General features: G+C 52.9%; 55 protein-coding genes, 1 rRNA gene and 1 riboswitch (1 of these 57 running past the window's edge). Of the genes, 13 read left to right on the forward strand and 43 right to left on the reverse strand.

Features of this window, described 5'->3' with window-relative positions; genetic code table 11:
* Positions 1–74 (reverse strand): 16S ribosomal RNA (locus Q5741_RS09400); the annotation flags it as partial.
* 699 nt (positions 75–773) lie between these two features.
* Here Q5741_RS09400 and cyoE point away from each other — a divergent pair.
* On the forward strand, positions 774–1,640 hold the full coding sequence (gene cyoE, locus Q5741_RS09405; RefSeq protein ID WP_305024053.1) for a heme o synthase: 867 nt from the start codon (positions 774–776) through the stop codon (positions 1,638–1,640).
* Between the two features lie 42 nt (positions 1,641–1,682).
* On the opposite strand, the gene Q5741_RS09410 is transcribed toward cyoE, so the two are convergent.
* The 14 genes from Q5741_RS09410 to Q5741_RS09475 form a co-directional block, all read right to left on the reverse strand.
* Positions 1,683–2,801, reverse strand: coding sequence for a DNA alkylation repair protein (locus tag Q5741_RS09410; RefSeq protein WP_305023837.1), 1,119 nt, complete (start codon positions 2,799–2,801; stop codon positions 1,683–1,685).
* A gap of 378 nt (positions 2,802–3,179) precedes the next feature.
* Positions 3,180–4,070, reverse strand: a complete 891-nt coding sequence (murB, locus tag Q5741_RS09415) for a UDP-N-acetylmuramate dehydrogenase (protein ID WP_305023838.1) — start codon at positions 4,068–4,070, stop codon at positions 3,180–3,182.
* 372 nt (positions 4,071–4,442) lie between these two features.
* The gene (locus Q5741_RS09420) at positions 4,443–5,627 is read right to left on the reverse strand and encodes an aminotransferase-like domain-containing protein (protein WP_305023839.1); all 1,185 of its coding nucleotides are present in this window, start codon (positions 5,625–5,627) and stop codon (positions 4,443–4,445) included.
* Between the two features lie 210 nt (positions 5,628–5,837).
* Complete coding sequence (locus tag Q5741_RS09425; RefSeq protein ID WP_305023840.1) at positions 5,838–6,578, reverse strand: polysaccharide deacetylase family protein; 741 nt, start codon at positions 6,576–6,578, stop codon at positions 5,838–5,840.
* Positions 6,579–6,716: 138 nt separating this feature from the next.
* Positions 6,717–6,995: a hypothetical protein gene (locus Q5741_RS09430; RefSeq protein ID WP_305023841.1), complete on the reverse strand. Its 279-nt coding sequence runs from the start codon at positions 6,993–6,995 to the stop codon at positions 6,717–6,719.
* Positions 6,996–7,134: 139 nt separating this feature from the next.
* Positions 7,135–7,539, reverse strand: coding sequence for a VOC family protein (locus Q5741_RS09435; RefSeq protein ID WP_305023842.1), 405 nt, complete (start codon positions 7,537–7,539; stop codon positions 7,135–7,137).
* A gap of 237 nt (positions 7,540–7,776) precedes the next feature.
* Positions 7,777–8,997, reverse strand: a complete 1,221-nt coding sequence (locus Q5741_RS09440; protein ID WP_305023843.1) for a TraB/GumN family protein — start codon at positions 8,995–8,997, stop codon at positions 7,777–7,779.
* A gap of 41 nt (positions 8,998–9,038) precedes the next feature.
* Positions 9,039–10,334 (reverse strand): ABC transporter permease, encoded by a 1,296-nt coding sequence (locus Q5741_RS09445; RefSeq protein ID WP_305023844.1) that lies wholly within the window; start codon positions 10,332–10,334, stop codon positions 9,039–9,041.
* The gene (locus Q5741_RS09450; protein ID WP_305023845.1) at positions 10,327–11,229 is read right to left on the reverse strand and encodes an ABC transporter ATP-binding protein; all 903 of its coding nucleotides are present in this window, start codon (positions 11,227–11,229) and stop codon (positions 10,327–10,329) included. Before Q5741_RS09450 ends, Q5741_RS09445 begins: the two co-directional genes overlap by 8 nt.
* A complete protein-coding gene (locus Q5741_RS09455; protein WP_305023846.1) occupies positions 11,226–12,173 on the reverse strand; it encodes an ABC transporter ATP-binding protein in 948 nt (315 codons plus the stop codon). The genes Q5741_RS09450 and Q5741_RS09455 overlap by 4 nt, the downstream gene beginning before the upstream one ends.
* Position 12,174: 1 nt before the next feature.
* The gene (locus tag Q5741_RS09460; protein WP_305023847.1) at positions 12,175–12,570 is read right to left on the reverse strand and encodes a GntR family transcriptional regulator; all 396 of its coding nucleotides are present in this window, start codon (positions 12,568–12,570) and stop codon (positions 12,175–12,177) included.
* A gap of 68 nt (positions 12,571–12,638) precedes the next feature.
* Positions 12,639–13,364: a hypothetical protein gene (locus Q5741_RS09465; RefSeq protein WP_305023848.1), complete on the reverse strand. Its 726-nt coding sequence runs from the start codon at positions 13,362–13,364 to the stop codon at positions 12,639–12,641.
* A gap of 202 nt (positions 13,365–13,566) precedes the next feature.
* Entirely contained in the window at positions 13,567–14,316 is a 750-nt protein-coding gene (gene map, locus Q5741_RS09470) for a type I methionyl aminopeptidase (RefSeq protein WP_305023849.1), read from the reverse strand.
* A 224-nt stretch (positions 14,317–14,540) separates the two neighbouring features.
* Entirely contained in the window at positions 14,541–14,729 is a 189-nt protein-coding gene (locus tag Q5741_RS09475) for a hypothetical protein (protein WP_018887082.1), read from the reverse strand.
* A 362-nt stretch (positions 14,730–15,091) separates the two neighbouring features.
* On the opposite strand from Q5741_RS09475, the gene Q5741_RS09480 reads away from it, so the two are divergent.
* The 4 genes from Q5741_RS09480 (at position 15,092) to Q5741_RS09495 (ending at position 18,211) form a co-directional block, all read left to right on the forward strand.
* Positions 15,092–16,114, forward strand: coding sequence for a serine hydrolase domain-containing protein (locus tag Q5741_RS09480; RefSeq protein WP_305023850.1), 1,023 nt, complete (start codon positions 15,092–15,094; stop codon positions 16,112–16,114).
* Positions 16,115–16,193: 79 nt separating this feature from the next.
* Positions 16,194–17,339, forward strand: coding sequence for an MGDG synthase family glycosyltransferase (locus tag Q5741_RS09485; protein WP_305023851.1), 1,146 nt, complete (start codon positions 16,194–16,196; stop codon positions 17,337–17,339).
* Between the two features lie 102 nt (positions 17,340–17,441).
* Entirely contained in the window at positions 17,442–17,723 is a 282-nt protein-coding gene (locus Q5741_RS09490) for a transposase (RefSeq protein ID WP_305023852.1), read from the forward strand.
* Between the two features lie 149 nt (positions 17,724–17,872).
* Positions 17,873–18,211, forward strand: coding sequence for a DUF4870 domain-containing protein (locus tag Q5741_RS09495; protein ID WP_305023853.1), 339 nt, complete (start codon positions 17,873–17,875; stop codon positions 18,209–18,211).
* A gap of 55 nt (positions 18,212–18,266) precedes the next feature.
* Here the strand turns inward: Q5741_RS09495 and Q5741_RS09500 are convergent, their stop codons facing one another.
* Positions 18,267–19,610 carry a nucleobase:cation symporter-2 family protein gene (locus Q5741_RS09500; RefSeq protein WP_305023854.1) on the reverse strand — a complete coding sequence of 448 codons (1,344 nt, stop codon included), beginning with the start codon at positions 19,608–19,610 and terminating at the stop codon, positions 18,267–18,269.
* A gap of 4 nt (positions 19,611–19,614) precedes the next feature.
* Positions 19,615–20,196 (reverse strand): xanthine phosphoribosyltransferase, encoded by a 582-nt coding sequence (locus tag Q5741_RS09505; RefSeq protein WP_305024054.1) that lies wholly within the window; start codon positions 20,194–20,196, stop codon positions 19,615–19,617.
* A gap of 168 nt (positions 20,197–20,364) precedes the next feature.
* A riboswitch (purine riboswitch) is annotated at positions 20,365–20,465 on the reverse strand.
* 276 nt (positions 20,466–20,741) lie between these two features.
* Between Q5741_RS09505 and mscL the strand changes: the two genes are divergently transcribed.
* On the forward strand, positions 20,742–21,230 hold the full coding sequence (gene mscL, locus Q5741_RS09510; protein WP_305023855.1) for a large conductance mechanosensitive channel protein MscL: 489 nt from the start codon (positions 20,742–20,744) through the stop codon (positions 21,228–21,230).
* Positions 21,231–21,346: 116 nt separating this feature from the next.
* On the opposite strand, the gene Q5741_RS09515 is transcribed toward mscL, so the two are convergent.
* The 6 genes from Q5741_RS09515 to Q5741_RS09540 all read right to left on the reverse strand — a co-directional run bounded on the left by Q5741_RS09515 (position 21,347) and on the right by Q5741_RS09540 (position 26,683).
* Positions 21,347–22,648 (reverse strand): pyrimidine-nucleoside phosphorylase, encoded by a 1,302-nt coding sequence (locus Q5741_RS09515; RefSeq protein WP_305023856.1) that lies wholly within the window; start codon positions 22,646–22,648, stop codon positions 21,347–21,349.
* Between the two features lie 52 nt (positions 22,649–22,700).
* The gene (locus tag Q5741_RS09520; protein WP_305023857.1) at positions 22,701–23,876 is read right to left on the reverse strand and encodes a NupC/NupG family nucleoside CNT transporter; all 1,176 of its coding nucleotides are present in this window, start codon (positions 23,874–23,876) and stop codon (positions 22,701–22,703) included.
* 190 nt (positions 23,877–24,066) lie between these two features.
* A complete protein-coding gene (locus tag Q5741_RS09525; protein WP_305023858.1) occupies positions 24,067–24,459 on the reverse strand; it encodes a cytidine deaminase in 393 nt (130 codons plus the stop codon).
* Between the two features lie 24 nt (positions 24,460–24,483).
* Positions 24,484–25,149, reverse strand: coding sequence for a deoxyribose-phosphate aldolase (deoC, locus tag Q5741_RS09530; RefSeq protein WP_305023859.1), 666 nt, complete (start codon positions 25,147–25,149; stop codon positions 24,484–24,486).
* Positions 25,150–25,371: 222 nt separating this feature from the next.
* Positions 25,372–26,319: a sugar-binding transcriptional regulator gene (locus tag Q5741_RS09535; protein ID WP_305023860.1), complete on the reverse strand. Its 948-nt coding sequence runs from the start codon at positions 26,317–26,319 to the stop codon at positions 25,372–25,374.
* A 70-nt stretch (positions 26,320–26,389) separates the two neighbouring features.
* Complete coding sequence (locus tag Q5741_RS09540) at positions 26,390–26,683, reverse strand: hypothetical protein (protein WP_305023861.1); 294 nt, start codon at positions 26,681–26,683, stop codon at positions 26,390–26,392.
* A 155-nt stretch (positions 26,684–26,838) separates the two neighbouring features.
* Between Q5741_RS09540 and Q5741_RS09545 the strand changes: the two genes are divergently transcribed.
* Positions 26,839–27,492: an NUDIX hydrolase gene (locus Q5741_RS09545; RefSeq protein WP_305023862.1), complete on the forward strand. Its 654-nt coding sequence runs from the start codon at positions 26,839–26,841 to the stop codon at positions 27,490–27,492.
* 7 nt (positions 27,493–27,499) lie between these two features.
* Here the strand turns inward: Q5741_RS09545 and Q5741_RS09550 are convergent, their stop codons facing one another.
* Positions 27,500–28,288 (reverse strand): TrmB family transcriptional regulator, encoded by a 789-nt coding sequence (locus Q5741_RS09550; RefSeq protein ID WP_305023863.1) that lies wholly within the window; start codon positions 28,286–28,288, stop codon positions 27,500–27,502.
* A 62-nt stretch (positions 28,289–28,350) separates the two neighbouring features.
* Complete coding sequence (locus tag Q5741_RS09555; RefSeq protein ID WP_305023864.1) at positions 28,351–29,175, reverse strand: zinc ribbon domain-containing protein; 825 nt, start codon at positions 29,173–29,175, stop codon at positions 28,351–28,353.
* Between the two features lie 408 nt (positions 29,176–29,583).
* Between Q5741_RS09555 and Q5741_RS09560 the strand changes: the two genes are divergently transcribed.
* Both Q5741_RS09560 and Q5741_RS09565 read left to right on the forward strand, forming a co-directional pair.
* Positions 29,584–32,007 (forward strand): UvrD-helicase domain-containing protein, encoded by a 2,424-nt coding sequence (locus Q5741_RS09560; protein ID WP_305023865.1) that lies wholly within the window; start codon positions 29,584–29,586, stop codon positions 32,005–32,007.
* A gap of 193 nt (positions 32,008–32,200) precedes the next feature.
* Complete coding sequence (locus Q5741_RS09565; RefSeq protein ID WP_305023866.1) at positions 32,201–32,962, forward strand: GTP pyrophosphokinase; 762 nt, start codon at positions 32,201–32,203, stop codon at positions 32,960–32,962.
* 112 nt (positions 32,963–33,074) lie between these two features.
* Here the strand turns inward: Q5741_RS09565 and Q5741_RS09570 are convergent, their stop codons facing one another.
* From Q5741_RS09570 to Q5741_RS09620, 11 genes are all read right to left on the reverse strand, one after another.
* Positions 33,075–33,479: a DUF350 domain-containing protein gene (locus Q5741_RS09570; protein WP_455430323.1), complete on the reverse strand. Its 405-nt coding sequence runs from the start codon at positions 33,477–33,479 to the stop codon at positions 33,075–33,077.
* A 13-nt stretch (positions 33,480–33,492) separates the two neighbouring features.
* Positions 33,493–34,893, reverse strand: coding sequence for a glutathionylspermidine synthase family protein (locus Q5741_RS09575; RefSeq protein ID WP_305023867.1), 1,401 nt, complete (start codon positions 34,891–34,893; stop codon positions 33,493–33,495).
* Between the two features lie 5 nt (positions 34,894–34,898).
* Positions 34,899–35,189, reverse strand: coding sequence for a hypothetical protein (locus Q5741_RS09580; RefSeq protein ID WP_305023868.1), 291 nt, complete (start codon positions 35,187–35,189; stop codon positions 34,899–34,901).
* Positions 35,189–35,740 (reverse strand): hypothetical protein, encoded by a 552-nt coding sequence (locus Q5741_RS09585; protein ID WP_305024056.1) that lies wholly within the window; start codon positions 35,738–35,740, stop codon positions 35,189–35,191. The genes Q5741_RS09580 and Q5741_RS09585 overlap by 1 nt, the downstream gene beginning before the upstream one ends.
* Before the next feature lie 317 nt (positions 35,741–36,057).
* Complete coding sequence (locus Q5741_RS09590) at positions 36,058–36,831, reverse strand: M15 family metallopeptidase (protein WP_305024057.1); 774 nt, start codon at positions 36,829–36,831, stop codon at positions 36,058–36,060.
* A 382-nt stretch (positions 36,832–37,213) separates the two neighbouring features.
* Positions 37,214–37,912 (reverse strand): hypothetical protein, encoded by a 699-nt coding sequence (locus tag Q5741_RS09595; protein ID WP_305023869.1) that lies wholly within the window; start codon positions 37,910–37,912, stop codon positions 37,214–37,216.
* A 137-nt stretch (positions 37,913–38,049) separates the two neighbouring features.
* Complete coding sequence (locus Q5741_RS09600) at positions 38,050–41,163, reverse strand: DEAD/DEAH box helicase (protein ID WP_305023870.1); 3,114 nt, start codon at positions 41,161–41,163, stop codon at positions 38,050–38,052.
* A gap of 249 nt (positions 41,164–41,412) precedes the next feature.
* On the reverse strand, positions 41,413–43,869 hold the full coding sequence (locus tag Q5741_RS09605) for a glycoside hydrolase family 31 protein (protein ID WP_305023871.1): 2,457 nt from the start codon (positions 43,867–43,869) through the stop codon (positions 41,413–41,415).
* 112 nt (positions 43,870–43,981) lie between these two features.
* Positions 43,982–45,274: an ABC transporter substrate-binding protein gene (locus tag Q5741_RS09610; RefSeq protein WP_305023872.1), complete on the reverse strand. Its 1,293-nt coding sequence runs from the start codon at positions 45,272–45,274 to the stop codon at positions 43,982–43,984.
* 149 nt (positions 45,275–45,423) lie between these two features.
* Complete coding sequence (locus Q5741_RS09615) at positions 45,424–46,260, reverse strand: carbohydrate ABC transporter permease (protein ID WP_305023873.1); 837 nt, start codon at positions 46,258–46,260, stop codon at positions 45,424–45,426.
* Positions 46,260–47,144: a carbohydrate ABC transporter permease gene (locus Q5741_RS09620; protein ID WP_305023874.1), complete on the reverse strand. Its 885-nt coding sequence runs from the start codon at positions 47,142–47,144 to the stop codon at positions 46,260–46,262. The genes Q5741_RS09615 and Q5741_RS09620 overlap by 1 nt, the downstream gene beginning before the upstream one ends.
* A gap of 141 nt (positions 47,145–47,285) precedes the next feature.
* Between Q5741_RS09620 and Q5741_RS09625 the strand changes: the two genes are divergently transcribed.
* The 3 genes from Q5741_RS09625 to Q5741_RS09635 all read left to right on the forward strand — a co-directional run bounded on the left by Q5741_RS09625 (position 47,286) and on the right by Q5741_RS09635 (position 51,584).
* Positions 47,286–49,130 carry a cache domain-containing sensor histidine kinase gene (locus Q5741_RS09625; protein ID WP_305023875.1) on the forward strand — a complete coding sequence of 615 codons (1,845 nt, stop codon included), beginning with the start codon at positions 47,286–47,288 and terminating at the stop codon, positions 49,128–49,130.
* Positions 49,111–50,733 carry a response regulator transcription factor gene (locus Q5741_RS09630; RefSeq protein ID WP_305023876.1) on the forward strand — a complete coding sequence of 541 codons (1,623 nt, stop codon included), beginning with the start codon at positions 49,111–49,113 and terminating at the stop codon, positions 50,731–50,733. Before Q5741_RS09625 ends, Q5741_RS09630 begins: the two co-directional genes overlap by 20 nt.
* Before the next feature lie 95 nt (positions 50,734–50,828).
* Entirely contained in the window at positions 50,829–51,584 is a 756-nt protein-coding gene (locus tag Q5741_RS09635) for a tryptophan-rich sensory protein (protein ID WP_305023877.1), read from the forward strand.
* A 109-nt stretch (positions 51,585–51,693) separates the two neighbouring features.
* Here Q5741_RS09635 and Q5741_RS09640 read toward each other — a convergent pair whose 3' ends face one another.
* From Q5741_RS09640 to Q5741_RS09660, 5 genes are all read right to left on the reverse strand, one after another.
* Entirely contained in the window at positions 51,694–52,068 is a 375-nt protein-coding gene (locus Q5741_RS09640) for a RidA family protein (protein WP_305023878.1), read from the reverse strand.
* A gap of 86 nt (positions 52,069–52,154) precedes the next feature.
* Positions 52,155–52,820, reverse strand: a complete 666-nt coding sequence (locus Q5741_RS09645; RefSeq protein WP_305023879.1) for an NAD(P)H-binding protein — start codon at positions 52,818–52,820, stop codon at positions 52,155–52,157.
* Between the two features lie 63 nt (positions 52,821–52,883).
* Positions 52,884–54,281 (reverse strand): ATP-binding protein, encoded by a 1,398-nt coding sequence (locus tag Q5741_RS09650; protein ID WP_305023880.1) that lies wholly within the window; start codon positions 54,279–54,281, stop codon positions 52,884–52,886.
* A 138-nt stretch (positions 54,282–54,419) separates the two neighbouring features.
* Positions 54,420–54,692 carry a hypothetical protein gene (locus Q5741_RS09655; protein WP_305023881.1) on the reverse strand — a complete coding sequence of 91 codons (273 nt, stop codon included), beginning with the start codon at positions 54,690–54,692 and terminating at the stop codon, positions 54,420–54,422.
* 61 nt (positions 54,693–54,753) lie between these two features.
* Positions 54,754–54,960, reverse strand: a complete 207-nt coding sequence (locus Q5741_RS09660; RefSeq protein ID WP_305023882.1) for a CsbD family protein — start codon at positions 54,958–54,960, stop codon at positions 54,754–54,756.
* A 253-nt stretch (positions 54,961–55,213) separates the two neighbouring features.
* On the opposite strand from Q5741_RS09660, the gene Q5741_RS09665 reads away from it, so the two are divergent.
* Entirely contained in the window at positions 55,214–55,864 is a 651-nt protein-coding gene (locus tag Q5741_RS09665) for a phosphatase PAP2 family protein (protein WP_305023883.1), read from the forward strand.
* On the opposite strand, the gene Q5741_RS09670 is transcribed toward Q5741_RS09665, so the two are convergent.
* Positions 55,857–57,365, reverse strand: a complete 1,509-nt coding sequence (locus Q5741_RS09670; RefSeq protein WP_305023884.1) for an HD domain-containing phosphohydrolase — start codon at positions 57,363–57,365, stop codon at positions 55,857–55,859. The two genes, Q5741_RS09665 and Q5741_RS09670, sit on opposite strands and share 8 nt — an antisense overlap.
* Before the next feature lie 213 nt (positions 57,366–57,578).
* On the reverse strand, positions 57,579–57,671 hold the 3' portion of the coding sequence (locus Q5741_RS09675) for an anti-sigma factor (protein WP_305023885.1). It continues 762 nt past the right edge of the window; only the last 93 of its 855 coding nucleotides appear in the window; its start codon lies beyond the right edge, outside the window — the gene reads right to left on this strand; it ends in the stop codon at positions 57,579–57,581.

Genomic DNA, 57,671 nt, shown 5'->3' on the forward strand with positions numbered 1-57,671 from the left:
AAACCCCGCTCGACTTGCATGTATTAGGCACGCCGCCAGCGTTCGTCCTGAGCCAGGATCAAACTCTCCAATAAAGTATTGAAAAGAGCGATAAGCTCATTTTGAATCTGACGAGATATAAATCTCATTGTTTGCTGTTACTTGCGCAACAGCGATACTCACTCGTTGTTCAGTTTTCAAAGATCAAGGATTTTGTTCGTTGTCGGTGTTTCTCGGTGACAACTTTTATATCATACCATGTTACCAAGCAGTTCGTCAACATCTTTTTTTCGATTGTTTTCTTCACTGCTTTAACTTATCCACTCGTTTATCGGGCGGATTTATAATTTACCACGTATAAAAGCTTATTACAAGTTGAAAATAATACCAGCATGTCTTCCTGCAAACCTAAATGTTTTCACATGTCCATGCGGGTTAATTCTACTTATTACATATATTATACTGCTATAATTAAATCCAGAATCACATCCAGCCGCCGCCTCTGACGATCTTTCATATTATAATATAGAAGAAAGGTCTTCTAGCCCCCATCATACAACCCGATCTTTTATCATACAGATATTCATTTGTCAATTATAATAAGCATTGTTCTGTAATTATTCAAAATTAAGTGGCATTATTATTAATCATCAAACTTGTTCATTCTTTACACCGAACTGATGCTATAATTATGCGTGGGTATTATTGAAGCTAAACAAATAGGAAGTGAAAAAATGGGAACATTGAATAATGGTTCACAGCCTAAGGTGCTGGAATATGATTCTGTGCCGAAGATGTTCTTCGACACCATCAAGACAGGGATCATCAAATCAAACCTGATTGCCATGCTCGCAGGCTTGACCATCGCTTTATATGTATTTGATCTGTCGTTCGTCGATAATATTGTTAACATCATTTTGGCTCTCGTCGGCTCTGCTCTTATTATCGGTTCCGCTGGCGCCTTCAACAACCTGTATGACCGGGATATCGACGCTATCATGGAACGTACCAAAACCAGACCTACTGTAACCGGACAAGTCGATACCAAAGCCGGCCTGATTATTGGTATTCTTATGAGCGTTATCGGAGCCATCCTTCTGTACATCGCATCACCGGCTGCTGCTTTCTTCGGCCTGCTCGGCTTGTTCCTCTATGTGATGCCTTACACCATGTGGACCAAGCGGAGAACCATTTATAATACCGAAGTAGGCAGCTTGTCCGGGGCTGTACCTCCATTGATTGGATGGGCCGCCATCTCTCAGGATTTTGCCCATTTTGAAATCTGGGCGCTTTTCATTACAATGGTACTGTGGCAGATGCCTCACTTTTACGGGATCGCGATTCGCCGTTTTGACGAATACAAAGCTGCAGGTGTACCGATGCTGCCCGTTGTAAAAGGCATTCGACGCACGTACATCCAGACTAACGTGTACCTGGTGCTCCTCGTATTGTCGAGCGTATTTTTCTGGACACTCAGCCCTTGGGTAGCACTGGTTGCTTTTGTTGCAAGCCTGGCCTGGCTGATCTACAGTGTAGTCAGCTTTGACAAGGAGAACACCAAAAAGTGGTCCCACCACATGTTCATCTTCTCCATCAACCATATTACAGTGATCTACTTGTTCATCATTGCATACACCCTGATCGCACTGATCTTCAAGTAAAAGAAAAAGCCATTAAGGACAAAATAGTCCTTATGGCTTTTTTTATTGCTCTAATTTCAAATCCGTAAGCATTAATTCCGTTGATGCCGTCTCTTGTCCATTGACCAGAAGCACGATACGATGCAGGCCCGGGTAATGCTTTCTAGTCGTGAGGTCGGTCCAGCGGTGAGTTCTCGATCCCTCCACCCGTTTGCCCCCGGGAACCGTCTTGTCGGAGAGAAGAAACTTCTTACGGGAGACCTTTCCTCCTGATTTCACAAAATCAATGCCATACTCAATCCGGATCCGGTGTGCCCCTTCGCCCAGCACAACTAACGAATAACGAAGCAAGCATTCCTCGCCCATACGGACCGTTCCAGGCCTCACTTCAACGACCGCCTGTTCCACCAGCTCGGCTGTACCTTCTGGATTGGCATACCCGAACAAGGCCAGCACTTCCGGATTAACTTGGCGTATCAGCGTCCGGCAGCCATGCCGTACAATCCAATTAGTATAGGCATTTTCCCCTAGCCACCTGCGGGCCGTCTTCACTACAAGTCCGGGATGATCCTTGGCGATATCATTCAGGTTATTGGCTACACTTTTGCGGACATAGAGGGAAGGGTCTGCTTTCAGTTGTTCCAGAATACGCATAATCGGCGACGGGTCCTTTTTGAAGATAACCAGCGCCTGCCCCCAAGGCAGTCTCGGGCGGCAGCCCTCACTGGCCAGCCGCCGCACATGCTCGTCCTCACTCTGAGCCCATCGCGCCATCTGTTCCATCATACGATCAGGATGAGACAGAATGAAGGGTCTGACGGCAAACTCTGCTGATGAATGGGATGTGAAAGCCTCCAGCGCCTGCATGGAGACCTCCCAATGCTCCTCGGCCTGTCCATACACTTCAACGAAATCAGGCAAAATCAAATAGGGAAAACCGGAACAACTTTCATTTACTTTATGTAAAATAGTCAGTGCCTGCGGGTAGGAAGCCGGTAGAAAGGCACCCAGGGAGTGTGTAATTTTGCGGATTCGCTCCTTGAGCGACAGTTCCTCCCATGGATTCGCCATCACTGATTTTATAAAGCCTTCCTGATCAAATGAAGTGTACGCTGAGTGCACGATATTTCCGAACATCTTCAGAAAAGGTTCATCATACAAGTTCTTGAGCGGTTCAGCCAAGCGACTCCCTCCTATAATCTCGATTTTGAAATCTGAACAGCTGTTAACAAAATTCTCATATACGTCTGGGTAAGGGTCCAAAACGCCAGATCACATTGCACATATGCTATGTTGAACACCGATCATTGCTTCAGCGGCAAGGAGGGAATCCAATGAGCGAGTGCGTAAACCCAGTAAGGGGATATACTTCTACTACAGTGATTTTGGTCCTCTACATTCTGCTCGTCATTATCCTGGCAACATTCTAAACAGCATTATTGCAGTTCAAAACTGCAAAACAGGGAGAGCCATTCTTGGCCTCCCTGTTTTGCCTGCACAAATTTCTTTCGTGAGCCTCTGATCTCCTGCCGATCCTATAAGGGGGCAGCGTCTGATCCCCTATTCCCCTAATGTGATGACTTCGGTCTCCAGCTCGACATTAAATTTTTCACGCACCGTACGCTGAATATGCTCAATCAGATCCAGATAGTCCTGTGCTGTCGCGTTATCCACATTCACAATAAAACCTGCGTGCTTCATGGATACCTCCGCACCGCCAATCCGGGTTCCCTGCAGCTCACAATCCTGAATAAGCTTACCGGCAAAGTGGCCGACCGGACGCTTGAACACACTTCCGCAGGAAGGATATTCAAGCGGCTGTTTGGATTCCCGGGCATGCGTTAGCTCTTTCATTTTCTCTGCAATCTGATCCTTATTGCCTGCTTCCAACTGGAACGCCGCATCCAGAATGATGTACTGGTCGCTGCGGAAAATACTTTTGCGGTAGCCCAGCTGCATTTCTTCACCGGTAATCGTCAAGAGCTCCCCTTCCCGGGTCAGCACTTGAGCACTCTTAATCACGTCGGAGATCTGACCTCCATAAGCACCAGCATTCATATACAGCGCGCCGCCAACACTTCCCGGAATGCCGCAGGCAAACTCTAATCCGGTCAAAGAGTAGTCAAGCGCCCTGCGGGAGACGTCAATAATATCAGCTCCGCTCTGGGAGACAATCTCATTCCCCTCCACCCGGATTTCATTGAAATTGCTGAGAGAGATCGTAACTCCCCGGATTCCGCCGTCCCGGATAATCGTGTTGGAGCCTTTCCCCAGAATTGTTAGCGGAAGGTTATGTTCCCTGGCCGTCCGTACAACCGTTGTAACTTCCTCATTCGTCGTAGGATGAATCAGGATATCCGCCAAGCCTCCTAAGCGGATGAAGGTGTGATTCCTGAGCGGCTCATTATATTTGATTTTGTCTGCGGGGATCTTATTGTCAAAATAATTCATGAAATTGCACTCCCAAAAAAGTTCATTTCCGTCCTGAGTGAAGTTGTTCCATCATGTCAGAACTAAATTGTACAGCTCCACAAATAGTACACTTTTACGGAGCATAATAAAAGACCCTTGAGTTGATCCCTACATTAGATGGTCCGTATGCCCTCTGCGTGCCTGTATGACTTCGTAATGGAATATCCATTTCCTGGATAATATAACACAATGCAGGTCAACGTATAGGCTTACAATGAACCTGTTTAGAAATAACAAACAGGCTTTCACCTCGGATGGAAAGCCTGTTTGTTACTACCGCTTCAGCAAATGCTGTCTACCTTTCGCCTGTCCGACTCCGGGCAGCCGGATGCCCGTGAGGGTTATGACATGTTACCCTATCTGCTGACGCAGTACCTCTCCAATACGTCTCATTCCTTCTACAATTCGATCTTCATTCATATTGGAGTAATTCAGGCGCAGCGTATGATTTCCTTTTCCATTCGGGAAAAAAGGAGCTCCCGGGACAAACGCGACATGATTCTTCAGGCACTCTTCCAGCACCTTTCTCGAATCCAGGGACTTCGGAAGCTCTACCCAAATAAACAACCCTCCCTCAGGAACGCTATGAGCGACATTCGCCGGGAAAAATTCATCAATACAGCGGAGCATCACGTCGCATCTGTCTTTGTAGACCGCTCTGATGGTCTCAATATGTGCATCAATATCATAGAGCTCCATATACTTGAAAGTGATCATTTGGGCAAAACTATCCGTATGCAGATCAACGGATTGCTTCAATGCCACATATTTCTCGATAAAGAGCTCATCTGCACAGATCCAGCCCAGGCGAAGGCCTGGTGCAAAAATTTTGGAGAACGTACTGATATAAATGACGCGGCCTTCCGTATCAAAATGCTTGACCGGAGGTATCGCTTCACCCGCAAAACGTACAGCCCCGTAAGGGTTGTCCTCTACAATCAGCACATCATACTGATTCGCAAGCTCGATCATTCGTTCTCTCCGGGAGCGAGACATTGTACGGCCTGTCGGGTTCTGGAAGTCCGGGATCGTATAAATAAATTTAGTTTCAGGATGCTTCTTCAATTGATCTTCGAGCTCTTCCATAATCATACCATCCTGATCCATTTCGACTTCAACGAATGAGGGGTTATAGATTTTGAACGCATTGATAGCAGCCAGGTATGTCGGGCTTTCACATATAATCGTGTCCCCTTCCTCCAGGAATAATCTGCCTGTCAAATCAATGGCCTGCTGCGAACCCGAAGTAATCAGAACCTTGTTGATATCCGATTCAATACCTATAGATTTCATCCTGCCGCAGATGACCGTCCGCAGAGGGATATATCCTTCTGTCGTACTGTATTGAAGTGAGCCTGCCCCGTTCTCTTCCAAAACGGCGTTACTGGCCGCTTGAATCGGCTGTATAGGGAACAACTCAGGAGCCGGCAGGCCTCCCGCAAAAGAAATAACCTCCGGTCTTTCCGTTACTTTCAATATTTCCCTTGTCTCTGATGACTTTACTCTGTTCACTCTGCTAGCAAATTTACTGTGCATGATCTGTCCTCCTATAGATGTAAAAAAAGATAGGGACACATCCTGTGGATGAGGTCCCTATCCTGAACATGTACCAGGTGCTCCGGTACACGTAAGTTTCGCCGGTAACCCGGTATCGCTCTCGCAGAATACCGCCCGCATACATGAATGAATTGATTAATTATAATAATTTACGATGAGTATGGTCAAGGTCTTTTTCACAGCCGCCCTTTAGCGATGGTCATTCCAGAAGTTGACGGGCTGGAGCTTTTTGTCCAAAACTTTGAATTGATACCCCTCGGACTTCAGCGATTTCAGGACTTGAGGCAGCACATTCAGAACGGCTGCCTGGTCGTGCATCAGCACAACGGGCTCCGTTCCGCTCTTCTGTACACGGTGAATCTGGTTCATGATGTTGTTATAGACCTTGTCATGATTTTTCGGGTATCTCCAGTCTTCAGAATCCACGTTCCAGTCCCATAGATGGAATCCGCCTTGTGACAGCAGCACATTGCGGTAAGGTGTCTTAAGATAGGGCTTGCTGCCATAAGGAGTCCGGACCAGACTGGTAGTTACACCGGTCACCTTGTTCAGTACAGCATTCGCCTGCTGCATTTCAATCAATCCGCTGTAGGCGGATCTATAGAATTTACCCGGTACATGCGTTACGCCATGCAGACCCGTCCCGTGCCCTTCATTCACAATCCGCCGTGTGGCCTGCGGGTAATTCTGCATTTGCGGTCCTAGCATGAAGAATGTCGCTTTGGCCCCATACTGGTCCAGTATATTGAGCAGCTGATCCGTATGGGGAGTCGGCCCGTCATCAAAGGTCAGATAAATGACTTTAGAAGCCGTCTTGCTCTGGGCTGCTTGGGCAGCAGACGGTTTGGCAGCAGCAAACTGCAGACAGAGCAGTGTAACGGTAAGCATAACAGCCAGTGTGGTTTGAAGCATTCGACGAGTATGTAGCATAATAATAAATCTCCCATTTATTCGGTATTTCCCCAGATGAACTCCCTTGGCATCCTTGGCGATTAATTCTATCCTATCAAATCAGCCTGGAGCCTTTCTCCCTTTAAACACTACGGTAGAGTTACGATTTTGTCAGATTCATCTGGTAAATAATACGAATTTGATAGATTTAACCGATGAAGCTCCTTGCCCTGCGGACAGCTCCTGAATTCGAAAAGGAATCACCTTAAATTTCGGACGCCTTAATCCCCATTTCAACCCTTCACCCACCAGCGAGCTGCCTACAAATGCAACGATCAGGCTGGCACTGACGGTTTTGATAACATAATAAACGCCTGTTCCCAGCAGCATGTCGATCACCAGCAGGTTTCGAAGATTTTGTCTTCGAATGGTCAATATCTTGTTGGTTGGCAGCACACCGATCCCCCTTTCCCTTCTTCAGGGTTATGCGGCATTGAAGTTGTCTTATTCCAGGTGCAGCAAATGAAAATACCCCAAGAGCCCCCACGCATATAGGGGTTTTTGGGGCAGCTCATCAATACAATATTTAGCAAGGTTAAGGTCTGTCGCTGAACCGCTTGATTGCTTCCTCAGTCACCGGCGTAAAGAGATTAACCAGGTTACCGTCAGGATCTCGAAACAGTATAGCACGGTTTCCCCACGGTAATGTGGTTGGTTCCTTTACCCACTCTTCGACAACCGGCTTCAAGCGCTCGTATTCGGCATCGACATTGCAGACGCGGAACTCAATGATGACCGTGTGGTTGTCTGCTGCCACTGCAGACCCAGCACCGAACAGCTGCACCGTCTGGGAGTGGCCGATCGCCAACGTGCACGACGGCATCACGAGCTCGGCAAAGACAGGCGCTGGACGTTCTGCCGGAACCCCCGTTACTTTCTCATAGAACGCCACGAGGCGATCCACGTCGTCGGTAATAATGCGTACAGAAGCCAAATTCATAAAAATACCACCCTTCCCTTCACGTTACTTACTCCAATTGTAAAAAAACACTACTGACAGCGTGATGTCAGTAGTGTTTTAGCATTTTTTCAGCCTCACTGCGTGTCCGATTCCAGAGGCGTTCGGGCTCAACACAGCGATACCCGCTCCCCAAACGTTCTGTAGAAAAGAAAGCCCCAGAAGCTCCGCACTTGCACGGATCTCTCAGGGACTATTCTGTAATGGTATCGATAAGTTCTATTTGCGCACAACCGCGTAACCTTTATCCTGCAGCAGCTTCAGCACGCCATGCTCCCCGAGGTAATGAGCCGCGCCGACCACAATGAAATATTCCGCTTTCTTGTCGCTCTTCAGATAACTGTCGATCTTGTCGGCCATACCGATGTTACGGTCAATCAGCATCGCTTGATTATACTCTGCATCGCCTGCCATGCTGTTGGTTAATTCGAGCAGTGCCTGATCATCGCCCTTCTTCCACATGTCGGCCATCTGGTCTACGGTGTCATCCAGTACATCAATGCTGTCGAGCGTTGTATTCAGGTTCTTCTCCTGCAGCTCCTTGGAGAAGCCGTCAAACATACCCAGCTGAGACTCATAGGATTCGAGCTCCAGAATCGGGATTTTACGCTGCACCGCTTTTTGGATAAAGTATAGATCAATGCCTTGATCTGCCTCGTACCCGGCCTTGACCGACTTCAGGCTGCTGATCGTCGTCTCAACAACCCAGGGCTTGAATGCATCCAGCGCATTGGCTTTCAGACCGTTCTGTTTCAGCACCTCTCCAACCTTCGCATACGTTTCCTTGGAGACATGATCCTTCAGGGTCGTACCATCCTGATACATCCCCATGTTCATAATCAACTTCTGCTGTGCTTCGTCAGCACTCTTGCTGATGTCGATCTCAACACCCAGGTAATCCGCCTCGGCAAAAGCCTGCTCAAATTCGGAGCGCAGCGGGTAAAAGCTGTCATCTGCAATATGCATGGAGCCTACGAGATAGACGGTATTCCCGTTGTTTTTCACTTCCCACATAAAGCCGCGTGCCGCTTCCTTCGTTGCCTTGGAGATGAGAAGTACCGTGCGGGAGGCCGGATCCCACCGCACCTCGTAGCCAGCCGCGTCGCCTACGGTCCGGATCGGCACATAGGTCACACCGTTGATCAGTTTGGTCTTGCCGGTCAGCATGACGCTCTTGCCGTTCACCACCGCATAGATGGTCCCGTTATTCACAGCCGTCAATTGCACTTTCAGCGCCTTCAAGGTATTGCGCAGCGGTACCATCGTCGTCCCCTGCTCCATGATTGGCGCACTGTCGGAAGCAAAGTCCATCTTCTGATTATTAATCTTCAGGACTGGCTGTTGGGAGGGCGAAGCCGGGGCTGCCATGGCAGGCACTGCGGCCGCCAGCATGCTGGTTGAAATCATCAGGGATAGAAACGCTTTTTTCCAATTCCTCATGTTAATCCTCCTGTTCGTTCAGAGTTAGAATGCATGCTCAATTAGATCTTGTAAGCTTTCATCGCCTTGCGAAGCTCCTTCAGAGACGGCCGCTTGCCATACATCAGAACCCCCGTACGGTAGATCTTCGCGGACAACCAGCCAAAGAACAGGATGGCAACGAGGAGCAATGTAATGGACAACCAAATCTCCCACATGGCTGCACGATTCATACCGATTCGGACCAGCATCGCTGTTGGTGACGTGAACGGAATATATCCAGCCACTTTAATCAGCATAGAGTTCGGTGTTCCGATGCTGAAGATCCCAATATAGAAAGCGACCAAAGACAGCATCGTAATCGGCATGACTGCCTGGCCCAGCTCCTCGGTACGGCTGACAAGTGAACCCACCGCTGCAAACAAGGTTGCATACAGGCAGTAACCAAGAACATAAAAGATCAGGCCATACACCAGTACACTTATGTTGATATCCGTCACGTTAATTTGGTAATCACCAAGCACGGAACGGTTATGCGGCAGCGCAAGGTTCCCTCCGATGACCAGACCGAACACAACAATCTGCGTAAGTCCCACGAGGAAGATACCGATAATCTTGCCGAACATCTGCTGCAGCGGCGACACGCTCGTAATCAGAATCTCCATGATCCGGGAGCTCTTCTCCGCAGTAACCTCAGAAGCGATCATATTCCCGGTCATCATCATGGTGGAGAAGAACAGGATCATGAGCAGATACACGACAACATAGTTAATTCGTGCATCATCAGCCTGCATCGCAGGCCCTTCTGCGTTACCGCTTGCATCTGCATATTCCTTGCTCTCAATCGTTACCGGACTGCTTAATTCATTAATCTGCTGTTCGGACAGCTTACCCTGTCCCACGGTTGTAATCTTAGCGCTCTGGAGCACCGTTTGGATCGAGTTCATGACTGCTGCAGAAGGGGTATCCTCCTTATAGACCAGTTCAGCCTGCGGGAATGACGAGTTAGAAGAATTCTCGAAATGAAGATAAGCTGTTATTTTCTCATCTGCCATATCCTGCTTTAGCTTGGCGTCGTCCGTCGAGGTATATTCCACCCACTTCACCGTCGGCAGCTGCATGGAGCTCATGAATTTCTCAAGTTCTGCCGCGATATCCGGCTGCTCTCCCGTGATCAGGCCAATGCTGGCCGGTTTGCCCGACTGGCCGGCGTCTTCGCCTTTGAAGACCGAGATCAGATAGGGCACGTTCATCCCGATCGTCAGCAGCAGAGCCAGAATTAAAGTAGTAATGATGAAGGACTTCGTTTTCACCTTCTGCCGATACGTAAATCCGATAATGGTTCCGATCTTATTCATTGGATTCCCCAACCTCCCGGATAAAGATCTGATTCAATGTAGGCTCCTTGATCTCAAAATGCTCAACGTTCGTCTGCGTCATGGCAGCCTGAAGAATGCTCTGGGCCGCTGACGGGTTTGAGATGCGGATACTGTATCCACGCTCCAGCGGCTCAACCGCAGTCACGCCCTGGATCTGCTCGAGTCCCGACACCTGCCCGGCGGTCACCAGCTTCACCTCTTCACGCGGATAGCGATTCTTGATCTCATGGATACTGCCCTGCACAACCGTATTGCCTCGGTGCAGTATTGAGATATTGCGGCAGAGCTCTTCGACATGCTCCATCCGGTGGGTCGAGAACAGGATCGCTGTACCCGCATCACGCAGCTCCTTGACGGTTGCCTTAAGCAGCTCCACGTTCACCGGATCCAGTCCACTGAATGCCTCGTCAAGAATAAGGATCTGCGGACGGTGCACCACGGCTGCGATAAAGCCCATTTTCTGCTGATTGCCCTTGGACAGCTCTTCGATTTTCTTATCGTAATACTCAGGTACCTGGAAGCGGTCCAGCCAGTGACGCAGGCTCTTATCAGCTTCCTTCTCACTCATACCGCGCAGCCGGGCCAGATAGATAATCTGTTCACTGACCTTAATCTTCGGGTACAGCCCGCGCTCCTCAGGAAGATAACCCATGAGATGCTGCAGCTCTTTGCTGTAACCCTTGCCATTATAAAGAATGTTACCTCCATCCGGATAAATAAGCCCTAATACCATACGCATGGAAGTCGTCTTACCGGCGCCATTTGCACCCAGCAGACCATAAATCTCGCCCTCTTCTACCTCCAGCGATATACCGTTAACGGCCGTCTTGTCTGCATATTGCTTGTAAACATGCTCCAGCTGCAGTCTCTTCATTGATAACCTTCCCCTTCCCCAGAATGTTCGATGCCTGATGGAACCCGGCCTGCGATCCAGTAGCTGAGAATATCATCAAGCTCCAGATTCCGTGTTCGCAGCAGCCGCAGGCCGGACTGTGCAATCAATTGACCCGCTGCTGCGGCTTCCATCGTAACGACCCGCTGCAGGCCGCTGCCTTCTTCACTATGCTCGGCCACACCCGGCAGATCAGCTGCATCTTCAGCACTGCCTTCAAACCAGATCTCCTTCCAGCTCTCCATCAGGGAGTCCTTCTCTGCCCTTCCCAGAATGCGTCCACGGTGGATCAGCACAATATAATCAGCCAGCCGCTTGATCTCATCGACGATATGGGTGGCCAGAAGAATCGTCGTCCCGTCCTCTTCAAGACAGGCGCGCAGTTCCTCCAGCATGATCTTCCATGCAAAAGGATCAAATCCTGACGACGGCTCATCCAGCAGCAGCAGTCTTGGATGCGGAGCCAGTGCAGCCGCGATCTCGAATTTGCGCCGCTCCCCTTTCGACATCTTGGACAGCTTCGTTCCCCGCGGCACCTTGAACCGGTCCAGCAGAGCTTCAAACCTTGCCTGATCCCAGTCCGGATACCAGTAGGAGCGGAATTCCGCTGCCTGTTCCACGGTCATCCGGTTCTCTTCAACACTGAAATTTTCAGGAACATAGCCGATTCTCTGCCTGACCTCTGGAGGAAGACCCTCCGGATAAGATTCACCGAACCAGCGCAACTCACCTGCATCCGGCTGAATGAGCTGGGTCATTAGATTCATAAGGGTTGATTTGCCGGAACCGTTCTGTCCTACGAGAGCTACTACATAACCTGCAGGCAGCTTCAGGTCCAAGGGACCAATCGCCTGGCGGCTGCGGGCTTTGAATACACCTTTCAACTCGATCAAATATTCAGCTGCTGTGTCTATACTCGCCTTCATCCTACTCCTCCTTTCCATACTTCTCGGATAAAATCTCATCGAACAGGAACCGCATTTCCTCCTTCGTAAAATGGACAGATCTGCCGGTATCCATAGCCGCAGCTAAGGCTTGCCGGACTGCCGATTCCCTGTAGGAGTCCCTCTGGCCGGCATCAACCTTCGCCACAAAGGTTCCTGTTCCCTGCCGTGTTCGCAGCAGCCCCTCCCCTTCTAAATCCTGATAAACCCGGCGTACCGTGATGACACTGCAGTTCAATCCACTGGCAAATTCCCGTATCGATGGCAAAAGTGTTCCCTCCTCGATCTGTCCCGTAATGATTAATGACCGCAGCTGCTGTTCAATCTGGTGATAGAGCGGTTCAGCGCTGTTCTCGTTTATCTGAATCGGTATATTCAATTCATGCACCTCACCTTCGGCCGCTGTAACGATCCAGGGCCCTCTTCCTTATTCTTCTCAGCTGCCCCTTACAGCAGACTGCGTCTGTTTAATTTCTTCAGTGTGACACCACACATAATCCGGAGTATCAAGGCACCCGCCAGCAGGGAGACCCACATCAGCGGTGATGCAAGACCCCAATCACGGCTTACGCTCATCGTCCATTTCAGCACGTTTACATCCATCCACTTTGCGGCAGCAGCAGCAACCAAGGCGAACGCCATAACGACGAGCGAGGTCCAGAAATACTTTTTACCATGATTCAGGAATTCCAGATAGATATAAAGACCATTCACAATCATTGTGTAACCTACCCAAGTCAACACAAAGCCGAGATAAGATATGACATCTGTGTGGACACTTGGATTTCCGGTAAACACAGCCACATACATGATGCCATAGAACACAATTCCGTTAAGGACGACCGCGATAAGCAGCTGTTGAACCCTACTGACAATAACGGCCTTGACCGGGATCGGCAGGATACGCATATACGCGAGCATTTGGGTGTAGGAGTCCTCCTGAAGATACTTGAAGGATCGCCTACTGAAGAAGAAAGCTGTGAAAGGAACAAACGCCATCATCATAAAGTCCACCATCAGGCTCAGCCATTCCGGCTGCTGCACGGCACTTCGGATGAGACTGCCGATCACACCACCGGTATAGATCATAAACAGCAGACTCCACAGGAACAGCAGTCTATCTATCGAGACTTCCCTGCGTGTTATCAACCACGCCTGTTTGAATGTACTCATATCCATCGCCTGCTTTCTATACAAAACTTTAACTGTGTTCAGTGTGATTACTGTGTATATCTTTATACACACTATACACGGATAACTCTTCCTTTGTCAACCTTATTTTTCCTTTTCATTCCAATCACGTGAAATCCACTCCGCACAAAAAATGACCGACAGCGCTTTTGCTGCCGGCCGCTCGTTTGCTGCCACCCTTATATCAGCCTGTTAAAATTCGGGGACCTTCCGCCGTGATTGCTAGCGTATGTTCATATTGTGCACCCCAGCTGCCATCCGCGCTGGTTATCGTCCAGCCGTCCTCTCCCCAGAACACGGCACCCGTGCTGCCCAGGGTGCATACAGGTTCAATGGTAATCACCATCCCCTTCTGCAGCCTCATCCCTTCCCCGCGGACTCCATAGTGAACAACATCCGGCGGCTCGTGCATTTCACGTCCGATTCCGTGGCCTACAAGCGGCCTTACCACACCGATTTTACCGCGACGGACAGTCCGTTCGACCGCGCAGCCGATATCTCCCAATGTGCTGCCGGGCCATGCTGCTTCAATGCCTGCCATCAGTGACTTCAAACTCCATTTCAGCAGATGCGCTGCCTGCCTGTTTATTTTGCCTACAGGATAAGTCCAACCCCGGTCTGCCATCCAGCCGTCCTTATTTACAACCAGATCGATGGTAACCACGTCCCCTTCCCTCAGTCTGTAATCCGAAGGAAACCCGTGACAGACAATCTCGTTCACAGACGCACAGGTGGCGTAGGGATAACCTTTGAATCCCTTTTGCTCAGGCACCGCCTGTTCACCCAGGATGAAGCCCTCCACACGTTCGTTAATCTCCATCGTTGATATGCCAGGTGTAATCCACTGTGCAATCTGTTCATGACAGGCCGCTACAATACGCCCGGCTTCCCGGATGTAACCGATCTCCTCAGATGTTCTGATTGCAACCTCCACTGCCCCATCTCCTCTCAGGGCCTTATATGCAGTTCTCAAGTTTAGGCTCTACTCCATGCTTATGCGCAGACAGCACAAAAAAACCGTCCTGCGCTGTAAGCGCCAAAGACGGCTGCATCTTATTTATTATATATGTTCATACAGAGACGCCGAAACGGGCGTGACTCTTATCCAGAAAACTCATTTCAGCCTAATCGTTCATTCCAGCCTGGGGCCGAATCAGCCTAGGAAACTGAAGAATTCAGCCTTCCCAGCTCGTTCTCTACGACAAGCGTTAGTTCCTCTTCATACCCTCCGGTTATCCGGTACTTCCGGACGTACTCCTTTACGAATTTTTTTGGATCCTTGGGCCGGAAAATTCGTGTCATTTCCCGCAGACTTTCTTTAACTTCGTTGTGACCTTTCGTTGCCATGATAACTCCCTCCCAAAACGTAAAAATAATTGCTTCGTTGAAGAGAATGCCGAAAAGATCTGATGCTTGATCCAAGAAGTAGAATCTGTTTGCAGCTCAGGTCGGGAATGCCGCCAACGGAGGACAGCTACCTAACACTCTTATTACCCTTAGTGATTCAAACTGAATCATAGCTTCATTGTAGCATATTCCGGCAAGCCGTACAGCTTTCCTCCATTTCGTTATTTTGGACAAAAAATGGTACTCTGTCTTACTACAATGCTATTTTCGGGTACATGTTATTCATCGGTATTTCCGCCTTGCGGATTTACGCAGACGACCGGGGTTAAATTATAAATAAACGAGCGAGAGGAGTTCTGACCATGGATTCAATTCCGGCTCCCATTCTTCAGGTCCCGGTCGCAGGCCTGCCATCCATACCGGCAGGCCGCACCGGGGGTAAGATAGAGACTCAGGAGCTTCTGCTGGAAGAGGCACATCAGATGATTCTCAAGCAATTTCCCAAGATGAGAAGCTTTCTGGTCGTACGAGAGGGCCAGCTGATTTGGGAGCGCTATTATAACGGCCACACCGCCTCTTCTCTCAACGATCTGCGCTCGGCGACCAAGAGCTTTACCTCCACCCTGATCGGGATTGGGATGAACCGGGGAGATCTGCCTGGACCGGACACACACGTTAAATCCCTGCTTGCCTGTTATGCCCCACAGCGGGAGGATCCCCTGCTGGAGCGGGTAACCTTGCATCATCTGCTGACGATGACCGCCGGATTCTACTGGAAGACAGGCAAAAAGCTGGGTGAAGCATTCATTCCGCGCTTCCACCGCAGCCGGAGCTGGGCCCGTTTTGCCATGCGCCTGCCGGTTCAGGAAGAGATGTTTGGCCGCTTTCAGTACCGGAGCACAGATTCCCATCTGCTGTCCGCCGTCCTGTCGGAAAGCACGGGAAAGGATGCCTACTCGTATGCACGTGCTCACCTGTTTGAACCGCTCGGCATATCCCATGTCGCCTGGCCATCCAGTCCGGATGGACACACGATGGGGCATGTCGGGCTCGCGTTAACCTCCAGAGACTTGGCCAAATTTGCGCTCTGCTGCCTGGATGGCGGCCGCTGGGAAGGGCAGCCGCTAATTCCGACCGCCTGGCTGAAGACAGCACATGCGGTACATGCAGAGGGGTATCCGGCCTTCGGAAATTACGGGTATCAGTGGTGGACCGGGCGAATTAACGAAGCCGATTTTGTCTGTGCCCATGGACATGGCGGACAACAGGTGTATCTGCTTCCCGGCCAAAACGCTGCGGTGATCTTCACCGCAGACAGCAAGGTTAGCCGCTGGAAGAACCCTCGTTCCCTGCTGCAGCGATATATTTTACCGGCCATGCAGTGACATGGAATAGGCAGGGATTGGATAGGATAATGGGGAAAAGATGATGAAGTGGTTATAGGAAACGAGGGAGGGTTAACCGATGGCACACAAGCCAAAAATCATGATTCTGTATGCCAGCTATGGAGACGGGCATTATCAGGCTGCCAAAGCCATCGAAGCGAGCCTCTGCAAATGTATGGACTGCTCTGTAGTTTTACTCGACCTGATGGCCGAGGCGCATCCTCTTTTGAATGAACTAACCAAATTTATATATATGCAAAGCTTCAAAACATTCCCCCAACTGTACGGATGGGTATATAACATGACCAAAGGGATGCAGAGTGAATCCCCATTCGCCAATTGGCTGCATTCCTTCGGGCTGGGTAAGCTGTCACAGTATCTGGACCGCGAAGACCCGGATCTGGTCATTCACACCTTCCCCCAGCTCGGGCTCCCAAAACTGCGCCGTACAGCAGGTTTTCATCTGCCCATCGTCAATGTCGTTACCGACTTTGATCTGCACGGGCGCTGGCTGCATCCAGACATCGACCGCTATTATGTTGCCACTGATGATCTCAAATCCGAGGCTGAAGCCAAAGGAATTGCGGCACAGCGGATCGTCGCTACAGGCATTCCGCTTAAGTCCATGTTCAGCTCTGCTTCTCACGAGAAAGTTGGGATGTCCCTGCAGCTGAAGCTGGATCACGGCAAAAGGACTGTACTGATTATGGGCGGTGCTTATGGTGTTATGCAGGATATCAGCGATATTTGTGAGCGGCTTCAGCACCAGCCGGATATCCAGCAAATTATTGTCTGCGGCCGCAACCGTGAACTTAAGGAAACGCTGAAGAAGCGGTTTGCTGGTGACAGCAGCATCCATATATTCGGATTTGTTGAGCAGATTCAGTCCCTGATGCATGCCAGCGATTGTATTATCACGAAGCCCGGCGGCATTACGCTCTCGGAGAGTCTGTCGTGCAGGCTGCCTATCTTTATCTATAAGCCTGTCCCCGGACAGGAGCGGAACAATGCCCTCTACCTGCAGAAAAAAGGCGCCGCAGTGATCGCCTATAATCCTGCAGAGCTGACCCGGGAACTTGTCGGCATACTCCACGATCCGGACCGTGAAGCCGCTATGGTAAACCGGATTGAAGCTCTGTGTAAACCGCAGGCAGCGGATCATATTGCCGAGGATATCTGGCGTCAGTGGTTTCAACCGGTCCAAGCAGTGCTTCAACCTGTATGAAGTAAGAGCAGATCGGATAATTCCCGCCAGCCGGGGGTACATTATGGAGGATCATGCTTCAATATTTCATCCATAGGATCAGCTGCGAAAGGAGCCTGAGTCATGAGCCGTGAATCGAAGGAAATGTATCCGGTCTCCGGAGAAAAGGTGGAAGTGGACGGCGTCTATACCGACGAAGCCGGACATGAGGAGCACCTGCACCGCGGGCAGCATTTTCCGTCTGACGTTGTGCTCGGAACAACGGAGTGGAAGCTGCAGGAATATATGTACGACACGAATCCTACCGGCCAGACAGATCCGGACCTCATTCCCAAGAAAAATGATGCGGACAAAGCCGGTAAAGTTACCCACCCCCGCAGGCATTTGGAGACTGGAGACCGGTAAGAAAACGATCCACATGGTTCAAGCAGGCAGCTCCATTGGATGCTGTCTGCTTGACGTGCCGTAGATAGAGTAAGCCGGTTCTTGAAGGACATGATCTTCCCTTTCCTTACATAAGTTGAACTAATAAGGACAAAGGGAGGGATGGCTGAATGTCGCCATTCAAATCTTCAACCGGCCTGAATGATAACGTCGCCTCGATGTTATGCTATCTGTTTCTGTTCGCAGGCGCCCTCTTCTTCCTCGTCGTGGAGAAGCGGAGCCGTTTCGTGCTGTTTCATGCGCTGCAGTCTCTTCTAGCCTTCGGGGTAATCGTGGCCGGACATGTGCTTGCAGGCTTCGTTCCTTTTGTCGGTCCGCTGCTTGCCTCCATGCTATCCTTGGCCACCATATTGATCTGGCTCTTCCTCGCCTTGCAGGCTCTGCAGGGTAAGTGGACCACGGTCCCTTGGATAGGGGAAATCGCCTTGAAGCAGTCCCGGAATTTGTGACCCGCTTAACCCCGTACTCCTCATTCCATTCTTGCACACAAAAAAAGCATGCCGCCTAAGCGACATGCTCCTTCTCTACAGCTGTATCTGAAACGGATCGCTGCTTGCTGGCTGACCAGCCGTTAAATAGCAGATTCATGACAATCGCTGTTACACTGCCTGCAACAATTCCATTATCGAGCAGGATCCTTGCTTCTTCCGGAATCTGTGCGAACAGATCCGGCACAACCTCTACACCCAGTCCCATACCGACCGAGCAGGCAATAATGAACAGGTTCTCGTAACGGTTCAGATCGACCTGATCACCGAGCATTCGAATGCCAGAGGAGACGACCATGCCGAACAGCGCAACCATAGCTCCACCGAGTACAGAAGTTGGTACCAACTGGGTCAGCGCCGCAATTTTTGGTACAAAACCGATCAGCACCAGGAAGCCGCCGGCCACCATGATGACGTCACGAGTCTTTACCCGGCTCAGCTGCACCAGGCCCACATTCTGGGAATAGGTCGTATACGGGAAAGAGTTGAATAGACCGCCCAGCATGATCGCAATTCCTTCCGCTCGATAACCGCGCGTCAGATCCTTGGAGGTCACGTCTTTACCCACGATCTTGCCAAGACCCATGAAGACACCGGTAGATTCCGCTACGCTGACAATAGAGACCAGCACCATCGTGATGATGGCGGACAGGTTGAACACCGGCTTGCCAAAGTACATCGGCTGAATGCCGTGGATCCAGCTGGCCTCCTGCAGCGGCGTCAGATCGATTTTACCAAAGAAGGCTGCAACTATCGTTCCGAGGATCAAACCGAGCAGAACCGAGATGGATCGCATAAACCCCTTGGCGAACCGGTTAACGAGAATGATAAACACCAGCACACCAAAGCCAAGGCACAGATTCAGCGGACTGCCAAAATCCTTGGCACCTTGTCCGCCGCCCAGATCGGTCAGGGCTACAGGTACCAGCGTTACCCCGATAATCGTGACAACCGAGCCGGTCACGACCGGCGGGAACAAACGAATCAGCTTGCCGAACAGGCCGGAGAACAGCAGAATGAACAAGCCCGAGATAATAATGGCGCCATAGATGGCCCCTACACCGTACCGCGTCCCGATCATAATCATCGGCGATACTGCCTGGAAAGCACAGCCCAGCATCACCGGCAGGCCGATTCCGAACCAGCGGTTCCCGAACACCTGCAGCAGGGTAGCGACACCGCACATCAGCAGGTCAATGGCAATCAGGTAGGTCAGCTGGGCTGAGGTGAAATTCAGTGCGCCGCCGACGATCAGCGGTACAACCACAGCTCCCGCATACATGGCCAGCACATGCTGGATGCCGAGCGAGACTGTCTTGAAGGGATGACGATTTTTGCGAAAAACAAGATTCTTTGACATGCTCCTACTCCCCATCCTCTGCAAAAGTTACTTGTCCATCTTCCAGGGACCCGATGCGAACCAGCGACTCCACCCGGTAACCTGCTTCCTTCAGCACACGGCGTCCCGGCTGGAACGCCTTCTCAATCACGATACCGATACCAGCCACTTCCGCTCCAGCCTGCTCCACGATCCGGGCCAGTCCGAATGCAGCTTCGCCGTTGGCCAAAAAATCATCTACGATCAGCACCCGCTCGCCAGGCTGAATGAATTTGCGGGACACCGTGATCTCGTTGGTCTCCTGCTTGGTGAAGGAGAATACCTTTTCTACAAAAATATCTTCACGAAGTGTCAGCGATTTCTGCTTACGTGCAAAAATCATGGGCACATTCAATTCCAGCGCAGTCATAATGCCCGGCGCTATGCCGGATGATTCTATCGTCAGCACCTTCGTAATCCGTTCCCCGTCAAAGCGGCGCGTAAACTCGCGTCCCACTTCCTTCATCAGTACCGGATCCATCTGGTGGTTCAAAAACGAGTCCACTTTTAATACCTTACCACTTAATACTTTCCCTTCCTGCAATACCTTGTTCTTCAACAGCTCCATCGGTTCTGCCGCCTCCCTCATTCTGTATCTGACTCTGATCTGAAACCGCACAACCCACAACAAAAAGCCCGTCCCTGCCGCGGTATGCACCGGATAGATGGGACGGGCTGTTCAGCCTCGGGAAACAGAACACGAAGGACACCTGAGTCCCCCTAAAGGGTACACAAGCACAGCGGTTCATTCTCCCGTAGTCCAATCATTTCCGGTGATCGGGTAGAGACATGCAGGCCAATTCCTGCACCTATACGAGAAGTGATATGATAACCACGCCTAACAGCGGGTCTATTCATTCAAGCAGATTGTATAAGTCACTATTGCGAAATAGGAAGAGTGCTGATTTGCGTCAGTTCTTCATGTGCACAGCCGCCTGTCATCGAATTCAAACCGACGATCAATCTGCCATGCTCTGATAGAAATTGAGTATAACGAATCCTGCGCCGGAAATAAAGTGTAAATTTTTTGTCAGTTTAGGCCGTATTGTGTACAATAACAAAAAACACCCGCGACCCAACCGGGGGTGAGGGATTTAAAGGAGCGCTGTACCTATGAAAGCCAAAGGTTTATTGCATGAATTCAAGACCTTCGCCGTACGCGGCAATGTGATCGATCTGGCCGTCGGGGTTATCATCGGCGGTGCCTTCGGCAGCATCGTCACTTCCGTTGTTAACGACATTGTTATGCCGCCGATCGGACTGCTGCTGGGCGGTGTGGATTTCGCCGACTTGTATTACCCGCTAGGCAATAACGAAACTGCTGACGGTACACGGATGACGCTGGTCCAGGTCAAGGCTGCTGGCACACCGGCCATTGCCTATGGGCAGTTTATTAATGTGGTGCTGAACTTCCTGATCGTCTCATTCTGTATTTTCCTTATGATCAAAGGCATCAATATGCTGAAGCGCAAGGAGCATGAGAAGCCGGAACCCGAGAAAACGACCAAGGAATGTCCTTACTGCCTGTCTGAGATTCCTGCTGCCGCAACACGCTGTGCCCACTGCACATCTGTGCTGGACGCGGAAATGGCACATGGTTAATAATTGATGCGGTTAATGGTTAATGCCTTGAATAATACACCGCGTTAATGATTAATCTGCTGAAAAGGCAAAAACGCGCCCTCCCCTGCAAGTGCAGCGGAGGGCGCGTTCTCTCGTTATTCTGTCACAATATCATAGATGAGTACGGGGGCCTCTGCCTGATCCGCAATCGTAATGCTGGCATACAGCATATCCATAATGTCCTGCACATCCTCGCGGTTCGCATGAATGGTCAGCAGGGATTCACCGGCACGTACCAGATCACCGACCTTCTTGTTCAGCATGAGGCCAACCGCCAGGTCAATCTCATCTTCTTTGGTGGCCCGTCCGGCGCCCAGCATCATCGCTGCGGTACCGATCTCGTCAGCTGCCATCGCAGCCACGTATCCATCCTGCTTGGCAGGCAGTTCAATACGGTAAGCGGCCTGCGGCAGACGCTCAGGCTGATCGACGACGGATGCGTCACCGCCCTGGCTGGCCAGGAACTCCTTGAACTTCGCCAGCGCCTTGCCGTTACGGATCACTTCCTGCAGCATCTCTTCGGCATCCTCTAGCGATTTGGCCTTGCCTGCCAGATACACCATCTGTCTGCCCAGCGCCAGACACAACTCTTCCAGATCCTTCGGCCCCTTACCCCGCAGGGTATCGATCGCCTCCTGAATTTCCAGCGCGTTGCCGATAGCGAGCCCTAAGGGCTGGCTCATATCCGAGATGACCGCCATCGTCCGGCGCCCGACATTATTACCGATGCTGACCATTGCATGGGCCAATTCCTTGGCGTCATCGACTGTTTTCATAAAAGCGCCCGCACCGGTCTTCACATCCAGCACAATTGCATCTGAGCCGGCCGCAATTTTTTTGCTCATGATCGAGCTGGCAATCAAAGGCACCGCGTCTACCGTAGCTGTCACGTCACGCAGTGCATACAGCTTCTTGTCCGCAGGAGTCAGGTTCCCGCTCTGCCCAATGACAGCAATCCGGCTTGTGTTCACACGCTCCACGAATTCTTCTTTCGTAATCTCAACATGGAAGCCAGGAACGGCTTCGAGCTTGTCGATGGTACCGCCCGTATGGCCGAGGCCGCGGCCCGACATCTTCGCAACCGGAATATCCAGCGCGGCGACCAGCGGCGCCAGCACCAGTGTTGTAGTATCGCCAACCCCGCCGGTGGAGTGCTTGTCCACCTTCACGCCTTCAATAGCGGAGAGATCGATCGTATCGCCGGAATGGACCATCGCCATCGTCAGATCCGCACGCTCGCGCTCAGTCATATCTTTGAAGAACACCGCCATCGCAAAGGCACTCATTTGATAATCCGGAATACTGCCTTCCGTGTAGCCCTGGACCATAAATTGAATCTCTTCCGCGCTCAGCTCCCTGCCGTCACGTTTCTTCGCAATCAGATCAACCATTCTCATAACCGTTCTTCCCCTTTCATTCTTCCTGATCCTTCACGGCAGCATAAGCGTTTTAGAGGAACAATCCTGCAATTGTAGCCGACAGCAAGCTGACCAGAGTAGCTCCATATACGAGACGCAGACCGAAGCGTGCGACCACATTCCCCTGCTTTTCATGCAGCCCCTTCACCGCACCGGCAATGATACCAATCGAGGAGAAGTTGGCGAACGACACCAGGAACACGGAGATAATGCCTGTGGTCCGCGTGGACATCGTCATTTTACCCAGCTCCAGCATCGCTACAAATTCGTTCGACACCATCTTCGTCGCCATAATGCTGCCAGCCTGAACCGCTTCGCTCCAAGGCACACCGATAATAAAAGCAAATGGGGCAAACACATAACCCAGCAGGCCCTGAAAGCTGATCCCGAAGATCCAGTTGAAGATGCCATTCACCATAGCAATCAGCGCTACAAAGCCGATCAGCATCGCTGCAACCGTAATGGCAACCTTAAAGCCGTCCATAATATATTCACCCAGCATTTCGAAGAACGACTGTTTCTCTTCTTCCTGTACTTCGAGCAGATCTTCTTCTTTCTTTACAGTATACGGGTTAATAATGGACGCAATGATAAAGCCGCCGAACAGGTTAAGCACAAGGGCGGTAACAACGTATCTCGGCTGAATCATGGTCATGTACGAACCCACAATGGACATCGACACGGTCGACATGGCCGAAGCGCACAGCGTATAAAGCCGGTGCTTCGGCATCAAACCAATCTGCTTCTTGACCGAGATGAAGACCTCGGATTGGCCCAGAATGGCCGAGGCTACCGCGTTATAAGATTCCAGCTTGCCCATGCCGTTAATCTTGCTCAGGATAAGACCGATGTAACGGATAATAAAAGGCAAAACCCGGACGTACTGCAGTATCCCGATCAGCGCCGAGATAAAGACAATAGGCAGCAGCACGTTCATGAAGAACGGACCTTGCCCTTCATAAACCAGCCCGCCGAAGACAAAGTTCGTCCCTTCCTTGGCGTAGTCCAGCAGGCTCTCAAACACCCCCGCAAACCCGCCGATCAGCACGGAACCAACCTCCGTATTCAACAGTACAAAAGCCAGCACCGCCTGCAGCACAATCATCACCGCCAGCGGACGGTAGCGGATATGCCTGCGGTCACTGCTGGCAATATAAGTAAGCGCAAATATGACCAAAACCCCGACTATGGCAATCAAATATTTCATCGTTGTATGTTCTCCCTGGTTGTTTATATTTGTTGAGCATTTTGCATTATACAAAATGCAGATTGCAAAGGCCAACATTAAGCGCTTTCAATGTGTTTCTAAGAAAGAGGATGATACCTGTTAGGGTCTCCTCCTATTGGAATATCATCCCTCAATCTTTGGATGGACAAGCAGTCACCTGCACAAAATGTTACTTATGAAGATCCGCCGGTGTAAAAGCACCAGGAAGCAGCTGGGCAACGGTCAGCTCCGTCATCTCTCCGCGAAGGTTGGTCAGGTAAACCCGGGTGTCACTATCACTGAATTCTGCGATCACCTGCCGGCAGGCACCGCAGGGTGAGATAGGCCCGTCCGTATCGCCGGCAACAGCAATGGCGTTAATCTTACGCCCGCCTTCTGATACCATTTTGAAGATCGCAGTCCGTTCCGCACAGTTGGTCAACCCGTAGGAGGCATTCTCAACGTTACACCCTTGGTAAATGACGCCGCCAGCCAGCAGTGCGGCCCCCACCTGAAACCGGGAATAAGGAACATAAGCCTGCTCACGGGCTTCAATCGCTTGCTGAATCAGCTGCTCTTTCATCTGTGGATCTCCTTCCCGTCCCAATTAATATGCGGCGTTCGATTGTCCGCCTTCCATGATCTTCACGCCAGAGCTTGCACCGATGCGGGTTGCGCCCGCCTCGATCATCTGCTGCATGTCTTCCAGACTGCGCACACCGCCGGAAGCTTTGACACCGATATCCGGACCTACCGTCTTGCGCATCAAGGCTACATCAGCCGGAGTAGCTCCGCTTGTGGAGAAGCCTGTGGATGTTTTAACAAAGTCAGCGCCTGCCTTGACGGACAGTTCGCATGCTGTTACCTTCTCTTCGTCTGTCAGCAGACAGGTCTCGATAATCACTTTGACCAGTGCCTTGCCCGCAGCCGCGTCCACGACTGCCTTTATGTCCTGTTCCACCAATGCAAGGTTCCCGGATTTCAGGGCACCTATGTTGATAACCATGTCCACTTCTCCTGCGCCGTTCGCAATCGCATCCTGTACTTCATATGCTTTGACCGCAGGTGTGGAGGCGCCCAGAGGGAATCCGATAACCGTGCATACTTTGACATCCGTACCAGCCAGCTGCTCTGCCGCAGTTTTGACCCAAGTCGGGTTCACACATACAGAAGCAAATACATATTTCTTCGCTTCCTCAATCAGCTTATCAATCTCGGTACGGGTTGCATCTGCACGAAGCAGCGTGTGGTCAATCATGCCAGCCAGGTTCATGAAAAATCTCTCCTTTAATTTACGGTTGATAGGATCATATATAATCACACAGTTCAAGGCCGGGAGGCCTTTGACCATGCCATTGACAGCTTTCAACAACGACATCATAACATGCACTTGAACAAATGTAAAAGTTTTTGTGAAAATATGTTCAGGTCGTATCACTGCGCAAATTGACGAACTGACGCATAAAAAAACTGCCGTCTTCAACGGCAGTCCTGTCTATGATTCCAGTAAAGCCTGGGCCGTAAACTGGTCAGTGACAAGGATATTCGCATACTTGCCCACCAGTGCGGCACGTATAGCTTCGATCTTGCGCTGGCCGCCTGCTACAAGAACGCTCTTTTCTTTGGCGCGCAAATCTTCCAGATCAATGCCTACGGTCCGATTGTTGATCTCGCTGCTGATGATTCGGCCTTGGGCATCGAAGAATCGGGAACAAATGTCACCTGCACCTTCCCGCTGCAGCTGCTGCTGCTCTTCCTTGTTGAAATAACCGAGCCGGAAAAGGAGCGCATCCTCCTTGACCGTGCCCACGGTAAACACAGCGATATTCGCCTGCTTGCCGAGCTGGATGATGCGCTGGATATGGCGGTCTGCTTCGACCATTTGTTTCAGCTCCATGCTGTCGAAGATGACGGGCAGCGGCAGATACCGGGCCATCGTTTGAAAGGCCTCCGCGAACAGATTCACCGTTTCTGCTGCGTAGGTATTCACATGGGAGTGGCTGACCCCGCCTTTCAGCTGTACCACTTCTACACCTTTTACCTGTTTGGGCTGAAGCTGTCTTGCCACTGCGTGCATGGTAGTTCCCCAGGTCACTCCGATAATATCACTGTCCCGAACGGTCTCATGCAAGTACTCTGCTGTCTTTTTGCTGATATGCTTCTGGATTTCCTTATATTCATCAAGCGGCGAGTAGCAGACCAGCACCATATCCAGACCATAGACATGCTTGATCTCTTCTCCCAGTGCGTCCAGATCCTCCAGCGGGTCCACAATACTGATGCGGACATACCCCTTATCCTTCGCATACTGCAGCAGGCGGGATACCGTAGGACGGGATACCCCCAGTCTCGCAGCAATCTCCTGCTGGCTGTAATCGAGCAGGTAATACAGGCGGGATGCCTCGACACTCAGGCGCTGTTTCTCATGATTTCCATTTTCCATTCTCTCCAACCCACTTCAAAAGCAATTTGCCAATCATGCCGTATCTTCAGGCTGTCTTATGTAACCGGAACTAGCGGGGCGGCAGCAGATTCTCCAGAATAGACCGCAGGTTGTGATCTTCCCGGTAGACCTCTTCTCCCGTGTCGATTTCCGTTACACGGATATAGTCAAAACTGGCCTGCGGCTCTGCCGTACGGAATACCAGTTCATCCCCGGAATCCGGTTTTACGGCAAAGCCCATATCCCCGAACATCGTCACCAGCTGATCCACTCCCGGCTGCTCGCCCTCCTTCAGCATAATTAAACCGCGCAGCTCTTTGGTTTCCTTCCCGTGAACCACTCTAAAGTGAACGATACACTCCATCATCAACGTCCCCTTCCATATATTTCGTAATAATATCAGCTTGCCCCGAGTGAAAGGAAGCCATGCCGATGCGAAAATCACGTTTGGCAGCATATGCCGGTTCCTTTAGAATGAAAGACAGCATCTACATATCAATCATACAGGGGGCTCTGACCATGTCTGACAAAAAGGAATTTCTGGATATTTATGATGAAAACGACTGCCGCATTGGCGCCCGCCCGCGGGATGAGGTTCATGCCCGCGGATACTGGCATCATACCTTCCACTGCTGGCTGTACCGGGATACGGAAGCAGGACGCAGGCTCCTGTTGTTCCAGCTTCGCCAGCATACCAAGGATACCTTTCCAGGGTGCTATGACATTACCGCTGCCGGTCATCTTTCCCAAGGGGAAACCGTGTCGGATGCTGTTCGTGAACTGGAAGAAGAACTGGGTGTGACGGCATCCTACGAACAGCTGAAGCTTTTGATGACTACCCGTGAAGAGATTCATGGTGAACTGTTCGGTGTTCCGTTCATCGACCGTGAAGTCAGCAGTGTCTTCGGCCTTCACTCCAACCTTACTCTGGAACAATACCGTCTGCAGACCGAAGAAGTGGCTGGTCTGTATGAAGCCGATGTGAACGACATGCTCGCCTTGTTCCAAGGGAATCTTCCTGAGATCACTGCTGCAGGGATCAGCTCTGACGCAGCTGCCGGCTCCCGGCTGCATGAGCGCCCCGTACGTAGCTCTGATTTTGTTGACCGCGAGTTAAGCTATTATATCGACATCTGCCGGAAAATCCAGGATCAGCCTCCCGGCATCCCCTGATCCTGCACTAACTCGGACCGCCCGCATATCTGCGAATGATCGACTGGTAGAGGGGACCGTACCGGCCTTCAAGCTCGGCTCCCATATCCTGGTCCAGCTCGAATAATACAAGCTCCTGTGCAAAATGACTCAGCAGCAGTTCTGCCATGACCGGGTGCTCTGTGACGACCGCTTGGGCGGAGCCTGGTTCCCCCCGCATGCCCAGCATGCAGCGGCGGCGGTCAATGACGAACGAGAATCGCCGCCCCCCTTGTCGTCCGGCGTTCCCCAGCACTGAAGGGGACATCCAGCGTGCAGGTGTATTGTCTGCCCCGTCACAAGACCACAGCACCCGCACCCCTCTCGCTTCAGCTTCCTCCAGTTCTTCTCTCAGAAGTGCCGCCTCTTCACGATAAATATCCACTATAATCTCGTGCTCAGCCTGGGACAGCTCACGCGCAAGGCTCTCGAGCACGTTTTTATCTCCCTCCACATTGAAAAACAGCGGTCTCTCCGGCTGATGCTTCGGCATCCCTGCCTTGACGGCTTCCAGCGACTGCTGAAGGTGGGAAGAAATCATCTTCGTCAGTTCCTCCGTATCCAGTACACTGTAACGGACAGGTTCACCCGGTCCCGCCTGCAGGTAGCCCTGCTGCGCAAGACGCTGCAGCGTACCATACACATTGGAACGGGATACGCCCAGCCTTTTGGCCACCTCATAGCCTGAAGCCGAGCCCTGTTTGGCCAGTTCGACCATGACCTTGCCTTCCATTTCTGTAAAACCCAGATTGCGCAGATGCTGCAGCAGATGTTCCATAATGTCTGTCCTCCCATGCTGTCACCTGACTAACCCGCATCTTTATGCTCTCCCTGTCGGAGTTAGATCTGCTCAGCTCCGCAGCGCGGGCACCATTTGGAGCCTTTGGGCAGATCGGCTGAACAAATTTGACACTTTACGGTATCGCGCGGAACCTGCGGCTGAACAGCCGCCTCCTCCTGATTGTTCTTCTGCCAGTAACGGATACGTTCATCCAGCTCCTGCTGGCGTTCGCGCTCCCGCTCCAGCTCTTCGTTGCGGCGGCGTTCCCATTCCGCGTCAAAGGCTGCTTTCTCTTCCGGCGTGAAGTCCGTGTCTGCGTAGTCTGCTTCGCGGAAGGGATCCTCTTCGTAAGCTGCCGATGTCTGCTGCTGTGTCTGCGGTTCCTCCCGCTCCTCATCACGGTACTCCGGGGTGTATACCTGCGTGTAGTCGTCCGTGTAGCTGTCGTTGAATTCCGGCTCCCAGCTGCGATTCATCTCAAGAGAAGACGCGGGTACCTGTGCTTCTTCCTGCACTGGTGCTTCTGCGGGCTGACCGCCCAGTTTGCGGCCGCATTTCGGGCAGAAGTTCGCATCCAGCGCTGCCACATAACCGCATTCGCACAGGCGCTCATTCTTCATCTCGGCAATTTTGTTGCGAAGGGCGTCAATATCCGCCTGCAGCGTGTCGCATTCCTTGGAAAGCTGCATCATTTCCTTCTCGGCGTCCGTCATATCGTGAATGCGGTAGCCCTGGTAAAATACCTGACCCATCCGCAAAAAATGAACGTCCATCTCCTGTTGAATGCTAGAGATCTGAGAGTTCAGCTTTCCGATCTCCACCGCGTGCTGGGCTTTCTCCGTCGCACGGTTCGCACCTTCCTTAATCCTTTGCAGCAAATTCATGTCCGTTTCCTCCTCATGTGTCTGCTTGACCTGAATAGGGTCCCGCAGCTGTACTGCCTGTCAGCAAGTTTGTTCGTATTCAGTAAGGTCATTCAGGTTTATTAGCGGGACAGCCTGTCACAAGCTGCGCTCCATCACTAGATTATACAATCCTATTCACACCGAAGTTTCGGTATCCCGGATTGAAGGTTTAATTTCGCCGTTCTGCCAATCATTCGGCACTTGGCTCCCCTGCCGGATAAGGTATAATGGAATAATGCCTGTCCGGGAGTGACTCTATCATACCAAAAACTGAACCCACTTGTGAAAATGGAAGTTTACGGAATAGAGAAGTATTGAAAATAAATGATGACTTACTAACATAGCGCATGAACAAAGCATGTGTATGAACGAGAAAGGGGATTCTTCATGTCCAATCACTATACGGACTTTCATCCGCGTCCCGCCGGCGTTCCCCTCGCCACTCCTGCACCGGCCGCGAAGCCCGCACCGGCCGCAACCAGCTCCAGACTGGTGCTTGACAGCGAGGCTGATGCTTATTATTTCCGTGCCCTAGAGCGTGAGGGTATTCACCTGAACCAGCCGCAGATCGCGGCTGTTCGTCATGGCCAGGGACCGCTGCTGACACTGGCTGGAGCCGGCTGCGGCAAGACAACGGTACTGGCCGCGAGAGCCGGATACCTGATGGCTGTGCGGGAGGTTCCCGCCTCTACCATTCTGCTGATGACCTTCACGAGCAAAGCTGCCGCGGAGATGAAAGCACGGATTGCCGCTCTGCCGGGAATTCGTCCTGCTGCAGCCCGGACGGTACAAGCGAGAACCTTCCACTCCTTCGCGCTGGCTATGCTGCGTCATCATGGAGCTACCGAAGATATCTTCGGTGACATGCAGGCCCAGCATACCATTATGAAGATGCTTCAGCGCCAGCTCGGGCTGAGCGATGTGTTCCAGCCGGAGAGCCTGCTCTCCGCCCTGTCCGCCTGGAAGGCCGGCGGCAGAACCACGGATGAGCTGCCTGAACAGACACCGGACGAGAAGGATGCGAAACGCCTGCTGCTCGCGTATGAGCAGTGGAAGCAGGAACGGAACAAAATGGACTTTGACGACATCCTCCTGCGGGCAGCTGCCCTGATGAAGGACCCACAGATTCTGGGAACCCTGCGCAGACGCTTCCGTTATCTGATGGTCGACGAGTTCCAGGATACTAATACCCTCCAGTATGACATGGTCCGCATGCTGGCAGATGAACACCGTAACCTGATGGTCGTCGGCGACGACGATCAGACGATTTATACCTTTAACGGAGCCCGCCAGGAATCGATTCTCGAGTTCGACCGAGTCTATCCGGGCGCCAAGGTAATCACGCTGAACCAGAATTACCGCAGCGATGCGCGTATTCTCGGGCTCGGTTCCTCCCTCGTGGAGCACAACCGGCTGCGCCGCAGGAAAAAGCTGCTGGCCGCCGGTCAGCAGGGGTATCCGCCGCAGTTCTCCGCACCAGCCGGAACCGAAGAGGAAGCCGCCCAGGTGGTATCGCATCTGCTGCGGCAGGTGGAGGCCGGGGAGCTGGCCTACCGGGATATAGCCATTCTGCACCGTACTGCCAGCAGCAGCCGCTCGATCTTCGAGCATCTGATACTGCGCGATGTGCCGTTCATTCAATACGGTACTGGCCCTGTCTTCTATGACCAGTCACTGATCCGACCGCTGATGGATCACCTTCGTCTCTCGCTGGAGCCGCGGCGCATGGATGCGCTGGCCAGCGCGCTAGGGCCGCTGTATGTCCCCCGCGAAGCGGGGCTTGATTACATTCTGCGTGAGGAGAAAAAGCAGGCCAAGAAATACCCGCTGATCCATCTCACCCGCTGGGACAAGCTGCGGGATTTCCAGCAGGAGCAGGTCAAGGGCCGAATCCGCCTCATCAAGAGCCTGCAGACGATGAAGCCGGTTCTGGCCATTCAGGAGATGAGAAGGCAGTTCTATGATAAATATATGGAAGCCGGAGATCCCTCTATCCTGACCCACTATAAAGAAACCATGCTGGAGACACTCGAAGAGCTGGAGAGCGCAGCGAAACGCTTTGACACGGTGGCTGACTTTATCAGCTTTGCCGACGAGCTGACCCGCCGCCATAAGGAAATGGAATCTCTCCGTATGTCTGAAGACAGCGATGCTGTCCGCCTGATGACGATTCACAGGGCCAAAGGTCTGGAATTCCCCTGTGTCTACTGGATCGGTGCCAGCGAAGGTATTCTTCCGCACAGTACGGCCCTCAAGCAGGATGTACCGGATGACCGCAAGCCGGTCTTCGGCTCCGCCGCTGAGGGTGCCGATGCGGCTCTGGAAGAGGAACGGCGGCTGGCCTACGTGGCGGTAACCCGCGCCAAACAGAAGCTGTACATCACTTCGCCGGCCACCGTTCACGGCAAGCCAGCACCGGTATCCCGTTTTATTACGGAAGCCTACGGTATCCTCCCGGAAGCTGCTTCAAAGCCCGCGGCAGACCAGCCGCTGCGGGAACGGAACAACCGGGAGTCCAGCCGATCCTTTGCCATAACTTCGGCAAGAAGCCAGGGAAACCGCCGCTCCCATACCGTTACCATCCGCCAGAATGCTGACGGTGGCAGAACTGCTCCAGCCAGGACGGCTCCGCGTGCCGGACGGACGGAGCATGTACCGGTGTGGACCTGTACAGCCGCCTCCTGTAAGGCTTGGATCAGGCAGGCTGCCGCCGGCCGCAGAGCCCACGGAAGTTCCACTTCAGCATCCCCTCCAGCCTGCCCGCTGTGCGGCTCCAGGATGGAAGGCGGATCCCGGGAAGTGCCTGTATAAATGACTGAAGGGACGTCCGCCAGGACGTCCCTTTACTTTTGCCCCTGCTATCCGATTCATGTACAATGTAGACAGATGCCGCATGGCGCACTTGGGCTTGATTGGACAGCAGATAAAGCAAAACGCGGTTAGGACTCACCAAAGCTTGGCCCGGTGCCGACAATGCAACTTTGATTTTATAGGAGAATGCCCTTTGAACGAACACGATTTAAGCCAGCTATCCACCGTTCACCTGCCGTTACGGGATTTCCAGCGCAAGCTGGAAACCGATGAGACGCTCTCCAGACAGCTGGAGGAGTGGAAGAAGCTTCCGGTTCTATATCAACTGGCACTGGAAGAGCTGAAGAACAAAATCAAGCTGATCCAGACCGAATGGAAGCTGCAGGACGGATTCAGTCCGATCGAGCATATCAAAACCCGGATCAAGGAGCCGCAGAGCATCCTCGAGAAGGTACAGCGCAAAGGTTATGAGCCGACCATCGATAATATCCTCAACCAGATTCACGATATTGCGGGGATGCGAATTGTATGCGCCTTCGTCAAAGATATCTACCGACTGTTCGATCATCTGAAGTCCCGTTCGGATATTCGCGTCATTGAAGTGAAGGACTATATTGCCAACCGCAAGCCTAACGGCTACCAGAGCCTGCACGTCATCGTTGCCGTCCCTTTAATTCTGTTCGAGGAGACACGCTGGATGAAGGTCGAGATTCAGATTCGTACCCTCGCCATGGATTTCTGGGCAAGCCTGGAGCATATTCTCTATTACAAATTTGATAAAAAGGTGCCTGCCCATGTCGTAGCCGAGCTGACAGAAGCCGCACAAGCCGCCGATGAATTGGACCAGAAAATGCTGAAGCTGAGATATAAAATTCTGTCCCTCTCAGGCGAAGGGCAGGATAATCAGGTCGCAGCCGGTGCTGAACCTCCGCTCCTGACCGCGGAGAACAAATGATCTTGACTTATACCATCTTTTATCACAGATCTATGCCATAACTTATTCCCAAAAAGTAAAAGGTATCCCGCCGCCAACCGGCTGAGGATACCTTTTTTACGTTTTCTGTTATTTACATCAGGAATGTGCCAATGACAATCGATACCCCAATTATGACCGAGCGCAGCAGCTGAGCTATGGCGAGATTGCCCTTGGCAATTTCATCACACAATTTCGTACGCGGGGTCACCCAGTCGAAGATGAGATAGACCAGGCTCAGAATCACAATGCCTGCAGCAGACCAGATAATCATATCCATCCATTCATGCGTACTGAAGGAAACCATCGCTACAATGATGCACAATCCCAGCAGCTTACTGCCCATATAGAGACCGGCTGCCTCGTTGCCGCCCGCAATCTCCTTACTGTCATCAAACCGGGTAATCCAGCTAAATACCAGGTAACCTACTGCCAGAATAGCCATGAGAATTATAACGCCGATTCCCACATGTCCCAAGTCGCTCCAAAACGTCTTCACATTCCATCCTCCTTCAATTGTCCTGCTTGATGCCGGCGTCCGCTTCCCTGACGGCTGCCGCACAATAAAAGGCCATATCGCCAGTGACCTTCTCGCCAATCCGGGGCAGTACCCCTGCAAACGTACCGCCGATAACAAATACGCCTGTCAGCAAATAACCGGCATAGCGGCCTTCCTCGGTCAGCACTTCTGCGGCCTGCATGGGCCACAAGCGCTGATAAATCTTGGGCTGGTTCTCGTAATAGGCCGCAATCTGTTCGGCTTCCTGCTCTTCCTCGGTCAGCGGCCGGTCAGCCTCCCCTAGACCATCCAGACTAGGCGGCATGGCTGCCGCAGCTGTCTGCAGGTCTGCTTTCGTCCCCTCATGCAGCGCAGTACCCTTACCCTCACGCCCCCAATACCCCTTCGCGACATACGGCGTTCCGTTCTGCTCAAAAGGAGCGGGCTCAAAGTAGGTCGGCAGCAGATAGCGCTCGATCCAGTTCAGTTCTTCATCATCGAACAGACGAAATCCGCAGTATTCAGGCGTCTGTTCATTACGCTCATACAGGGACCACAGCGTTGCCGTGAAGCCTTTACTCTGGGCAATCATCTGCCGCGGCGGATTGATCAGCCCCAGCCGTCTGGCTGCAGCCAGATCCATCAGTGCCTGCCCTACAGCTACCCCACTCTCTTCTTCTTCATCATGAATGAGGTATTCCAGCGGATAGAGCCTGTATAAGATATGCACCTGTCTGTCGCGATGGTACAACCCCTCGCCGGGCACAATCTCCAGCTCATGCAGCGGCGCAAAACAGACCGTAAAACCGGCTTCCCTGCACATCCTCATCAGATATTCTGTATTATGCCGATCCTCCAGATGCCAGTCATAGCAAGTGAACACCGCTTCGGTGCCCAAGCCCTGTCTCTCATAATGATTCATGACTGTCTTAAACATACGGCGCAGCGTCTCATCCATTCCCCGGGAAGGTCCTGCATATGTAACCTTCGTTGCCTCGTTCTGCAAACGCAGGAGCTCTCTCTCCAGATAAGCGGCTTCAGGGATCCCTGTCGGTGTATCTGCATTGTTCTCGATGCACTTCAAGCCGTCCGCTCCCAGAATCCAATCCTGCCGGGTTATGCCTTGCGGCGCGTCATCTCTGCGAATCGCTGCGAGCAGTCCGGGATGAATGCCCAGCTGTTCCACCAGATAGCTGTCCGGCAGGTAGTCCTGCACAAACTGCATAACTTTGCGGTAGATTCGGTCAACGGCTTCGGCCGCTGTACGCAGCTCCTCCATCTCCGACTCTTCGTACAGGGTCAGCGCCGGAAGACAGTACTGCTTGCCATACATCCGGTGGTAAGGAATGGTACGTTCCAGCTCCCCCGTGAAAATCTCCTCATGCCCATAGGGCAGATGCAGCATTGTACGCATAGAGCCTAACCTCCCGAGAAAAAGCCGCTGTGCGAGCCGCCGCTGCCAAAACCGCTGGATTTGGCCCCACTCGAGTTGTAGCCCTTGGAGCTGTAGCCGCTGCCTGTGTAATGGTAGTAACCGCCGCCTCCCCCGCTGCTCCCCATGTATTCGCAGGAGTTATCAACCTGGGGATCACATTCGTCCTTACTGCCGCAGCCGGTCAGAACGGCAGGCACCGCCAGCATGACCGCAAAAGCCATCATCTTGGCCCGCCTGCCAGGGTCCGGCTTTTTCACCGATTCACGCTCCTCCATCAGAGATCCACCTCCTTCAGGAAAAATAACAGCTTCTTGCGCTCCTCATCCAGAACGGAATACAGTACTTCATACGTCGTCTCCTGCTCTACTACATAATGATCCAGCAGGCGCTGTGCCCATTCCAGAACCATCAGGGAGGATGCGGCCTGTCCTTCTTGTTCCATAAACTGCTGCCCATCCCAAATCCAATATTCTCCGCTGTAGAGTGAACTGGTTCGGTTCAATGCAAATACGGCCTTCGTAATAGCTGAACGGTAGGGCTCCTCCACCTGGTCTGCAAATTCCGCAGCGTAGATGGAATGAGTCCCCTCTTCTGTCCGCTCATTCGAAATGTGCCCCCACAGCCGGCTGTGGATTAACGTTGCGTCTACCAGCTTGCGGAGAAATAATTCCGACTGCGGAACGGATACCTGCTCCAGGGTTCTGACTTCTTTCTGCTTTGTCTCCGACCATTCCCGATACGTAACTGAATAATAGATAGCGCTTCCCTTCCTTTCCGATCCTACCTTTATGAAACAGCAGATCATGAGCGTGACCAGCCAGAGCATCAACGAGCCTATCTCCTTGATCTGCCGGTACAGCCCAGGACCGTTTTATTCAACTTATGCAAAATATTCAAAATTCTGCATTCCCCAAATCTATACGTCATTTTACGCAATTCGGGTGCAATTGAAAATGATATTTCATGGAATGAATCGTTTATCCTATGAATTTCTCTGCGGACCGCTGCAGTCCTTTTAGTTCGCAAGGCGCAGGAGAAAGGAAACAGACCGTCATCTCCTCGATGACGGCCTGTTGATTTTGGGCAAAGCCCGGTCTCCCACAAGCTGCAGATATCCGTACGACGATCTGCAGATCCAGCCTGCTACAGCTTTATATTCGCTTCATCAAAATATTCTTCCAGCGACAGGCCGCTCTTCGCGACATCGGGTGCAAGCTCCGTACCAATATAACGGATATGCCACGGCTCATATTCATATCCGGTCTCCGTCTCTTTGCCCTTCAAATACCGGATCACAAAGCCGTATTCTGCAGCATGCTCTGCGAGCCACTGGCCCTCCCGGGTATCCCCGAAGCTCTGCTCCAATGCGTTGCCGGCGCTGGGGCTTGATACATCGATAGCCAGACCGGTCTGGTGCTCACTGGAGCCTGGGAAGGCGCTGACCTTATCGGTATATTCCTGCCCTTTCGTCCGTACGTTGTTGTTATAAATCGAGACCTGCCGTTCATAGGAACGGTACCCGGACACGGCGCGCAGCTCAATATCTGCACTTTCCGCTCCTGCGAACAGCTTCTCCAGCGCTTCTGCCGCTTCCTTGCGCATATGGCGCTTCTCATGCGGACCATCGAAGCTGAACGGCACATTCGGCTCGACCAGATCCGGCGGCACATATCCTTCTGGCAGCAAACGCTGTTTATCTACGATGACGGTCATCGCCTCCGCGTTCGTGACAACGGCATGCTCGCCTTCTTCCTTAATCGTCTTCTGCAGGGCGCTCTGGCTGCGCAGTGCCATCACCGGATCTGCCGGTTCCGCCGACGCTGGCGGCGGCGACTGCAGCTGCTGCGCCGATTGTTCCCCCGAGCCTCCCTGCTGACAGCCTGCCAGCAGCAGACCGGGAAGCATCAGAACCGACATCCATAGGGATAGACGGCGCCGGTTGGCCTGCGGCCGTCCGGTCACCTGCCCTGCCGATGTGAATTCCTGCTGTGTTTCTGTCCGAGTGACGTCCTTCCGTTTCCCGTTAGCTCTCATTTCCAAAACTCCTCTGATTTCTTTCATACATTCATTAGCACGCCCGCGGCATGCTCGTCCATAACACCGACGGTTTACACCGGACCCGAAGTCCGGCCTCTCCTGCTTACAGATGCCTGACGGCACCCTTCGTCTTCCGTACCAGTATACTTGAAATGCCGACACGGTTCCACGGCAATTGTTGATTCCTGTCGTCTCCGGCAGCAGCAAAAAAAGCGATATGCCGGCGTCCCCGCCTTCATATCGCTTCCTTCCTGCCGGACTGCTAGCGCGGCGGTTTGACCGCCCCCGCCGCCAAGGTGCGCGCGGCTTCGGCGGTACGGGCGCGTACCAGCGCCAGTCCCTCCGCCGCGCGCGGCTGGCCGGGCAGCAGCGCTGCGAGCCCGGCTGGCGGTTCCTGCGGCTGCAGCTCCTGCGGCAGCCGCACTTCCACGCTGCTGAAGCCGGGTCCCGGCTGATGCAGCGTGCCGGCCGCGGCCGCTTCGGCGATCCAGTCGCCGACTGCGCCCGCGGCGCCGCGGGCTTCGCCCCGCACAGCCGGTTCGGCGGCGGGTGCGCGCCGCGGCGCTCCCTGGGCGGCGAGTTCCTCCGCCCAGCTGCCGAACACGCCCGCCAGCAGCTCGGCGCGCGGCAGACCCGCCAGCGCCAGCCGCAGCAGCGGCTCGGCGGTCAGGGCCTCCCGCACGGCTTCCGCCAACGCGCGGGGTGGTTCGCTGCCGTCCTCGGCGGCAGCATCATCCGGCAGCGGCGGCAGCAGCGCCGCCACGGCCGGTGCCGGCTCGCCCTGCAGGAGCCGGTACAGCTCTATCGGCCGCGCCTGCAGGCGGGCCAGCAGCTGGGCGCGGGCGGCGTCGCCAAGCCGCGCGCCGGTGCCGGCCAGCCGCACAGCTGTGCCGTCCGCACTGCGGACGACAGCGCTCCAGCGGCCGGTCTCGATGGTCAGCTCTACGTTGTATGCACTCACTTCCGCCACCCCTCTCGTCTTTGTCTTCTCTGCCTGTATCGGTAACGGTACTGTTTAAAATCCGGTTGGAATCCGGCCGTCTTCCATTGCAGAGCCGGCTGCCGATCGGAACACATGGGCATCACAACCGGGTCCGATCAGATCCACGATTCACTCTGCAGTGCGATCAGGCCGCGGAGATCCTCATCCGACATTTCCGTCAGCCAGTTCTCACCGGAGCCGACGACCTGCTCGGAGAGCATTTTCTTACTGTCGATCAGCTCGTCAATCCGTTCCTCCAGTGTGCCCTGACAGATGAGCTTGTGCACCTGCACATTTTTGCTCTGTCCGATGCGGAACACCCGGTCGGTGGCCTGGTTCTCCACAGCCGGGTTCCACCAGCGGTCATAGTGAATAACGTGGCTGGCCCGGGTCAGGTTGAGCCCTACTCCGCCTGCCCTCAGGGAGAGCACAAACAAGGAGGGGCCTTCCCCTTTCTGAAACTGATCTACCATTTCGTCCCGCCGCGGCTTCGGCAGCCCGCCATGCAGGAAGAACGGCGTTTCACCGTAACGCTGGCCAAGCTTAGCCACGAGCAGCTCACCCATGGATACGTACTGGGTGAAGATCAGCGCGGCTTCCCCGTTCTCGCGTATGGAATCAACGAGTTCCAGCAGATGCTCCATCTTGCCGGAGGCCTCTGCCTTCGCAGAATCAGCCCGGCCGCCAAGCAGCACCGGATGATCACAAATCTGCTTGAGTTTCGTCAGCGAAGCCAGCACCAGACCCTTACGGGCAATGCCGCGCTGGCCGTCCAGCTCACCCATCAGCTGGTTAACCACACCCTGATACATGCCTGCCTGCTCCGGTGTCAGGGAACAGTAAGACTTCAGCTCCAGCTTCTCCGGCAGATCCTTACGGATGTCCGGATCGCTCTTGAGCCGCCGCAGCATGAAGGGCGCGACCAGCCGGTGCAGCTGGCGCAGCGCCACGTTCCGTTCCTCTCCGCTGCCGCTGTAGCGGGAACGGAAGGAAGCTGCTGTTCCGAGGTAACCGGGATTCAGGAACTGGAAGATCGACCACAGCTCGCTGAGCCGGTTCTCCACAGGAGTGCCCGTCATCGCAATGCGGTGCGGAGCCTGCAGCTTGAGCACGCTCTGTGCCTGCTTCGTGCGGTGGTTCTTGATGTATTGGGCCTCATCCAGAATGATGGAGGACCACAGCACGGCAGCCAGATCGGCACCGTCACGGCCTGCAAGATGATAGGTGGTCAGCACAATATCGTGCTGCTCCGCCTCCCGGTGAAACTGGGTACCGCGCAGCCGCTGACTGCCATGATGAATATACAGCGACAGATCCGGTGCAAAGCGCTGCAGTTCCCGCTGCCAGTTGCCCAGCAGCGAGGTCGGGCAGACAATCAGCGCCGGACGCAGTGCCTCGCCTGCACCCGCTCGCTCCCGTCCATCCAGCAGACAGGTGATAACCTGAATCGTTTTGCCAAGGCCCATATCATCAGCAAGACACACCCCAAAGCCCAGATCCCTCATAGATGCCAGCCATTGATATCCCCGCTTCTGATAGGGTCTCAGCTCCCCGTGAAGCTCTTCCGGCACGGGCCGAGGCTCCATGTGTCTCAGCAGCGAGCCGTCCACCAGCGAAGAGAGCCGTCCGACAGACTCAGCTCCGAAGACGGCCATCCCCTTCCAGGTAAGCTCTTCTTCACCGTCGTCGCCGGCGGCCAGATGCATCCACTCGCCTAGCGTCATCTCGCCTTCTTCCCCGCGTTTGATGTATCGCAGCACCTGGCGGATCTCCTTGAGATCGACTTCAATCCATTCACCGTTCAGCTGGACAAAAGGCATATTCGCCGCAACCAGCCGTTCCAGCTCTTCGGTCGTCACTGCCCGTCCGCCGAGAACGGCTTCCGGTTCAAACGTAACAATCTGGCCCAGCCCAAGGGCAGATATACCTTCCTCCCGGACCGCCTCCTGCTGCTTCTGCATTTTGAGCCGCAGGCCGGCCCTGCGCTTGCCTTCACGGCTCCACCGGGAAGGCAGTTGAATCGTTACCCCGCTGCGCTGAAGCAGCGGTACGGATTCTACCAGAAAGCGGAAAAACACTTCGGCTTCCAGTTCGGCCGCTTCGGGATACGGGATGCACAGCGCATCTTCCAGGACCGGTGCCTGCGCGGCGGCCTGCCCCAGCGCCTTCAGCAGCTGCTCATGCACCGAGGTGTAACGGAGACTGCCATGCTCCAGGTCCTGCTCCGGATGGCGCCAGATCGCGGCGGCCGGCAGACGCATGCCGGGTTCCGCATCGCTCTCCGCCCAAAAACTGATGCGCCACAAATGCTGTCCCTCCTCCAGCGGAGGTTCCAGACGCAGCAGCAGACGCAGACGGGCTTCCGCCGGCTGTATTTCCTCCTGCTCCTCGAAAGGAACAGATGAATTCCATACCCCCATAATAACTTCACCGAGCTCGGCCAGCTCGGGAGCCGTTCCCTGTACCGGAATTTGTCTCCCTCCGGTAAGCAGGCTGTTCCACCACAATTCAGCAAGCGGTGAAGAACCCCGCCGGTAATTGACTCTATATTTGGCAATCTCCCGGTCCATCGTCTCCAGCACGGCAGATGCCTCACCCTGAATGACCGCAGCCATGAAGGAATGCAGCACAATGGCCCCAGCCTCCTCGCGGGTTGCTGGCTCATTACCCGCCAGTGCCGCAGGCGCTGACAAGCAGATGGCCGGCATCGACGCGGCCAGCTGCAGGAAGCGCTGACGTTCCTCATTGCCGAGCAGACTTGGAGACCATACACCGATGGCCGCCTCCTGGCCGCCCCTGCGACGGGCTCCGGTCTGCGGCGCCGGCACGAGCGCCGGTTGAATGGCGCCGCGCTGCATCAGCTCTGCAGCAAACCGGGCCGCCTTCGCCCAATACAGCATTTCGCCGCCCGGTTCAATCCCGGCACGGCGGCAGTGCTCCTCATTCAACGTGAGCAGCAGCCGAAAGGCATCGCGCGGCGTCAGCGCCAGCCCTTCCAGCGTGCGTCCCAGCAGGCCGCGGCGTTTGCCGCCGCGGCCGCTGTCCCGGGAAGGTCCGGGAACCCGCAGCTCCGCCAGGCGCAGCGCTGCCGATTGGAACGGGCGGTAGCCGCTATTCAATTCCAGCCGGCGTACAACGGCACTCCACGCGTCGACGCGCGGCTCCGATGTTTCACCGGACAAACAGAAAAATACATCTCCGAGCCAAACTCCATACAGCGGTTGATTCATGTCTTATCTCCCGTCCAGCCTTTCGCATTGTTACTCTTCATCATATACGAAAATGTGAGGTTTTAAAAACCTTTCCTGAATCCTAATCGAGTTTAGTCTACCTAAACAGCATAAAATCAGCAGGTTTTGCTTGAAGCAGCTGTCTCCCCCATTACCCGGAAACAGCAAAAAGCACCCTCTTTCCTCCGAAGAAGAGGGTGCCTGCATATTCTTTCAGTTGAGCTTGACATAGAAGCCTTACCCTTCGCTTTAACGAAGTATCAGCCAGCTGGCTCCTTCCATGCCATCCTGCACCTGCATGATGACACTGCCGCTCTCGGCTTCGACATACCAGCCTTCACGTCCGGCAGCAAGCTGCTTCGCATTCAGCCGTTCCAGCCCCTCGATTCGGGAAGGCTCGAAGCCAGGCTGATGAAGAACGAAGCGGAGATGATTCCGTTCAGCAGCATAGGTCCGGACCTGATAGTCATAGGCCAGCTCGATTCCTTCTTCCCGGCCGGCGATCCTTACAGCCAGTTGGCTGTACTGCCCCTGTTCATGGTTATAGCTGACACCATCATCTTCGTACAGGCTGGCATCCGCCTGGAAGCCGTTCTCTGCCTTTGCTCCATATAGATGGAAGGTCAGCGCATCTTTCACCGGCAGCAGCGGTTCCTCTGCATACTGCCGCAGCGCGCCTTCCGCAATGACTGCGCCACTCCGGATATACATCGGCATCCGCTCCAGCGGCGCACAGGCTAGTATATGCTGCCCGCCCGGATGCTCTTCGCCGGTCCAATAGTCAATCCATATGCCCTCAGGCAGATAGACAGAGCGGTATTCACTGTCAGGACGATAGACTGGTGCAATCAGGACATCACGGCCCAGCAGGAACTGGTCACTCAGATTCGTCACATGACGATCGGCCGGGTATTCCAGAATGAGCGGTCTCATGATCGGAAGGCCGGTCTCGGCGGCCTCATGAAACAGATTATAGAGGTGAGGCATCCAGCGGTAGCGCAGACCGATGTAAAAACGCAGAATGCCCTCCACTTCCTCCCCGAAGGACCATGGTTCCTGACGCATCGTATCCAGGGCGGAGTGATTGCGGCAGTAAGGGAAGAACACACCCATCTGGGTCCACCGGACGAGCAGCTGGGCCGACGTATGGTGGGCAAACCCTCCAATGTCAGGACCAGCGAACGGGATGCCCGAGAGCCCCATATTGAGCACCATCGGGATGGCCAGGGCCATGTGCTCCCAGAAACTGCGGTTATCCCCGGTCCAGACTGCTGCATAGCGCTGAACACCGGCATAACCGGCCCGGGTCAGGACGAAAGGCCGTTCATTGCCAGTCTGTCTGCGCAGTCCCTCGAAGGTAGCCTTGGACATCAGCATCCCGTACAGATTGTGCATTTCCTCATGCGTTTTAGGCTGGCCGTCGTTCCCGTGAATAACATCCAGATCCATCGTTTTGCTCTCATTAAAGACTGCCGGCTCATTCATGTCATTCCAGATCCCCCGGATCCCCAGCTTCGTGTAGAAAGTGTGAAGATCTCCCCACCATTTGGCGGTATTCGGTTCGGTGAAGTCAGGGAATGCACTGATTCCCGGCCATACCTCTCCATAGAAGATGTCACCCTCCAGCTTGCGGCAGAAATGCCCCTGCTGAACGCCTTCCCGGTACACCGGATACTGCGGATCCTTTTTCACGCCCGGGTCCACAATGGGTACGATCCGCATGCCCAGCTCTTTTAATTCGGCCATCATGCCTTCGGGGTCGGGAAAACGTACCGGGTCGAAGGTGAATACACGATACTCATTCATATAGTGAATATCCAGGTAGATCACATCACATGGAATCTGCTTTTCCCTGAAGGTACGCGCCAGTTCCAATACCTCATGCTGATTCATATAGCTGTAGCGGGACTGGTGATACCCGATCGCCCACTTCGGCGGCAGGGAAATCCGTCCGGTCAGCGCGGTATAGCGGGATACCACATCCTTCATATCAGGTCCGCCAATAAAATAAATGTCGTACTCTCCGGTGTGACAAGCGATGGAATAAGCGCCGCTGTGCGAACGCATGTCAAAATCGGTTCGACCCGGATTATCCAGGAAGATGCCATAGCAGCTGCCACCTTCCTGCATGTGAATCAGCAGCGGAATAGACTCATAGAGAGCTTCGATCTCCGGCATATGCGGGGCAAAGACATCCGTATTCCAGTTCGTGTAGCGTTCGCCGCGTTTGTCCAGGAAGCTCGCCTTTTCTCCAAGGCCATAGAAATGAGACTGTGCTGGCATATCATATACCGCATTGCTGAGTCCGCGTGGGTTCCAGCTGATCAGGTTCTGGCGGGCAATCCGCTTTCCTTCCCGGTCATCGACCATCCAGGACAGATCCGATTTGACAATGTGTACCTGCAGGCTCCCTGTGTCCATAATCAATTGATCTTCCTGATTCCGTACAATAATACTAACTTTATCCGTTATTTGCGGCAGTACAGCCGGAGTCGTGGATAAACCCGGAACCCCGCTATGGTACAGCTTCAAGCGGAAAGTATGCTCGTTCAGGAACACCAGCACCAGACGGGCACGCTCCCCCTCCAGATAGAAGACTTCCCCTTCCTGTCTCCAGCTTTTCAAGGCTCCTGGTGTGTTCCACGCTTCCTGAATAACCACAGGGCCGCTCTTATTCGGATGTATGGCTTCACTTGTATCCAACATGGTTATCTTCCTCTCCTGATCCGTATTATAAGCTCTCTATTACGATAAAAGAGTCCATTACCCGGAAGCGGATAACGGACTCTGGCCGGCTCGGGATGTTCCCTCTGCTCGATTATTTGGACTTCAGGCTGTCCCAGGTTTTCTGGAAGTCTTCCAGAAGCTTGGTTTTATCGGATTTACCAGCCACATAAGCCTGCATTTCGCTGCCGAATTCCTGCTGTGCACCCTCCGGATAGTTGCTGAAGTTCCAGTTCAGGAGCTTGTTGTCCTGGCTGTATTTCACTACCTCCATACCGAGGTCGCCCAGATCTTCATCAGCCGCTTTGATGTTGGTGAAAGCAGGGATGAATTTGAACTCTTTGGTAATATATTTCTGACCTTCCGGAGAAGTGACGAGCCAGTTCAGGAATTCTTTGGCTTCGTCTTTCACTTTGGAGTTTTTGTTCACAACCCAGTTGTTAGCCACACCTACAGGGAGTTTATCCTGCGATGGATCATCGTTAATCGGCATTGGCAGAATACCCAGGTTCAGATTCGGATTGATTCCATCCAGCTGCACCTGTGTCCAGTTACCCTGCTGCATCATCGCGGTCTGTCCGTTGGCGAAATTCGTTACTTGTGTGTTGTAGTCCGTTGTCAGGGGATTTTTGTTGCCGTATTTCAGTGTCAGGTCGAACAGTTTAGTCCATTCATCAAAAACTTTGTTGCCCGGAATCTTCTCACTGCCCTCGTTCAGCTTCTGAATGAAGCCGGATGGATCCTCCTGGTTAGCGAATGCAATGTTCAGCAAATGGTTGCCAAGCACCCAGAATTCCTGGTAGCCATTGGAGAATGGCGTAATACCGGCAGCCTGCAGTTTTTGTGCCGCTTCGTCCAGCTGAGTCAGCGTTTTGGGCATCTCGGTAATGCCTGCTTTTGCGAACAGATCTTTGTTATAAATAAAGCCATATCCTTCAAGGTTCATAGGTTGACCGTACAGCTTGCCGTCCTTGGTCATCGGCTCTTTGGCCACTTCAACCACATCTTTGACCCATGGCTGGTCAGTCAGATCTTCCAGATACTCCATCCACGTGTCAAGTTCACGGTAACCACCGACGTTGAAGATATCCGGCTGCTCACCGGAGGCAAATTTCGCCTTCAGCGCAGCACCGTAGTCACTGCCGCCGCCAACAGTCTGAATGTCCAGCTTGATGCCAGGATGGCTTGCTTCGTATTCACCTTTCAGGCGGTTCAGCGCTTCAGCAATTTCTACTTTAAACTGGAAAATGTGAATCGTTTTGTCACCGCCGCCGCTGCTGTCCGAAGCCGTATCTCCTCCCTCGGACGTTTTGCTGCTGCTGCAGCCCCCGAGTACCGCTGTCAGTGCCAGCAGCATAATCAGTGCGAGCTTGCCGTACTTTTTCATGTGTGATCCTCCCTTTTTATAATGGCTGTTCTGTACCCCTTGCCAATTTGTGTAATCGCTTTCTAAATCTATTGTATATAGCAGAACACGATCGAGGGACGTAACATATTGACCGAACAGGGGGAAGGGATTGACCTCCCTTTGTCATTTTAACCCTTGACCGAGCCGGCTGTAATACCTTGAATAATATACTTCTGCATGAGCAGGAAGAAGATAATGACCGGCAGGATACCCAGTACAAGCGCCGGCAGTGCGAGATCCCATTGCTTCGTATATTGACCAAAGAAGGCATAGGTCGCAATCGGGATGGTACGCAGATCAGCGCTCTGCAGAATCAGGGATGGCAGCAGATAATCATTCCAGATCCAAAGCGTATTGAGGATAATGACCGTTACGTACATCGGACGCATGAGCGGATACACAATCCGGAAAAACACCCCGTAAGGGCTGGAACCATCAACCGTAGCGGCCTCCTCAATTTCGACCGGAACCGACTTCACGAAGCCGTGGAACAGGAAGACGGACAGCGGTACTCCAAATCCCAGATAGCAGACAATCAATCCCCACAGACTGTTGCTCATGCCCAGTGTCCCTGTTACTTTGACCAGTGGAATCATGACGGACTGAAAAGGAATGACCATGGCGGCAACAAACATCGAGAACAGAATCCGGTTAAAGCGGGTATCTCGGCGGACCATGCGGTAAGCCGCCATCGAACTGATCAGCACGAGCAGCAGGTTGCTTACGATCGTAACTACGGCCGAGTTCCATAAAGCCTCCGGGAAGCGGGTAATCTCCCAGGCCCGGGTATAGTTGCTCCATTCGAAAGCCTTCGGCCATGCAGCCGAGTCGGAGAGCAGGTCCCCGAACGTCTTGACAGAGTTGGCGAACAGGAAGTAGAACGGCACTAGGAACAACAGTCCGATGCAAATCATAATGATTTCAGTAATGAATGTTCCGATCCGGTAGTTTTTGGTTGTATCCATCAGGACTGCACCTCCCGGCTTTTCGTCAGTTTGACCTGAAGACTGGTAATAACGGCCACAATGACGAAGAAGATGAACGCCTTGGCAGTACCCAGCCCGTAACGGTTGTTGGCGAATGCCTCATTGTAGATGTTTAATGCTACCGATTCGGTGGAGCCGAACGGACCGCCTTTGGTCAGCGACAGATTCAGGTCGAACATCTTGAACGACCAGGAGATCGCCAGGAAGAGACACACCGTCACCGCAGGCATAATCAGCGGAATAATGATCTTGCGCAGAATTTGCGCCTTGCTCGCACCGTCGATGGCTGCCGCCTCCAGAATCTCGTGCGAGACGTTATTGAGGGAAGAGATGTAGATCACCATCAGATAACCGGCTGTCTGCCAGACGAACACGATGATGATCCCCCAGAAGGCGGTTGTCTCATCACCGAGCCACGGCAGATTGAAGAAGGAGAAGCCTGTTTTTTCGCCGATGGCAGAAAAGCCCTTGACGAAAATGAACTGCCAGATAAAGCCGAGCAGCAGACCGCCGATGACATTCGGCATGAAGAATACGGTCCGAAGCACATTGCGTGACTTCAGCTGCTTGGTCAGGAAATACGCGAGGAAAAAGCCGAGTAAATTCGTTAATACCACACCTGCCACTGTGAACCGCACCGTGAACCAGAAGTCTGTCCTGAAGTTGGTGTCACTGGTGAAGATCTGTTTAAAGTTATCCAGACCAACCCATGCGGCCTTGCCTGATACCCCGTTCCAGTCGGTGAATGAGTAGTACATTCCGAGCAGGAAAGGGATTACAATAATGATGATGAAAAATACAGTGGAAGGACCTACGAAGACCAGCTGCTGAGCGAGCTGGGATCTTGTCTTTCTATTTCTCATAGGATCGCCCCTTTCAAATTCTGTTGGTCCTGAGACTCATTATGGAGTATCCTTAAACGGCGAGACACCGAAGATCGTGAACCTTTAGGTGGAATATATTGATGTCACCGAAACTTTGTACAAGGAGGCCCGCTGTCTGTCATGAAGTTCCGCAGCATCCGCTCCCGTCTGATTCAATTTATGCTTCTTGCCGTTATTGTCCCGCTGGTTCTGTCCATGACCTTCACATTTCTGCAGACCAAACACTCGCTCCGGGAACAATCGGTGGCAGAAAATGAACGGCTGATCTATCAGGGAGCCACCAATATCGACAACTATCTCGATTCGATCAACCGGGCGTCCATTGTCATTTACAGTGACCCCGACTTCCTGCTCAACATGGCCAAAATCCCCGATGACTACCGGGCCGTCGCCGAAATCTACACGACCCTTCAGACTATTATGAATACGGTTCCAGGCGTGACTCAGGTCTACCTCCATTCTTTTGAATCCAATCAGTCGACGCTTGTTACAAGCACCGTCCCGCAGCGGGATACGCGCTGGAAGGCTTACACCGGAAGGGTGCCTTACGATGAGAACGGCATTTATTTTCAGCCGGCCCATCAGAGTGACAACTACGGCTTCAAGGCTACGCTGCCCAAAATGCCCGAGCAGCTGGTCTTCACCTACCACCGCTCCATTGAACGGGTGCCTGCCAAAGAGAAGCTGGGTGTTCTTGCTATTGACGTGTCGCTGGCCCGCATCCGCAATATATGCAGCCAGCTGTTTGACGCTGAGGAAGAAAAACTGTATCTGGTCGACGGCAAAGGAACCATCATCTACAGCGGAGACGAGAGTAAAATAGGTACGCAGCTTCAGGACACCAAGCTGACCACCCAGCTTCGCGAAGACAGCAGTCATGGTTATTTTGAGGAAGACTCGACCGGTATGCATGTGTATCAGAAGCTGAATTCCGGATTGACCGACTGGAGCATCGTCAAGCAGATTCCGGCTAAGACGCTGTATCACCGCGCAACCCAGCTGACCCAGGTCAATTCGATCATTGCGGGTGCAGCGCTTGTCATCGTCATCCTCGGCACCCTGTTCATTTCGATCCGCATTACCGGTCCGATCCAGCAGCTCACCCGGTATATGAATGTGATTCAGAAGACGGGCCAGCTGGATATGAATATTACGGTGAAAAGCCATGATGAAATCGGCGTATTATTCCGCAGATTCAGACAGCTTATGGATACGGTCAACAATCTGATCCTGAGGGAATACAAGCTGGAGCTGGCCAACAAGACTAACCAATTGAAAGCGCTTCAGGCCCAGATTAATCCCCACTTCCTGTATAACGCCTTGCAGTCTATCGGCACATTGGCTCTGCAGCAGCAGGGTGCCCGGGTCTATTCGCTCCTCTCCTCTCTCTCCAAAATCATGCGTTACAGCATGCGCGGAGGAGCGCTCGTTACGCTCAGGGATGAAGCTGATCATATGAAGCAGTATCTGGAGCTGCAGCAGGAACGGTTCGGGGATCAACTTCAGATTACGATGAACTGGGCCGAGGATACACTCGATGTGCCGCTGCCCAAGATGGTTTTGCAGCCGCTGGTGGAGAACTACTTCAAGCATGGCGCCGAACCGCTGTACGGTCCGGGTGAGCTGACACTGACCAGCCGCATGATTGCCCCCGGCCGCCTGCAGATTATCATTGAGAATAACGGCAGCCCTATTCCGGATGACCAGCTGCTCGAATTAAGAGAACGGCTGTCCCTCAGGTCTAGCACCCAGAACGACACCGTGATGGATAACCATGATCCTGCAGCTGAAGAGCATATTGGTCTCAGCAACGTACTGCAGCGTCTGAAGCTGTACTCCGATGGCAAAGCCCTGCTTCAGGTTGACAATATTCAGCCTCACGGCGTTAGGTATATACTGGAAATTGATACAACGGCTATGAATGGATACAGAGAGGATGAGAAAGATGAAAGTGTTGATCGTTGATGATGAGAAGCATGTGCGGGATGCAATCCGGCTGCTGGGCGACTGGAAGTCGTTTGGCGTGGATACGGTGCTCGAGGCCGACAACGGCGCTTCCGCCATTCATATCATCCAGCAGGAGACTCCCCAGATTGTGGTGACCGACATGAATATGCCTGGCCTGGGCGGCGAACAGCTGCTGGAATGGATCAATGAACATCAGTCGAATACTAAGGTGCTTGTCGTCAGCGGCTATGATGATTTCCGCCTGGTGCGTCATGCCATCCGTTTCGGCGGTATGGACTATATCCTCAAGCCGGTGGACCCGGACGAGATCAATGCCGCATTGTCCAAGGCCATTCAGTCATGGCATCACGAGGAGGCCAAGCGGCTGGATTCGACCCGACAGAGCATTGTAGTTAATCAAATGCGCCCGCATTATATGGACCAGCTGCTCTCCGGACTCATCAGCTCAACCGGGCGTGCCCATGCTGCACTCTCCCGCCTTCGGGATGAGCTGCTGCTTCCGCATGACATCACTCATTGCGCAGTTGCTGTCATCAGCACCTCTCATCTGGATCCGGAGCTGCTGGGTAAATATGAGCACAACCACTCCCTGCTGCAGTTCTCTATTCTGAACGTGTGCAGTGAATTCCTGGAGAGCCGCCGCACCGGCACGGCCTTCCGCAATTTGAAGCAGGCGGACGAAATCGTGCTGCTCTACTGGCGGGATTCGGCAATGCTGCCACAGATTTTGAATGATATGAATCAGGGAATGTCCATTACACTGGGCCGGTATGTACACTTTGGCGTTAGCTCAGCCTCCCCGTTCCCGCAGGGTCTGTATGCTGCCTATCACGAAGCACGACAGGCGCTGTGGCGGCGAAATCTGCTGCAAGCCTCCGGCTGTCTCCATCATGCCGCTCCCCCTGCTTCGGCCTCCCGTTCCCTGCGGATGTCCGCCTGGGAAGAGAAGCTTCGCGTCAGCGCTTTGAGCTGCAATGACCGTCAGATTGCCGCAGCAGTAGGCGAATGGCTGGCCGTGGTCAGCCTGCTGGACAGCATTCATGCCGAGCAGATTGCCGGCTGGAATAGTGAACTTGACTGGATGCTTGGCCGCTGGCTGGACGACCGGCCTGAGGATGCAGCCGGCGAAGAGCTGTCCGGCCAGCGTGAAGCGGCCACTGCACTACCGATGAATGATCATGGCCTGCTGGACATCTCTCTCTGGCGGCAGCAGATGGAGAAGCGGCTGAAGGCGGCTGGGACGGCTCTCACCCAGATCCATGGCAAAGAGAATCATATTATCCGGGATATCGCCCGTTATCTGGATCAGCATTATGCCGAAGAGATTTCACTGCAGGATATGGCGGGCCGCTTTTATCTGAGCCGCGAATACATCTCGCGCAAGTTTAAGCAGGAGTTCGGCATGAATCTGACCGATTACCTGGGCCGTGTACGTATCCGGCAGGCGAAGCTGCTGCTGTTAAATCCGCAGCTGCGGGTCACCCAAATTGCCGAAATGGTCGGTTACCAGGATGAGAAATATTTCAGTAAAGTATTTAAAAAAATGGAGGGACGCTCACCCGCCGAATTCAGAAAGCAGGCGATGCCTGCCAAATCATAGTCATATTTTCCGTGAAAGTGGGTATATTCATGTTAGGAAACGCTTGACCCACGGGTCATTCAGTAGGCTATTCTTAACTAAGAGGAGGAATATCCATGAACCGGAGCCATCCTTACAGGTGGTTAAATGTTATTGCATTCGCAGCAGTTATCATCGTCAATTATCTCGCTATGTCTCTGCCTATCGGCGGCCGCAGCACCAGCGAAATTTCGGATACGTATCCCACGCTGATCACTCCTGCGGGTTATGCCTTCTCCATCTGGAGCCTGATCTATCTGCTGCTGGCAGGATTTGTGATCTATCAGGCCAGCCGCGGGAAGGACCGGGAGTCTGTTCACTCCATCGGTATCTTTTTTGTCCTCAGCTGTGTGTTTAATATCGCCTGGATATTCCTGTGGCAGTACGGTTATGTAGAAATTGCATTGGTTGATATCGTGCTGCTGCTGCTGTCACTGATTGTCCTGTACGTGCGGACGCGTGCCATTGAACGTCCAAGCCTCGGGGAGATCTGGTTTCTCAAGGTTCCCTTCGCCATCTATCTGGGCTGGGTATCGGTCGCAACGATTCTGAATGTGTCGATTGCCCTCGTGAAGAATAACTGGAACGGCTTCGGGATCAGCGCTGAGACCTGGGCTGTCGTCGTCCTGCTAATCGGTGCCGTCCTGGCTGTGCTCGTCAGTTTTCCCTACCGGGACAGCGTCTATCCGCTGGTCTTCGTCTGGGCCTATATCGCCATTGCCAGCAAGCAGCATGATAACAGCACCGTACTCTATACCTCATGGATTCTGGCAGGTCTTCTGTTCCTCTATGCGGTCGGATTGTTTTTCCTGCGCAACCGGTCCCGCGACTAACTGAATTATATAATTGGACGGCAAAAAATCGTGAACCTCGATCCATTTCATGGTTCTATGCTAATTATAGTAAAAGGCTATTCCCTAATGGAATAGCCTTTTATGGTGGTTAAGCTTTCAGCGCGATGGTCTCGATCTCAACCAGTGCGTCTTTTGGCAGACGAGCTACCTCAATGGTGCTGCGCGCCGGATAGGGCTGCTGAAAGAATGAGCTGTACACTTCATTCACGGCAGCAAAGTCGTTCATGTCTTTCAGGAAGATCGTTGTTTTCACTACGTTGTTCAGGCTGCTGCCTGCCGCTTCCAGAATCGCCTTCACATTGTTCAGCGACCAGCGCGCCTGCTCGGCAACTCCTTCGCCAAATTCGCCTGTCTGCGGGTTCAGACCCAGCTGGCCTGATGTAAAGATAAAGCCGCCGGCTTCCGCAGCCTGGCTGTACGGTCCGATTGCGCCGGGTGCATTCTCGGTAGAGATTGTTTTCATGTCTGTTCATCCCTTCATATGTAGTTCTTATCTGTGATCTGTTCAACATTATATAGTATGTCCCTGCTTCTGGCGAGAGCTCCCCGTCAGCCTTCTCCGATGACACGGATTATATCGTTCGGATAGACATGGGTCCCGCCTGTCCGGGTCGCCGCTACCCGTACCATGGCCCTGGCCAGAATGGAGGCGGGCATCGCCCGGTAGCCGGTTCCCCAGCGCTTCAGGATCGGGTCAAGCGCTCTCATAACTACCGCACCTGCTTCTTCGCCTGCCCGGCGCTGATCCCGTTTGCCGAGCAGCAGGGAGGGACGAAACAGGTGCAGGGAAGGATAACCTATATCCATCAGCGATTGTTCCGCCTCTCCTTTAACACGGTTATAGAAGATCCGGGAAGAAGCATCTGCACCCATGGCCGATATGGCCAGCAGCTGTCTGGCTCCATGCTCATAGGCCAGCCTGGCCGCAAGCCGCGGATACTCCAGATCGACCTTACGGAACTGCTCACGTGACCCGGCCTGCTTGATAGTAGTTCCCATACAGCTGAACAGATCGTCAACCCCCTGGAACTCCTCTCCTGCTGTCTCGATCCGCTCCCAGTCCAGCTCGATCTGGTTCAGCTTGTGATGCTTCACATCCAGCGGACGCCGCACCACGACCGTTACCTGCTCATAGATATCACTTGCCAAAAGCTCTCTGACGACAAAGCCGCCGGTCAAGCCCGTGGCACCGATGACCAGAGCGCGCATCCCCATCATTCTTCCTCCTTCGGATCCGATCATTCTGTCTTCTTCATTCAAACCTTCTGCCTCGATGTCCTAAACTGGAAGGTACAGGGAAAAGGTGCTGCCTTGTCCTTCCGTACTTTTCAGCAAGATGAATCCTCCTAGCAGGCGAGCCAGGTCTCTGCTGATGGATAAACCTAACCCTGTCCCCCCATAACGGCGGCTAATCGTCCCATCTGCCTGCTGAAACGCTTCAAAGATTACATGCTGCTTATGAGGAGGAATTCCAATTCCTGTGTCCTCCACGGAAAAGACAATCCAGTTTCCTTTCTGCCCGGAGCGCAGCTCCTTCTCCAGATGCGCCTTGACCCGGACCCGTCCGTTGTGGGTGAACTTAAGGGCATTAGAGAGCAGGTTGCGCAGGATCTGCTGAAGACGCTTGGGGTCTGAATAGATCAGCTCCGGCAAACCAGGCTGCTCCTCAAGCTCCAGCTCCAGTCCCTTCTTCGCAGCCTCCAGTTCGAAGTGAGATATCAGAACCAGCAGCGTTTCACTCACATTTACATCTTCTTGGACGATCTCCAGTTTACCTGCCTCAACCTTGGACAGATCCAGAATATCGTTAATCAGCAGCAGCAGATCATGGCCGGAGCCGTACATAATTTCACCGTACTGTTTCAGCTCGTCTTCGCTTAACTCCTGCCCGGACTCCATAATCATCTGTGCCAGATTAATAATCCCGTTCAGCGGTGTCCGGAGCTCGTGGGACATATTGGCCATAAACTCCGACTTGTACTGGGAAGCCAGCATCAGCTGCTTGGCCCGTTCCTCCAGCACAATTTTGGCCTTCTGCAGCTCCAGGGTCTGCTCGGAGAGGCGGGCATTGGCCGACTCAATCTCGTACATACGCCGCTGGTCCAGCTGAAAGTCACGCAGCATGAGGGCAAATGCGAAGCAGAGTACAATGCTGAGCGGAAGTGTATACGGGACAATTGCCGTCAAGTACTCATGGGCCGTGATCACGCCGAACAGTGCTATATTCACGGTGTTGATCAAGTTCACAGTAAGGATTGTGATCATCACCTTGATCATCAGCCGATAATCGCTGCGCCGCAGCCACTCGTTCAGGAGCATGCCAATTACACCCAGAATCGCAAGGTTAATAAAGCCTGCAAAGGCGGCCTGGCTGATTCCAAAGGTGAAGCGCGTCAATCCGATGCCGACTCCAATAATTAATATATAATAGGAGCGGCTGTACGCCAGAATAGCAATGATCAATGGAACAATGCGCAGGTCAAAAATTACGTTCTCACTGAGTTGAAAACCAAAAAAAGAGCTGATCCAGCCCCCGAAAATCATCAGCAGCACAGAGAGGCTGTACTTCACTCTGGCAGATAAACGGGATAACGTGTACTTATAAAACAGGTTGGCCAGATAGGCCACGGTAATTAACATTCCCAAGTTCATCAGGAACATTTTAGAAAAGTGCATGAACTCACTCCCGTGCTGCATAAATTCATCATCATTCTACATGCAGATCCTCACCATCATATCATGAAGAGCATCATAGAGATATGATCGATTGGAATAACGTGCCTGACGGGTACACAGGCAAAAAAAGAACGCACATCAGATACGATGTGCGTTCTTTTTGGCAAAGGAAGACCTGGCCAGCTCAATCCAAGGCTTCCATCGTTTTCGATAAGGCAGGACAGCGGTCGAAGAATCCGGTTCACTGTAATGCTGGACGGTCTCCATGACCGGTTCGGCCTCGAAGGACTCCTCGTTTACCAGCATGTAATAACGCAAATGATAAGAGCAGACGGTGTCCCCCTGCTGGACGATCACCTGATCGCCCCGGATTTCCATGACTCTGCCGGCAATTACATGTGATTGATACATCTTCCTCGCCCCGCCTCATGTTTAGTGTTGTCGAACAAGGTATAGCGTCCGGCACATGCTCCTAAACTCCATTATGGTTACGGGTCCAGCTGTCGTATTCCCGCTCTGCAGCTTCTTTGGTGTGACCGTATCTCTCCTGAAGTTTGCCTACGAATTTATCCTTCTGTCCGTCAATGACATCAAGATCATCGTCGGTGAGTTCTCCCCACTTTTGCTTCGCTTCACCTTTTAACTGATTCCATTTTCCTTTAAATACGTTGCTGTCCATGTGGATCAACTCCGTTTCATTTTAAGTTTAAATCAAATAATTTTCAGAGAATGATCCGCTTTAATAACCTTCTAGAAAAGCTGATAGAATCGGCCTTTGCTGCCAGCCGCTACGTTGTATCATTACCCGGGACACAGATTGCTGAATCCGTCAAGATCTTTACGAATCGGCCGGAATAGCTATTATTATAAGAATGAAGGCGGCCCATCGGGCCGCCTGTATCGAGTCTGTCGTAAAAAGGAGTCTTCATTTTATGTTTTTACGTAAATACAAAACCTATCTGCTGTCACTCAGCCTGATGGTTACCCTGCTGCTTATGGGACTTGTATACAAGTCGCTTAACAACGGTACTGGCGGTGCACGGGTACTGAACTCGCCGGTCGACGGCCTCATCCCGCTCGTTCCATGGATGTCGCTGCCTTACCTTGGCTGGTACCCCTTTATTTTTGCCGCCATGGCTTACCTCTGCCTGCGCGATACCCGCCTCTATCTGCGTGTACTGCTGGCGATGAATATCTGCCTATGTGTATGTTATCTCATCTATGCCCACTTCCAGACAACCGTACCGCGTCCGGTCTTGTCCGGCTCGGGGCTCGGGACGCGGCTGCTGCGCTATGTCTACAGTGAAGACCGCCCGTACAATTGCTTTCCCAGCATCCATGCGCTGCATTCCTATCTGGTCATGCGTGGGGTTTGGGCGTCCCGCTCTGTCCGCCGCCGTTACAAGCTGCTGATCTCGGCCGGCTCAATCACGATCATTGCTTCGACGCTGTTGATCAAGCAGCACGTCATTTACGATGCAGCTGCAGCAGCCCTGCTCGGGGAGACGGTCTTTATGCTGCTGGGCGGCATCTGGATCTACAAACGGCGCCAGCTCACCAAATGGCGCCAGCGCATTAACTAGCATCGCTGTTCTTGTTCAAATTACGGCAATGCTCTACGAATAATGAAGCGAAACGGGGATCCCATTGGGTCCCCTTTCCTTCGTCCAGAATGGACAAGGCCCGCTCTGCATCCATGCCTTTCCGGTAGGGCCGGTCCGAGGTCATCGCATCGTAGGCATCTGCGACGGCGATGATCCGGCCGAAGAGCGGAATGTCTTCCCCGGACAATCCATCCGGGTAACCCCGCCCGTCATAACGTTCGTGATGAGAGCGTACACCGGGCAGATAAGGAGCCATGGCGTCAGCCGGCTCGATCTGGCGCAGAATATTCTCCCCAAGCACCGGATGCATCTTAATCTTGTCAAACTCCTCGTCCGTTAGCTTTCCTTCCTTTAGCAGCACATAATCGGGGACGCCGATCTTCCCGATATCATGCAGCAGCGCGGTCTTGCGCAGCAGATCAATCCCTTCCTCACTCAGTCCGTAGATCTTCCCAATCGTCACCGAATACGCTGCAACACGCAGGGAGTGACCTGCTGTATAAGGATCACGTGCATCCAGCGCAGCCGCAAGGGTAGCAAAATAACTGTCCAGCAGCTGACGGTTTCTGGATTCCCGCAGCCTAAGCCCATCCAGCATCATATTAAAACCGGCAATCAGCGTAGAAAACTCATCCGAATACAGGTCTTTGGCACGTGTACTCAAATTACCGTTCTCCACGTTGCCCATCTTGCTGTACAACTGTTCAATCGGATCCCTGACCTCACGGGTCAAAAGCCAGCCGCCGAAATAGGCGAATCCGATACCCATGGCCAGGATCACGCCAGCCCAGGCCCAATAAGCCTCCGATTCCGCAGCATTCAGACCTTCCAGCCGGATCTGTGTAGCCAGACAGAACAACAGCAGCGGGAATGTTCCGATCAGCGTTGCACTGAATTGAAACTTCCGGTGAATCGAGAGCAGTACCCGCCCGTTCAGCGTCAGCTCATGGTCAAACTGACGCCGGCCCACGGCATGCAGCTCCATAAGAAGCGGGCGGATCGCGCGCGTGGTCAGGTAAAATTCCACAAGGGCATGCATTGCAGCCACTAAAATAGCACCAAGCGCAGCAACACCGACATAATAAGCTGGAAAGGACAGCATTTGATGCTTCAGCATCCACAGGGTGATCCATGCAGCCGGTATAGAGAATCCGAACAGATGCGGGCCCATAATCCGATACACCGACATCAGCGGAAATCGATGTACCCGGATGTACATGCGGTTAAGATCTTGCAGCGAGGCATGTTTATCCTGAAAAAACAGCCTGAGCGGACGGAGCTGAAACAGAAAAACCACAAATTCAAACGCAAGCATGACCATAAGTGAAACCAGTACCAGAATCATCAGCCGCAGGTACTCCAGCTCCGGGATTTCAAGTGTGGAAACGATAAAAACCATGCCCACCACCATAACAGCCAGTACAGAGCCTAGGATATAGTTGCGAATAAGCACTTTGATAAAAGATATAAATACGGGCACGTGGCCAACCTCTCTTTCTCTCCGCCAGCAGCGGTATCCGAAACCTGATCCCGAATCTTTATCTGCTATGGTTAATATCGGCCCCTTCTTCAGGAAAGTTAACATAACTGTATCCCGATACCTGTATCTTAAATAGCTATGTAAAGAATCCCCAGCACACTGCTTCGAGGTGTGGGGATTCGGTGTAGTCGTTCTATTGGACTTTCTGTCTGGTTATATTTTGTTCACCGGTGCAGCCAGAATCAGCTTGCCCCTTGGCTGTGTTCCTTTATCATCGGGCTCCAGCGTAATAGCTACCGTGTCATA

The sequence above is a fragment of the Paenibacillus lacisoli genome, assembly GCF_030580655.1.
Taxonomy (GTDB): domain Bacteria; phylum Bacillota; class Bacilli; order Paenibacillales; family Paenibacillaceae; genus Paenibacillus; species Paenibacillus lacisoli.

Excerpts from the sequence above, each read along its gene's own strand:
- cyoE (WP_305024053.1), top strand. The coding sequence starts at position 774 with ATGTTCTTCGACACCATCAAGACAGGGATCATCAAATCAAACCTGATT.
- murB (WP_305023838.1), bottom strand. The coding sequence starts at position 4,070 with ATGAATTATTTTGACAATAAGATCCCCGCAGACAAAATCAAATATAAT.
- Q5741_RS09420 (WP_305023839.1), bottom strand. The coding sequence starts at position 5,627 with ATGCACAGTAAATTTGCTAGCAGAGTGAACAGAGTAAAGTCATCAGAG.
- Q5741_RS09425 (WP_305023840.1), bottom strand. The coding sequence starts at position 6,578 with ATGCTACATACTCGTCGAATGCTTCAAACCACACTGGCTGTTATGCTT.
- Q5741_RS09435 (WP_305023842.1), bottom strand. The coding sequence starts at position 7,539 with ATGAATTTGGCTTCTGTACGCATTATTACCGACGACGTGGATCGCCTC.
- Q5741_RS09440 (WP_305023843.1), bottom strand. The coding sequence starts at position 8,997 with ATGAGGAATTGGAAAAAAGCGTTTCTATCCCTGATGATTTCAACCAGC.
- Q5741_RS09445 (WP_305023844.1), bottom strand. The coding sequence starts at position 10,334 with ATGAATAAGATCGGAACCATTATCGGATTTACGTATCGGCAGAAGGTG.
- Q5741_RS09450 (WP_305023845.1), bottom strand. The coding sequence starts at position 11,229 with ATGAAGAGACTGCAGCTGGAGCATGTTTACAAGCAATATGCAGACAAG.
- Q5741_RS09455 (WP_305023846.1), bottom strand. The coding sequence starts at position 12,173 with ATGAAGGCGAGTATAGACACAGCAGCTGAATATTTGATCGAGTTGAAA.
- Q5741_RS09465 (WP_305023848.1), bottom strand. The coding sequence starts at position 13,364 with ATGAGTACATTCAAACAGGCGTGGTTGATAACACGCAGGGAAGTCTCG.
- Q5741_RS09475 (WP_018887082.1), bottom strand. The coding sequence starts at position 14,729 with ATGGCAACGAAAGGTCACAACGAAGTTAAAGAAAGTCTGCGGGAAATG.
- Q5741_RS09480 (WP_305023850.1), top strand. The coding sequence starts at position 15,092 with ATGGATTCAATTCCGGCTCCCATTCTTCAGGTCCCGGTCGCAGGCCTG.
- Q5741_RS09485 (WP_305023851.1), top strand. The coding sequence starts at position 16,194 with ATGGCACACAAGCCAAAAATCATGATTCTGTATGCCAGCTATGGAGAC.
- Q5741_RS09490 (WP_305023852.1), top strand. The coding sequence starts at position 17,442 with ATGAGCCGTGAATCGAAGGAAATGTATCCGGTCTCCGGAGAAAAGGTG.
- Q5741_RS09495 (WP_305023853.1), top strand. The coding sequence starts at position 17,873 with ATGTCGCCATTCAAATCTTCAACCGGCCTGAATGATAACGTCGCCTCG.
- Q5741_RS09500 (WP_305023854.1), bottom strand. The coding sequence starts at position 19,610 with ATGTCAAAGAATCTTGTTTTTCGCAAAAATCGTCATCCCTTCAAGACA.
- Q5741_RS09505 (WP_305024054.1), bottom strand. The coding sequence starts at position 20,196 with ATGGAGCTGTTGAAGAACAAGGTATTGCAGGAAGGGAAAGTATTAAGT.
- mscL (WP_305023855.1), top strand. The coding sequence starts at position 20,742 with ATGAAAGCCAAAGGTTTATTGCATGAATTCAAGACCTTCGCCGTACGC.
- Q5741_RS09515 (WP_305023856.1), bottom strand. The coding sequence starts at position 22,648 with ATGAGAATGGTTGATCTGATTGCGAAGAAACGTGACGGCAGGGAGCTG.
- Q5741_RS09520 (WP_305023857.1), bottom strand. The coding sequence starts at position 23,876 with ATGAAATATTTGATTGCCATAGTCGGGGTTTTGGTCATATTTGCGCTT.
- Q5741_RS09525 (WP_305023858.1), bottom strand. The coding sequence starts at position 24,459 with ATGAAAGAGCAGCTGATTCAGCAAGCGATTGAAGCCCGTGAGCAGGCT.
- deoC (WP_305023859.1), bottom strand. The coding sequence starts at position 25,149 with ATGAACCTGGCTGGCATGATTGACCACACGCTGCTTCGTGCAGATGCA.
- Q5741_RS09535 (WP_305023860.1), bottom strand. The coding sequence starts at position 26,319 with ATGGAAAATGGAAATCATGAGAAACAGCGCCTGAGTGTCGAGGCATCC.
- Q5741_RS09540 (WP_305023861.1), bottom strand. The coding sequence starts at position 26,683 with ATGGAGTGTATCGTTCACTTTAGAGTGGTTCACGGGAAGGAAACCAAA.
- Q5741_RS09545 (WP_305023862.1), top strand. The coding sequence starts at position 26,839 with ATGTCTGACAAAAAGGAATTTCTGGATATTTATGATGAAAACGACTGC.
- Q5741_RS09550 (WP_305023863.1), bottom strand. The coding sequence starts at position 28,288 with ATGGAACATCTGCTGCAGCATCTGCGCAATCTGGGTTTTACAGAAATG.
- Q5741_RS09555 (WP_305023864.1), bottom strand. The coding sequence starts at position 29,175 with ATGAATTTGCTGCAAAGGATTAAGGAAGGTGCGAACCGTGCGACGGAG.
- Q5741_RS09560 (WP_305023865.1), top strand. The coding sequence starts at position 29,584 with ATGTCCAATCACTATACGGACTTTCATCCGCGTCCCGCCGGCGTTCCC.
- Q5741_RS09575 (WP_305023867.1), bottom strand. The coding sequence starts at position 34,893 with ATGCGTACAATGCTGCATCTGCCCTATGGGCATGAGGAGATTTTCACG.
- Q5741_RS09580 (WP_305023868.1), bottom strand. The coding sequence starts at position 35,189 with ATGGAGGAGCGTGAATCGGTGAAAAAGCCGGACCCTGGCAGGCGGGCC.
- Q5741_RS09585 (WP_305024056.1), bottom strand. The coding sequence starts at position 35,740 with ATGCTCTGGCTGGTCACGCTCATGATCTGCTGTTTCATAAAGGTAGGA.
- Q5741_RS09590 (WP_305024057.1), bottom strand. The coding sequence starts at position 36,831 with ATGTCGGTTCTGATGCTTCCCGGTCTGCTGCTGGCAGGCTGTCAGCAG.
- Q5741_RS09600 (WP_305023870.1), bottom strand. The coding sequence starts at position 41,163 with ATGAATCAACCGCTGTATGGAGTTTGGCTCGGAGATGTATTTTTCTGT.
- Q5741_RS09605 (WP_305023871.1), bottom strand. The coding sequence starts at position 43,869 with ATGTTGGATACAAGTGAAGCCATACATCCGAATAAGAGCGGCCCTGTG.
- Q5741_RS09610 (WP_305023872.1), bottom strand. The coding sequence starts at position 45,274 with ATGAAAAAGTACGGCAAGCTCGCACTGATTATGCTGCTGGCACTGACA.
- Q5741_RS09615 (WP_305023873.1), bottom strand. The coding sequence starts at position 46,260 with ATGGATACAACCAAAAACTACCGGATCGGAACATTCATTACTGAAATC.
- Q5741_RS09620 (WP_305023874.1), bottom strand. The coding sequence starts at position 47,144 with ATGAGAAATAGAAAGACAAGATCCCAGCTCGCTCAGCAGCTGGTCTTC.
- Q5741_RS09625 (WP_305023875.1), top strand. The coding sequence starts at position 47,286 with ATGAAGTTCCGCAGCATCCGCTCCCGTCTGATTCAATTTATGCTTCTT.
- Q5741_RS09630 (WP_305023876.1), top strand. The coding sequence starts at position 49,111 with ATGAAAGTGTTGATCGTTGATGATGAGAAGCATGTGCGGGATGCAATC.
- Q5741_RS09635 (WP_305023877.1), top strand. The coding sequence starts at position 50,829 with ATGAACCGGAGCCATCCTTACAGGTGGTTAAATGTTATTGCATTCGCA.
- Q5741_RS09640 (WP_305023878.1), bottom strand. The coding sequence starts at position 52,068 with ATGAAAACAATCTCTACCGAGAATGCACCCGGCGCAATCGGACCGTAC.
- Q5741_RS09645 (WP_305023879.1), bottom strand. The coding sequence starts at position 52,820 with ATGGGGATGCGCGCTCTGGTCATCGGTGCCACGGGCTTGACCGGCGGC.
- Q5741_RS09650 (WP_305023880.1), bottom strand. The coding sequence starts at position 54,281 with ATGCACTTTTCTAAAATGTTCCTGATGAACTTGGGAATGTTAATTACC.
- Q5741_RS09655 (WP_305023881.1), bottom strand. The coding sequence starts at position 54,692 with ATGTATCAATCACATGTAATTGCCGGCAGAGTCATGGAAATCCGGGGC.
- Q5741_RS09660 (WP_305023882.1), bottom strand. The coding sequence starts at position 54,960 with ATGGACAGCAACGTATTTAAAGGAAAATGGAATCAGTTAAAAGGTGAA.
- Q5741_RS09665 (WP_305023883.1), top strand. The coding sequence starts at position 55,214 with ATGTTTTTACGTAAATACAAAACCTATCTGCTGTCACTCAGCCTGATG.